Annotated in this window: 55 protein-coding genes and 1 riboswitch (2 of these 56 running past the window's edge); of the genes, 20 read left to right on the top strand and 35 right to left on the bottom strand. The window is 68.8% G+C overall.

Features of this window, described 5'->3' with window-relative positions:
- The 4 genes from AC4D2E_RS10925 to AC4D2E_RS10910 all read right to left on the bottom strand — a co-directional run.
- Positions 1-118 carry the 5' end (the start) of an SHOCT domain-containing protein gene (locus tag AC4D2E_RS10925; protein WP_490952638.1) on the bottom strand. The gene continues 200 nt to the left of window position 1, outside the view, so 118 of the gene's 318 nt are visible here — the first part of the coding sequence; its start codon is at positions 116-118; the stop codon falls past the left edge of the window.
- 12 nt (positions 119-130) lie between these two features.
- Positions 131-592, bottom strand: coding sequence for a DUF6325 family protein (locus tag AC4D2E_RS10920; RefSeq protein WP_104168668.1), 462 nt, complete (start codon positions 590-592; stop codon positions 131-133).
- A gap of 57 nt (positions 593-649) precedes the next feature.
- Positions 650-1036: an SHOCT domain-containing protein gene (locus tag AC4D2E_RS10915; protein WP_104168667.1), complete on the bottom strand. Its 387-nt coding sequence runs from the start codon at positions 1034-1036 to the stop codon at positions 650-652.
- Positions 1037-1327: 291 nt separating this feature from the next.
- Positions 1328-3745, bottom strand: a complete 2418-nt coding sequence (locus AC4D2E_RS10910) for an FdhF/YdeP family oxidoreductase (RefSeq protein WP_490952637.1) — start codon at positions 3743-3745, stop codon at positions 1328-1330.
- 250 nt (positions 3746-3995) lie between these two features.
- Here AC4D2E_RS10910 and AC4D2E_RS10905 point away from each other — a divergent pair, with 250 nt between their 5' ends.
- The gene (locus tag AC4D2E_RS10905; RefSeq protein WP_490952636.1) at positions 3996-4544 is read left to right on the top strand and encodes a MarR family winged helix-turn-helix transcriptional regulator; all 549 of its coding nucleotides are present in this window, start codon (positions 3996-3998) and stop codon (positions 4542-4544) included.
- 89 nt (positions 4545-4633) lie between these two features.
- Entirely contained in the window at positions 4634-6649 is a 2016-nt protein-coding gene (locus tag AC4D2E_RS10900) for an MFS transporter (RefSeq protein ID WP_490952716.1), read from the top strand.
- Positions 6650-6862: 213 nt separating this feature from the next.
- Here AC4D2E_RS10900 and AC4D2E_RS10895 read toward each other — a convergent pair whose 3' ends face one another.
- The gene (locus AC4D2E_RS10895) at positions 6863-7582 is read right to left on the bottom strand and encodes a VIT1/CCC1 transporter family protein (protein WP_490952635.1); all 720 of its coding nucleotides are present in this window, start codon (positions 7580-7582) and stop codon (positions 6863-6865) included.
- Between the two features lie 77 nt (positions 7583-7659).
- Here AC4D2E_RS10895 and AC4D2E_RS10890 point away from each other — a divergent pair, with 77 nt between their 5' ends.
- The gene (locus AC4D2E_RS10890) at positions 7660-8394 is read left to right on the top strand and encodes a glutamine amidotransferase (RefSeq protein WP_490952634.1); all 735 of its coding nucleotides are present in this window, start codon (positions 7660-7662) and stop codon (positions 8392-8394) included.
- A 205-nt stretch (positions 8395-8599) separates the two neighbouring features.
- On the top strand, positions 8600-9781 hold the full coding sequence (locus AC4D2E_RS10885; protein WP_490911104.1) for an NAD(P)/FAD-dependent oxidoreductase: 1182 nt from the start codon (positions 8600-8602) through the stop codon (positions 9779-9781).
- Between the two features lie 78 nt (positions 9782-9859).
- Here AC4D2E_RS10885 and AC4D2E_RS10880 read toward each other — a convergent pair whose 3' ends face one another.
- Positions 9860-10693 (bottom strand): alpha/beta fold hydrolase, encoded by an 834-nt coding sequence (locus AC4D2E_RS10880; RefSeq protein WP_490952633.1) that lies wholly within the window; start codon positions 10691-10693, stop codon positions 9860-9862.
- 94 nt (positions 10694-10787) lie between these two features.
- On the opposite strand from AC4D2E_RS10880, the gene AC4D2E_RS10875 reads away from it, so the two are divergent.
- Positions 10788-11366 (top strand): TetR/AcrR family transcriptional regulator, encoded by a 579-nt coding sequence (locus tag AC4D2E_RS10875; RefSeq protein WP_490952632.1) that lies wholly within the window; start codon positions 10788-10790, stop codon positions 11364-11366.
- On the opposite strand, the gene AC4D2E_RS10870 is transcribed toward AC4D2E_RS10875, so the two are convergent.
- Positions 11363-11656 carry a GNAT family N-acetyltransferase gene (locus AC4D2E_RS10870; protein ID WP_490952631.1) on the bottom strand — a complete coding sequence of 98 codons (294 nt, stop codon included), beginning with the start codon at positions 11654-11656 and terminating at the stop codon, positions 11363-11365. The genes AC4D2E_RS10875 and AC4D2E_RS10870 overlap by 4 nt on opposite strands.
- 125 nt (positions 11657-11781) lie before the next feature.
- Here AC4D2E_RS10870 and AC4D2E_RS10865 point away from each other — a divergent pair, with 125 nt between their 5' ends.
- Positions 11782-12540, top strand: a complete 759-nt coding sequence (locus AC4D2E_RS10865; RefSeq protein WP_490952630.1) for an SDR family NAD(P)-dependent oxidoreductase — start codon at positions 11782-11784, stop codon at positions 12538-12540.
- Between the two features lie 441 nt (positions 12541-12981).
- Here AC4D2E_RS10865 and AC4D2E_RS10860 read toward each other — a convergent pair whose 3' ends face one another.
- Together AC4D2E_RS10860 and AC4D2E_RS10855 are read right to left on the bottom strand one after the other, a co-directional pair.
- Positions 12982-13200 carry a hypothetical protein gene (locus AC4D2E_RS10860; RefSeq protein WP_490952629.1) on the bottom strand — a complete coding sequence of 73 codons (219 nt, stop codon included), beginning with the start codon at positions 13198-13200 and terminating at the stop codon, positions 12982-12984.
- Positions 13197-13817, bottom strand: coding sequence for a helix-turn-helix domain-containing protein (locus AC4D2E_RS10855; protein WP_490952628.1), 621 nt, complete (start codon positions 13815-13817; stop codon positions 13197-13199). Before AC4D2E_RS10855 ends, AC4D2E_RS10860 begins: the two co-directional genes overlap by 4 nt.
- A 221-nt stretch (positions 13818-14038) precedes the next feature.
- Positions 14039-14151: riboswitch (SAM riboswitch) on the top strand.
- A 36-nt stretch (positions 14152-14187) separates the two neighbouring features.
- Here AC4D2E_RS10855 and AC4D2E_RS10850 point away from each other — a divergent pair.
- Both AC4D2E_RS10850 and AC4D2E_RS10845 read left to right on the top strand, forming a co-directional pair.
- A complete protein-coding gene (locus AC4D2E_RS10850; protein WP_490952627.1) occupies positions 14188-15576 on the top strand; it encodes an LLM class flavin-dependent oxidoreductase in 1389 nt (462 codons plus the stop codon).
- Positions 15577-15870: 294 nt separating this feature from the next.
- Positions 15871-16524 (top strand): SDR family oxidoreductase, encoded by a 654-nt coding sequence (locus AC4D2E_RS10845; RefSeq protein ID WP_490910987.1) that lies wholly within the window; start codon positions 15871-15873, stop codon positions 16522-16524.
- A 340-nt stretch (positions 16525-16864) separates the two neighbouring features.
- Here AC4D2E_RS10845 and AC4D2E_RS10840 read toward each other — a convergent pair whose 3' ends face one another.
- The 9 genes from AC4D2E_RS10840 to AC4D2E_RS10800 form a co-directional block, all read right to left on the bottom strand.
- Positions 16865-18376: an HNH endonuclease signature motif containing protein gene (locus AC4D2E_RS10840; RefSeq protein ID WP_490952626.1), complete on the bottom strand. Its 1512-nt coding sequence runs from the start codon at positions 18374-18376 to the stop codon at positions 16865-16867.
- A gap of 459 nt (positions 18377-18835) precedes the next feature.
- Complete coding sequence (locus AC4D2E_RS10835; RefSeq protein ID WP_104168652.1) at positions 18836-19381, bottom strand: heme-degrading domain-containing protein; 546 nt, start codon at positions 19379-19381, stop codon at positions 18836-18838.
- A 144-nt stretch (positions 19382-19525) separates the two neighbouring features.
- Positions 19526-20527, bottom strand: coding sequence for a M10 family metallopeptidase domain-containing protein (locus AC4D2E_RS10830; protein ID WP_490952625.1), 1002 nt, complete (start codon positions 20525-20527; stop codon positions 19526-19528).
- A gap of 146 nt (positions 20528-20673) precedes the next feature.
- Entirely contained in the window at positions 20674-21039 is a 366-nt protein-coding gene (locus AC4D2E_RS10825) for a hypothetical protein (RefSeq protein ID WP_490952624.1), read from the bottom strand.
- Between the two features lie 22 nt (positions 21040-21061).
- A complete protein-coding gene (locus tag AC4D2E_RS10820; RefSeq protein ID WP_490952623.1) occupies positions 21062-21784 on the bottom strand; it encodes an SDR family NAD(P)-dependent oxidoreductase in 723 nt (240 codons plus the stop codon).
- A complete protein-coding gene (locus AC4D2E_RS10815) occupies positions 21781-22545 on the bottom strand; it encodes an SDR family NAD(P)-dependent oxidoreductase (RefSeq protein WP_104168648.1) in 765 nt (254 codons plus the stop codon). Before AC4D2E_RS10815 ends, AC4D2E_RS10820 begins: the two co-directional genes overlap by 4 nt.
- Complete coding sequence (locus AC4D2E_RS10810) at positions 22532-23920, bottom strand: MFS transporter (RefSeq protein WP_490952622.1); 1389 nt, start codon at positions 23918-23920, stop codon at positions 22532-22534. Before AC4D2E_RS10810 ends, AC4D2E_RS10815 begins: the two co-directional genes overlap by 14 nt.
- Positions 23920-24807: a polysaccharide deacetylase family protein gene (locus tag AC4D2E_RS10805; protein ID WP_490910981.1), complete on the bottom strand. Its 888-nt coding sequence runs from the start codon at positions 24805-24807 to the stop codon at positions 23920-23922. The genes AC4D2E_RS10810 and AC4D2E_RS10805 overlap by 1 nt, the downstream gene beginning before the upstream one ends.
- A gap of 44 nt (positions 24808-24851) precedes the next feature.
- Entirely contained in the window at positions 24852-25874 is a 1023-nt protein-coding gene (locus tag AC4D2E_RS10800) for an asparaginase (RefSeq protein WP_490952621.1), read from the bottom strand.
- A 221-nt stretch (positions 25875-26095) separates the two neighbouring features.
- On the opposite strand from AC4D2E_RS10800, the gene AC4D2E_RS10795 reads away from it, so the two are divergent.
- Positions 26096-27160: a LacI family DNA-binding transcriptional regulator gene (locus tag AC4D2E_RS10795; RefSeq protein WP_490952620.1), complete on the top strand. Its 1065-nt coding sequence runs from the start codon at positions 26096-26098 to the stop codon at positions 27158-27160.
- A gap of 15 nt (positions 27161-27175) precedes the next feature.
- On the opposite strand, the gene AC4D2E_RS10790 is transcribed toward AC4D2E_RS10795, so the two are convergent.
- Genes AC4D2E_RS10790 through pxpA form a run of 5 tightly spaced genes read right to left on the bottom strand, consistent with a single transcriptional unit; the run spans position 27176 to position 31400 of the window.
- On the bottom strand, positions 27176-28138 hold the full coding sequence (locus AC4D2E_RS10790) for a 5-oxoprolinase subunit C family protein (protein WP_490952619.1): 963 nt from the start codon (positions 28136-28138) through the stop codon (positions 27176-27178).
- Positions 28128-29030 (bottom strand): 5-oxoprolinase subunit B family protein, encoded by a 903-nt coding sequence (locus AC4D2E_RS10785; RefSeq protein WP_490952618.1) that lies wholly within the window; start codon positions 29028-29030, stop codon positions 28128-28130. The genes AC4D2E_RS10790 and AC4D2E_RS10785 overlap by 11 nt, the downstream gene beginning before the upstream one ends.
- Positions 29027-30382, bottom strand: a complete 1356-nt coding sequence (locus AC4D2E_RS10780; RefSeq protein ID WP_104168641.1) for an acetyl-CoA carboxylase biotin carboxylase subunit — start codon at positions 30380-30382, stop codon at positions 29027-29029. The genes AC4D2E_RS10785 and AC4D2E_RS10780 overlap by 4 nt, the downstream gene beginning before the upstream one ends.
- Before the next feature lie 3 nt (positions 30383-30385).
- Positions 30386-30625: an acetyl-CoA carboxylase gene (locus AC4D2E_RS10775; protein WP_104168640.1), complete on the bottom strand. Its 240-nt coding sequence runs from the start codon at positions 30623-30625 to the stop codon at positions 30386-30388.
- A gap of 31 nt (positions 30626-30656) precedes the next feature.
- A complete protein-coding gene (gene pxpA, locus AC4D2E_RS10770) occupies positions 30657-31400 on the bottom strand; it encodes a 5-oxoprolinase subunit PxpA (RefSeq protein WP_490952617.1) in 744 nt (247 codons plus the stop codon).
- 93 nt (positions 31401-31493) lie between these two features.
- Between pxpA and AC4D2E_RS10765 the strand changes: the two genes are divergently transcribed.
- Positions 31494-33020: a PucR family transcriptional regulator gene (locus tag AC4D2E_RS10765; RefSeq protein ID WP_490952616.1), complete on the top strand. Its 1527-nt coding sequence runs from the start codon at positions 31494-31496 to the stop codon at positions 33018-33020.
- Between the two features lie 115 nt (positions 33021-33135).
- Here the strand turns inward: AC4D2E_RS10765 and AC4D2E_RS10760 are convergent, their stop codons facing one another.
- Positions 33136-33909 (bottom strand): pullulanase X25 domain-containing protein, encoded by a 774-nt coding sequence (locus AC4D2E_RS10760; protein WP_490952615.1) that lies wholly within the window; start codon positions 33907-33909, stop codon positions 33136-33138.
- A gap of 454 nt (positions 33910-34363) precedes the next feature.
- Here AC4D2E_RS10760 and AC4D2E_RS10755 point away from each other — a divergent pair, with 454 nt between their 5' ends.
- Entirely contained in the window at positions 34364-34816 is a 453-nt protein-coding gene (locus AC4D2E_RS10755) for a DoxX family protein (protein WP_490952614.1), read from the top strand.
- A 109-nt stretch (positions 34817-34925) separates the two neighbouring features.
- Positions 34926-35792, top strand: coding sequence for a Rieske (2Fe-2S) protein (locus tag AC4D2E_RS10750; RefSeq protein WP_490952613.1), 867 nt, complete (start codon positions 34926-34928; stop codon positions 35790-35792).
- Positions 35793-35857: 65 nt separating this feature from the next.
- On the opposite strand, the gene AC4D2E_RS10745 is transcribed toward AC4D2E_RS10750, so the two are convergent.
- The 3 genes from AC4D2E_RS10745 to AC4D2E_RS10735 all read right to left on the bottom strand — a co-directional run bounded on the left by AC4D2E_RS10745 (position 35858) and on the right by AC4D2E_RS10735 (position 39027).
- Entirely contained in the window at positions 35858-36721 is an 864-nt protein-coding gene (locus AC4D2E_RS10745) for a class I SAM-dependent methyltransferase (protein ID WP_490952612.1), read from the bottom strand.
- A gap of 101 nt (positions 36722-36822) precedes the next feature.
- Positions 36823-38604 (bottom strand): AfsR/SARP family transcriptional regulator, encoded by a 1782-nt coding sequence (locus tag AC4D2E_RS10740; RefSeq protein WP_490952611.1) that lies wholly within the window; start codon positions 38602-38604, stop codon positions 36823-36825.
- Between the two features lie 99 nt (positions 38605-38703).
- A complete protein-coding gene (locus AC4D2E_RS10735) occupies positions 38704-39027 on the bottom strand; it encodes an NIPSNAP family protein (protein WP_490952610.1) in 324 nt (107 codons plus the stop codon).
- A gap of 219 nt (positions 39028-39246) precedes the next feature.
- On the opposite strand from AC4D2E_RS10735, the gene AC4D2E_RS10730 reads away from it, so the two are divergent.
- Together AC4D2E_RS10730 and AC4D2E_RS10725 are read left to right on the top strand one after the other, a co-directional pair.
- Positions 39247-39528 (top strand): hypothetical protein, encoded by a 282-nt coding sequence (locus AC4D2E_RS10730; protein ID WP_490952609.1) that lies wholly within the window; start codon positions 39247-39249, stop codon positions 39526-39528.
- Between the two features lie 3 nt (positions 39529-39531).
- On the top strand, positions 39532-39765 hold the full coding sequence (locus AC4D2E_RS10725) for a hypothetical protein (protein WP_490952608.1): 234 nt from the start codon (positions 39532-39534) through the stop codon (positions 39763-39765).
- Positions 39766-39831: 66 nt separating this feature from the next.
- Here AC4D2E_RS10725 and AC4D2E_RS10720 read toward each other — a convergent pair whose 3' ends face one another.
- Entirely contained in the window at positions 39832-40629 is a 798-nt protein-coding gene (locus tag AC4D2E_RS10720) for a nitrilase-related carbon-nitrogen hydrolase (RefSeq protein WP_490952607.1), read from the bottom strand.
- A 135-nt stretch (positions 40630-40764) separates the two neighbouring features.
- Between AC4D2E_RS10720 and AC4D2E_RS10715 the strand changes: the two genes are divergently transcribed.
- The 4 genes from AC4D2E_RS10715 (at position 40765) to AC4D2E_RS10700 (ending at position 44276) form a co-directional block, all read left to right on the top strand.
- The gene (locus tag AC4D2E_RS10715; RefSeq protein WP_490952606.1) at positions 40765-40938 is read left to right on the top strand and encodes a hypothetical protein; all 174 of its coding nucleotides are present in this window, start codon (positions 40765-40767) and stop codon (positions 40936-40938) included.
- Positions 40935-42401 (top strand): purine-cytosine permease family protein, encoded by a 1467-nt coding sequence (locus AC4D2E_RS10710; RefSeq protein WP_490952605.1) that lies wholly within the window; start codon positions 40935-40937, stop codon positions 42399-42401. Before AC4D2E_RS10715 ends, AC4D2E_RS10710 begins: the two co-directional genes overlap by 4 nt.
- The gene (locus AC4D2E_RS10705) at positions 42398-43495 is read left to right on the top strand and encodes an alcohol dehydrogenase catalytic domain-containing protein (protein WP_490952604.1); all 1098 of its coding nucleotides are present in this window, start codon (positions 42398-42400) and stop codon (positions 43493-43495) included. The genes AC4D2E_RS10710 and AC4D2E_RS10705 overlap by 4 nt, the downstream gene beginning before the upstream one ends.
- Positions 43496-43568: 73 nt before the next feature.
- A complete protein-coding gene (locus AC4D2E_RS10700) occupies positions 43569-44276 on the top strand; it encodes a TetR/AcrR family transcriptional regulator C-terminal domain-containing protein (RefSeq protein WP_490952603.1) in 708 nt (235 codons plus the stop codon).
- Here AC4D2E_RS10700 and AC4D2E_RS10695 read toward each other — a convergent pair.
- The 7 genes from AC4D2E_RS10695 to AC4D2E_RS10665 form a co-directional block, all read right to left on the bottom strand.
- On the bottom strand, positions 44257-45348 hold the full coding sequence (locus AC4D2E_RS10695) for a class I SAM-dependent methyltransferase (protein WP_490952602.1): 1092 nt from the start codon (positions 45346-45348) through the stop codon (positions 44257-44259). The two genes, AC4D2E_RS10700 and AC4D2E_RS10695, sit on opposite strands and share 20 nt — an antisense overlap.
- A 146-nt stretch (positions 45349-45494) precedes the next feature.
- The gene (locus AC4D2E_RS10690) at positions 45495-47129 is read right to left on the bottom strand and encodes a LuxR C-terminal-related transcriptional regulator (protein WP_490952601.1); all 1635 of its coding nucleotides are present in this window, start codon (positions 47127-47129) and stop codon (positions 45495-45497) included.
- A 111-nt stretch (positions 47130-47240) separates the two neighbouring features.
- Entirely contained in the window at positions 47241-47582 is a 342-nt protein-coding gene (locus AC4D2E_RS10685) for a hypothetical protein (RefSeq protein WP_490952600.1), read from the bottom strand.
- Positions 47583-47592: 10 nt separating this feature from the next.
- The gene (locus AC4D2E_RS10680) at positions 47593-49266 is read right to left on the bottom strand and encodes an alpha/beta fold hydrolase (protein WP_490952599.1); all 1674 of its coding nucleotides are present in this window, start codon (positions 49264-49266) and stop codon (positions 47593-47595) included.
- Positions 49267-49744: 478 nt separating this feature from the next.
- Positions 49745-50776: an N-acetylglucosamine kinase gene (locus tag AC4D2E_RS10675; protein WP_490952598.1), complete on the bottom strand. Its 1032-nt coding sequence runs from the start codon at positions 50774-50776 to the stop codon at positions 49745-49747.
- Complete coding sequence (locus AC4D2E_RS10670; RefSeq protein WP_490952597.1) at positions 50769-51668, bottom strand: MurR/RpiR family transcriptional regulator; 900 nt, start codon at positions 51666-51668, stop codon at positions 50769-50771. Before AC4D2E_RS10670 ends, AC4D2E_RS10675 begins: the two co-directional genes overlap by 8 nt.
- A 30-nt stretch (positions 51669-51698) precedes the next feature.
- The gene (locus tag AC4D2E_RS10665; RefSeq protein WP_490952596.1) at positions 51699-53015 is read right to left on the bottom strand and encodes a M20/M25/M40 family metallo-hydrolase; all 1317 of its coding nucleotides are present in this window, start codon (positions 53013-53015) and stop codon (positions 51699-51701) included.
- A 234-nt stretch (positions 53016-53249) separates the two neighbouring features.
- Here AC4D2E_RS10665 and AC4D2E_RS10660 point away from each other — a divergent pair, with 234 nt between their 5' ends.
- The gene (locus AC4D2E_RS10660) at positions 53250-55115 is read left to right on the top strand and encodes an ABC transporter substrate-binding protein (protein WP_490952595.1); all 1866 of its coding nucleotides are present in this window, start codon (positions 53250-53252) and stop codon (positions 55113-55115) included.
- Between the two features lie 2 nt (positions 55116-55117).
- Positions 55118-55358, top strand: the 5' end (the start) of a protein-coding gene (locus tag AC4D2E_RS10655) for an ABC transporter permease (RefSeq protein WP_490952594.1). 797 nt of this gene lie beyond the right edge of the window; 241 of the gene's 1038 nt are visible here — the first part of the coding sequence; the start codon lies at positions 55118-55120; its stop codon lies off the right edge, out of view.

The raw sequence follows: 55358 nt of genomic DNA, 5'->3' as shown, positions 1-55358 counted from the left end.
TGTGCGCGTCGCGGTCGGCGAACTTGGCGGCCTGTCGGCGCTGCACCCGTCCGCTCACGGCGGTGGCGGTGCCGGCGACGACGGCGGTGCGGGCTACCCCGCGCAGTAGACCTGGCATGTCGTGATCTCCTCAGTTGGTCTCGTCGAGCGCGTCGAGCGCCTCGATGATGTCGGTGGCGGGAATGCGTGCGCTGGCGATCAGTTCGCCACCACTCGCGCGGACCGCGGCCACGAACCGCGCGGCCCACGTATTCTCGTAGACGATGAGCGCCGCCACAGTGCCGGGACTCATGGCAGCGGTCGCCTGGACGATGTCCTCGACTCCGAGGATCCCGGAGGATGCCCCGGTGAAGGAGGAGAACCCGCCGCTCTCGGAGATAGGGTCGGTGAGCTCGATGACGTCGACGCTCCCGTCCTCCGCCTTGCGGACGATCTGGAGGTCGAAGAGGCGGATCACCCCTCGCTCCACGAGGTCCATGAGCGCGGGGGCGGCCTCGCCGGTCAGGCGCTCGGGTGAGAACTCGAGCAGGACGAAATCGATCGGGGCGACGAGAGTCTCGTCGTCGACTGCTGACGTGGGTGTCGTGGTCACTGCAGTTCCTCCTGGAGATCGGTATGTAACAGGGGGTGCCGGTCGTGCGGGATGCCGCTAGTGGAGGGCCTTCTCCTTCAGCGACTCGTATTCCTCCGCCGTGATCGCTCCGCTCTGGTACAGGGACGCGGCCTTGCTGATCTCGTCGGCGGAGCTGACACCGGCGATCGAGCGGATGCGCTCAGTCTCGTACTCCTGCTGCTGCTGGATCACCTTCATCTGCCGCTCACTCATGCCCTGCCCGCGTGCGATCACGTAGACGAGTGCCGTGACGAACGGGAGGAACAGGAGGAAGATCAGCCAGACCGCTTTCGCGAATCCGCCCAGCTCGTGGTCACGGAACAGATCGCCGATGATCGAGAACAGGACCATCAGATACGCGATGAAGGCGAAGGTCCAGAAGAAGAACCAGACGAAATCCCAGATGCCTTCCAGAACGTCCATGACAGATCTCCTCGTATAGCCCGATGGGTGCCGAGTGCGGGAGTGCACACCACACCTTGGCATCAGGCTAGGGGGCCCGGGAGGGATCAAACAGGGTCGATGGTCCCGCCGCGCGAGCGATCACGACGCCTCGCTGGGAGGCGTCGTATGGACAGCGCGTGTGGTCTTGCTGAGCGCTGACCAGGCAGTCGGGATCCGGACATGGCAGTCGGGATCCGGACAGACAGGAGGGCGCGGCGGGACATCCGCCGCGCCCTCCTGTCGGCGCCTGACTGCTCCTGGAAGGTGCTGTCAGGCGTTCGCTGCCTCTGCCTTCTTCGCCGGCGTCGTCGTGCCGTTGGTCGGGAAGCCGTCCGGTTCGACATCGTGTGCCTGCACGGTCGCGACGTGGTCGTGCGACGACGGCGCCGTGTGGGTGCTCTTCTCGAAGCGGACGATGATCTGCTTCGACCTCGGGGTGTTGCTGCCCTCGGCGACCTCGTCGAGCGGGACCAGCACGTTCGCCTCCGGGTAGTACGCGGCGGCACAGCCGCGCGCCGTCGGGTACGAGACCACGCGGAAGGCGCGGAGCACGCGCTGCACGCCGTCGTCGTACACGCCGTGGACGTCTACGTTCTGGCCGTCCTCCAGGCCCAGCTCGGCGACGTCCTCGGGGTTGATGAACACCACGTGGCGGCCCTTCTTGATGCCGCGGTAGCGATCGTTGTGACCGTAGATGGTGGTGTTCCACTGGTCGTGGGACCGCAGCGACTGCAGGATCAGCGTGCCCTCGGGGCGCTCGAGGTACTCGAGGTCGTTGACGGTGAGGACGGCCTTGCCCGTGGGGGTGTTGAACGTCCGCGAGTCGCGCGGCCCGTTCGCCATGATGAAGCCGCCCTCCCGGCGGATCTTCTGGTTGTAGTCCTCACAGCCCTCGACCACGTTGGCGATGTGCTCGCGGATGAGGTCGTAGTCCTTCTCGAAGCCTTCCCAGTCCGCGTCGATCTTGCCGTCGATCGTTGCGCGGGCGAGTCGGCTGATGATCGCCGGTTCGGAGAGCAGGTTGTCGGAGACGGGTTCGACGCTGCCCCAGGAGGGGTGGACGGCGCACACGGTGTCCTCGACGGAGACGAATTGCTCGCCGGTGGCCTGACGGTCGATCTCCGTGCGTCCCTTGCAGGGGAGGATGAGCGCCTCCTCGCCGGTGATGAGGTGGGAGCGGTTGAGCTTGATGGAGATCTGCACCGTCATGTCGGTGTTCTCGAAGGCCTTCTCCGCCACCTGCGTGTCGGAGATCGCCGAGACGAGGTTCCCGCCGAGCGCCACGAGGACCTTGACCTGTCCGTCCCGCATGCGGCGGATGGACTCCACGGCATCGACGCCGTGTTCCCGGGGCGGGTCGAAGTTGAACTCCTTGCCGAGGGCGTCCATGAAGGTCTGGGGCATCTGCTCCCAGATCCCCATGGTGCGGTCGCCCTGGACGTTGCTGTGGCCGCGGATGGGGGAGGCGCCGGCGCCGGGCTTGCCGATGTTGCCGCGGAGCAGCAGGAGGTTGATCATCTCCTTGATGGTGGCGACGCCCTTCTTCTGCTGCGTGATGCCCATCGCCCAGGTGATGATCACCTTGTCGGCAGCGAGGTAGCGGGCAGCGAGTTCGTCGATCTCCTCGATCCGCAGGCCGGTGGCCTCGATGACCGTGGCGTCGTCGAGCTTCAGCAGGTAGTCGCGCAGCTCGTCGAGGCCCTCGCAGTGCTCCTCGAGGAAGGCGTGGTCCAGCACCGTCCCCGGGTTCTTCGCCTCGGCCTCGAACACGCGCTTGGAGACGGCCTGCAGGAGGGCCATGTCGCCGCCGAGCCGGATCTGGAGGAACTGGTCGGCGATCTCGGTGCCCTTGCCCGCGACACCCTTGGCCTTCTGGGGGTTCTTGTAGCGCTTGAGGCCGGCTTCGGGCAACGGGTTCACGGCGACGATCTGGCCGCCGGTCTCCTTGCAGGCCTCCAGCTCGGTGAGCATGCGAGGGTGGTTCGTTCCCGGGTTCTGACCCATCACGATGATGAGGTCCGCGTCGGCGTAGTCGTCGAACGTGACGGTCGCCTTGCCGATGCCGATGGTCTGGCCCATGGCCCAGCCGGAGGACTCGTGGCACATGTTGGAGCAGTCCGGCAGGTTGTTGGTGCCGAAGCCGCGGACGAAGAGCTGGTACAGGAACGCGGCCTCGTTGGAGGTGCGGCCGCTCGTGTAGAACGCGGCATCGTCCGGGGCGTCGAGGCTCTTGAGCTTGTTGCCGACGATCTCGAAGGCCTCGTCCCAGCTCACGGGCCGGTAGTGGTCCTCGCCGGCGGGCTTGTACACGGGCTCCACGAGGCGTCCCTGCATGCCCAGCCAGTACTCGGAACGCTCACGGAGATCGGTGATCGAGTTCTCGGCCCAGAAGTCCGAGGAGATCACCACGGGCGCTGCCTCCCAGGTGACCGCCTTGGCGCCGTTCTCGCAGAACTCGAAGGTCTTGCGCTTGGCGGGGTCGGGCCAGGCGCAGCTCGGGCAGTCGAAGCCGTCCTTGTGGTTCATCTTGAGGACGGTCTGGAGGGTGCGCTTCACGCCCATGTGCTCGATCGCAGGCTTCATGGAGTAGTAGACGCCGGGGAGGCCCGCTGCCCAGTCCTTGGGCCCCTTCGAGACCTCGATGTCCTTCTCGTCGACTTCGTTCACACGGGGTTCACTGCGCGTCATCGCGGACGTCCTCCTTCGTGGCCCAGGGATGGGCACTCCTCGACAGGTGGTCCACCCGCCCTGATACCTCAGGCCTAACAGGCTACCGGGTGGGGCCGCAAGCCTTCCACGCCTGGCCGGCGCGGTTTGACTCGGGAGACCGCATTCGTGCGATGAACGACGCCGGCGCGCCCGGTTTAGTTAGTTGACCTAACGAAATGACGGGAGTAACGTTACTTAGAGCAACGAAGTATATGAGTCGGGAGTCTCGATGTCCGTAGGACAGTCCACCGCCGGAGAACTGGTGCACAACATCTTCGACCTGCAGCGTGCGCTGCGAGCGGTCACAGCGGCGGGCATGAAGTACTCGGAGCTGGGTCCGGCTCACACGGGGGTCCTCTTCTTCATCGATGAGGGTGGGCCGCTGCGAGCATCTGCGTTGGCTGCCCGGCTCGGCATCGGCCCGTCCGCCCTCAGCCGGCAGCTCGCCGACCTCGAGCAGTACGGCTTCGTGGTCCGCGCCCCGGATCCGCTGGACGGGCGGGCGTGCCTGCTCTCGCTCTCACCGCGGGGTCGCGCGTGTCTTGCTGAGACGTACGAGCGCAGGGCAAAGACCCTGCGGGAGGTCCTGTCCGGGTGGACGGAGAGCGAGGCCGAAGCGGCGTCGCTCTCCGTCCGGCACCTCACACTCGCGTTGCGGTCGGCCGGACCGCCCGACGCACCACCTCCTGAAGCACCACACACAGCACTCGACAGCACGGGCAACGACGGCCGTTCCCACCTGGACCCCGCGTCCGAGATCATGAAGGAAGAACGCTGATGGCCACCCATCCCACCCGAACGAAGGCAGTCGGGGTCTCCGACCGGCAACCGGTCCCGACGTCGCACCACCACGGGGCCGGCGAGCCCATGAGCCACAAGCAGATCCTGCAGGCCCTCACAGGCCTGCTCGCAGGTCTGTTCACGGCGATCCTCAGCAGCACGATCGTCGCGAACGCCCTGCCGACCATCATGAGCGACCTCAACGGGTCGCAGACCGACTTCGCCTGGGTCATCACGGCCGCACTGCTCGCCAATGCGGCAACCACCCCCATCTGGGGGAAGTTCGCCGACCTGTTCGACAAGAAGGTCCTGGTGCAGCTCAGCATCGTGATCTTCGTGGCGGGGTCGGTCCTGGCGGGGTTCGCCCAGACCATCCCGCTGCTCCTCACGGCCCGTGTCATCCAGGGTGTCGCCATGGGTGGCCTGACCGCCCTGGCGCAGGCGATCATCGGCACCATCATCGCCCCGCGTGAGCGCGGGCGGTACTCCGGCTATATGGGCGGCGTCATGGCCGTGGCGACGGCCGGAGGCCCGCTCCTCGGCGGCTTCATCGTGGACTCGCCCCTCGGCTGGCGCTGGACGTTCTTCGTCTGTGTGCCGCTCGCGATCATCGCCCTGGTGCTGCTGCAGGTCACCCTGAAGCTCCCGGATACGCGCCGCAAGGCCAGCATCGACTGGCTCGGATCCATCCTGCTCACGGCGGGCGTCAGCCTGCTCCTCATCTGGGTCTCCTTCGCCGGCAAGGAGGGCTACTACGAGTGGTTCTCCCGTGATAGCGCCCTCATGGTCGGCGGCAGCGTCATCCTCCTCGCCCTCCTCCTCGTGGTGGAGTCGAAGGTGACCGAGCCGATCATCCCGCTGAAGATCATCTCCCAGCGCACCACGGCCCTCGCCATCATCGCCTCGATCACTGTCGGCGTCGCCATGTTCGCGAGCTCGAGCTACCTCGGCCAGTACTACCAGGTGGCACGCGGCGCGACACCCACCGAGGCCGGGCTGCTCACCATGCCGATGATCGCCGGCAACCTCATCGGTTCCATCGGCGCCGGGCTGCTCGTGACCCGGTTCGGCAAGTGGAAGCGGTTCCTGGTCGCCGGCTCCCTCTTCCTCATCGCAGGGCTCGGTCTCGCCGGGACCATCGACCACCTGACCGAACTGTGGGTCGTGGGCATCTATACCTTCGTCTTCGGCCTGGGCCTCGGACTCCTGCTGCAGAACCTCGTCCTCGCGGTCCAGAACACCGTGGCGGTCAAGGACATCGGCACCGCCAGTGCGTCCGTCGCCTTCTTCCGTTCCATGGGCGGGGCGGCCGGCGTCGCCGTCCTGGGTGCCATCCTCGGTACGCAGGTGGAGACCAGGACCACCGAGGGGCTTGCTGCTGCCGGCATCCCCGTCAGTGGAGGTGCGGCGGGCGGGTCGCTCGACCTCGTGGACCTGCCGGCGCCCATCGCCGACATCGTGCGGGCCGCCTACGGCGACAGCACGGCGCTGATCTTCCTGATCACCGCGGTCATCGCTGTCGTCGGACTCGGCTGTGTCCTGTTCATCAGGGAGACCCCGCTACGCCGGACGGTCGATTTCGCCCAGGCCGCGCCGGCCGGTCCGGCGGCGTCCATGTCACCCGCGGCGACGGGTGCGACGCCGTCGGTCGCCGGTGCGCCGTCGGACGCCCGGCCCGGTGCTTCGGGCCTTGGCGCGTCGTCGGACGCCCGGTTCGGCGCTTCGGTTCCTGGCGCGTCGTCGGACGCCCGGGTCGATGTGCTGTCGATCAATGCCGATGTGCGGCCGGCCGCCGGCGTCGACCACCAGGGTGCGGCCGCTTCGGACCGGAACGACGCCGATGGGCGTCGGACGGTGGGCGAGTCCGACGTCGTGGCCGTCCAGCCGTCCCACGGCCGGCACAGTGCCGGTCCGGTGGAGATCCACCGGGCCGATGTGGACCGTGCAGCCAGGGAACTGTCCGAACTGTCGGCCAGGGAGCTGACCGAATTGTCAGAGCTGGACGAACTGACTGAACTGTCCGTGCTGGACGAGCTGTCCGCATCATCCGGGCTCTCCGCAGCGGACGTGCATGTCGAGGACCGCGCCGGGGCAGACCGCTAGTCCTGATCCGCAGGAGCAGCAGTACCAGCAGTAGGACGAGCAGTACGCCAGGCCGCCGGGTGATCCCGGTGGCCTGGCGTCATGAGGGCTGGTCCTCGTCCATCGGGCCGGGCGCCTGCGGTGTCGGGTAATTCGAGTGCCGGACCGGCCAGTTCTGCCGGACCTGCCCGGCGACCGGCAGAAACCTGCCCGGAGGTCTGCGCAGCCGTGCGCCTACGCGATACCGGTGGTGCCGAGCAGCGATCCGACGAGATAGGTGAAGGCCATGGCCAGGGCTCCGCCGATCACGAGGCGGATCGTCGCGCGGCGTCGTGAACTCCCGCCCACGTGGGCGCTGATCGCCCCGGTGATCGCCAGGGCGACGAGGACCGCCACGAAGGTGACCGGGATCCGGAACTCGGCGGGCGGGAGGAGGATGGCCAGCAGGGGGAGGACCGCACCGGCCGCGAACGCCGCCGCAGACGCGAACGCCGCGTGCCAGGGATTGACGACCTCGAGCTCGTCGATGTTCAGCTCGGCGGACAGGTGGGCTGCGAGGGCATCATGCTCCGTCAGCTCGGCAGCGACCTGCCGGGCCGTCCCGGGAGTCAGCCCCTTCTGCTCGTACAGACCCGCGAGCTCGGCGAGTTCGCCGTCGGGATCCTCCGCGAGCTCCTGGCGCTCCTTCGCGATCAGGGCTTCCTGGCTGTCCTTCTGGCTGCTGACGGAGACGTACTCTCCCAGCGCCATGGACACGGATCCGCCGACCACCGCGGCTGTCCCCGCGACCAGGATGGGTGCGACCGCGTTCGTCACGCCGGCGACGCCGACGACGGTCGCGGCAGTGGACACGATGCCGTCGTTCGCTCCGAGGACCGCAGCACGCAACCAGTTCAGGCGGCCCGCCACGCCACTGTCATGAGGCTCGCTGCGCTGGACCGGCATATCCGTCATGGAAGCAGTAAAGCATCGCACCCCTCGCCCGGCTACGGAGGATCGGCTTGCCTTGCCACCCCCAGTAGCATCGAGGAGTGAAACCGTTCCTGCTCCTGGCCACCCGCGTCGACGACTACGCTGCCGACGCCGAATTCCAGAGCTTCCTGAGCTTCGGTGGCCTTACCGAGGGCCAATTGCGGCGCGTCCGGCTCGAGTCCGGGCCCTTGCCCGAGCTCGATCTCGCGGACTACTCCGGGATCTTCCTCGGCGGCAGCCCTTTCAACTCCTCGGACCCGGAGGAGTCGAAGGGCGACGTGCAGCTGCGCGTGGAGAGCGAACTCGGCCGGCTGCTCGACACGGTGGTCGCCGAGGACTTCCCGTTCTTCGGCGCCTGTTACGGGGTCGGCACCCTCGGTCGGCACCAGGGCGCCGTCATCGACTCGACGTATGGGGAGCCGATCGGCGCCATCGAGATCACCCTCACCGACGACGGCCGGACGGACCCGCTGCTCGCCGGGCTGCCGTCGTCGTTCTCCGCCTATGTGGGACACAAGGAGGCGTGCGCCACGCTGCCGTCGTCGGCGGTCCTGCTGGCGTCCTCGGCGACCTGCCCGGTGCAGATGTTCCGGGTGCGCGAGAACGTGTACGCCACCCAGTTCCACCCCGAGCTCGACGTCGAGGCGCTCATCGGCCGGATCAGGACCTACAGGTACGCAGGGTACTTCCCGCCCGAGGAGGCCGACGACTACATCCAGCGGGCACGTGCCTCCGCCGTGGACCACCCGGCAGCCATCCTCGGCGCGTTCGTGCGGCGGTACGCGCGGGACTGAGGAGCGCTTCAGCAGGTCGCGCCACCATGGAAACGCGTCCTGACGAGGGGCGGTGCCGGGAGGTACTGTCGGAAGACACGCCGCGCAGGGCGACACAGAAGAGGTAGCCGTCATCCGTTTCCGCACGAGATCGAGCACGAAGACCGCACGGGCCGGCCGCACCGTCCCCGTCACGCCGGAACCCGGCGAGAAGCGCCACCACCAGGTGCTGATCGTCGGCGGTGGCAACGCCGGCGTCTCCCTGGCCGGGCGGCTGCGCAGGTACCGGTTCAAGGATGTCGCCGTGATCGAACCGCGGAGCCGGCATTTCTACCAGCCGCTCTTCTCTCACATCGCCGGCGGCACGGCGGACGCCTTCGAGGCCGTGCGCCTGCAGTCAGAGGTCATGCCGCGGGGGATCACCTGGATCCAGGACAAGGCGACGGACGTCAGTAGCGGCTCCAACACGGTGCTGCTCGCCTCCGGCAGCGCCGTCACCTACGACCACCTGGTCGTCTGTCCCGGGATCCAGAACGACTGGACCGCCATCCCCGGGCTCAAGGAGGCGATGGAAGGGCCGCACGGCGCGTCGAACTACGAATACGAGCTCGCGCCCAAGGCCTGGAAGCTGTTCCGGGACCTCACCCGCGGCACCGTCGTCTTCACCCAGCCGCCCGGACCGGCGTCGTGCGACGGCGCGGCGCAGAAGCCCATGTACCTCGCCTGCAACTACTGGCAGCGCCAGGGTGTGCTCAAGGACATCCACGTGGTCCTCGCCGTGTCCACGCCCACCATCTTCGGCATGGACATCATCGACGAGGAACTCAACAGGAAGATCGAGGAATACGGCGTCGACGTCCGGTACAACACCGAACTCGCCTCCGTGGACCCGGAGGGCCGTACCGTCGAGCTGACGAACACCGCCAGCGGCATCTCGGAGACCCTCGGCTACGACATCCTCCACGCGGTGCCGCCCCAGTCCGCTCCCGAGTGGCTGAAGTCCACGGAGCTGCCGGCGCACGGGAACCGGACGGGCTTCGTCGAGGTGGACCCCGTGATCCTCCGTCATCCGCGCTTCCCCAACGTCTGGTCCCTGGGCGATGCCGCGTCGACGCTCAATTCGAAGTCCGGGGCTGCGCTGCGTATGCAGACGACGGTCCTCGCGAAGAACCTCCGGGCCGTGCGCAAGGGGAAGAAGCCCACCGCGCAGTACAACCACTACTCGGCCTGCCCGTTCGTGGTCAGCCACAACACCGTGGTCTTCTCGGAGTTCGATGACAAGTACGCTCCGATGCCGACGGTGCCGGGGTGGGACGATCTCGCCCGCGAACGACGCCTCACGTATGTGCTGGAGCGGTTCGTGCTGCCGAAGGTCTACTGGAACCTCATCCTGAAGGGCCGCGCCTGACCGTCACTCCGGCGCGGACGGCTCCGCGGACGACGGCGGGGCGCCGGGTGTGCCGGCGCCCCGTCGTCGGTCCGTGGCCTACTTCGACAGGAAGCGGAGCAGGATCTCGTTGATCTCGGTGCCGTGTGTCCAAAGCATGCCGTGCGGGGCGTCCTCGATCTCCACGTATTCGGCGGAGGGGAGGCGCTTGGTGAACTCGCGGCCGGTGGAATCGATCGGGAGGATCCGGTCGTCGGTGCCGTGCACGATGAGGGCGGGGACGGTGACCTTCCCGACGTCGCTGCGGAAGTCGGTCAGCCAGGAATCGACGACGGCGAACGACGCGTACCAGGACGCCCCCGAGGCGACGTTCCAGGCGTTGCGAAGTGCTTCCTCGCTGAGGCGGTTGCCGAGGAAGTTGTCCGTGTTGAAGAAGTCGTTGTAGAAGTTCGTGAACCAGGCGTAGCGGTCCTCGACTGCCGCACTCCGGATGCCGTCGAACACCGAGCTGGGCACGCCGGAGGGGTTGTCGTCGGTCTGGAGCAGGAACGGCTCGAGCGACGCGAGGAAGACGGCCTTCGCCACGCGGGACTCGCCGTAGGTGCCGATGTAGCGGCCCACTTCGCCCGTACCCATCGAGAAGCCGACGAGGACGGCGTCGTTGAGGTCGAGCGTCTCCAGGACCATGTTCAGGTCCGCGGCGAAGGTGTCGTAGTCGTAGCCCGTCGTCGGCTTGCTGGACCGGCCGAAGCCGCGGCGATCGTAGGTGATGACGCGGTACCCGGCGGTCAGGAGCGCAGCGGTCTGCTTCTCCCACGAGCCGCCGTCGAGGGGATATCCGTGGATGAGGACGACGGGCTGGCCCGCGCCGTGGTCCTCGTAGTAGAGCTCGATGTCCGTGCTGTTCTCGGTGCCGACCTTGATGAAGCCCATGTGTGTGGTCCTTATCTCGAGCGGGGAGAACGTCCGTTCTCCCTCGGTGGCCAATATAGAGAACGTTCGTTCTCAATTCAAGTAGAATGGATAGATGACGAGCCCCGAGATCCGCAGCCGCATCGTGGAGACCGCCGACGGGCTCTACAACGCGAAGGGCATCCAGGCTGTCGGCATGGACGAGCTGCGCGCCGCCGCGCACGTCTCGCTCAAGAGGCTCTACCAGGAGTTCCCGTCCAAGAGCAGCATCGTGATGGCCGTCCTCGAACGCCGGCACCGGTCCTGGGCCGCGGGGCTCCATGCGCAGGTCCGCGCGGCGGGAAGTCCGAGGGCCCGGCTCCTCGCGATCTTCGACTACCTCGCGCAGTGGTTCGGCGAGGACTCCTTCCGCGGCTGCGGCTTCATCAACAGTTTCGCTGAACTCGGTGCCATGAGCCCCGAGGTCGCCGAGTACGCGAGAAAGCACAAGGAGTCGTTCCAGGAGTACGTCGGAGACCTGGCGGAGGCGGCGGGCGCTCCGCCGTACCTGGCGCCGCAACTGTCGATCCTGGCTGAAGGCGCGCAGACGACGGCGGCGATCGCCGGTTCCTCGGAGGCTGCGGGTCAGGCGCGCCGGGCGGCGGAGGTACTCATCGACGCGGCCCTGCGTGAAGGGATCAGGGGAGCGGCCTAGGCCGTCAGGTCCTGGTAGTCGGGGTTGTCCTCGATGAAGGCCGCCACGAATTCGCACTGCGGGACGACCGTGAGGTGTTGCCCGCGGGCGTCGTCGAGCGCGTACCGGATGAGGGTGCTTCCGATTCCCTGACCCTCGACGCCCTGATCCACGACCGTGTGCGTGAAGGTGATCGCATCGTCGGACAGTTCGTAGGCGGCAGTGCCTACGGGGTTGCCGTGGAGGGTGGCTTCATAGCGGCTCTCGGCCTCGTTGTGGTTGACCTGGACGTCCGTGGAATCGGTGCTCATCCCGTCACCCTTGCATCCGTGATGGCAGGGGTCAACCAACAGGTGCAGCCGGTGCGGCGTTCGCTTTTCCTGCGGAGGAGCAGGCCTCCCCGCTGTGCCGCCGCCCACGATGTACGGTCTGAACCATGACCTCGAACATTCTGGTGACCGGTGCAAGCAGGGGCATCGGCGCGGCCATCGCCCATGATCTCGCAGGGCGTGGACACCGCGTCGCAGTCCACGCCGGTCGTGATGAGCACGCCGCTACCGCTGTGTGCGAAGGGCTTCCAGGGGACGGTCACGTCGTGGTCGTCGGGGATGTCGGCGACCCCGAGGCCTGCCGGCGCATCGTCGACGGGGCCGTGGGCGGACTGGGTGGTCTCGACGTCCTGGTGAACAACGCCGGCATGTTCGTGGCGCACCCCATCGATGCCGTGTCCTTCGAGGACTGGCAGGGAGCATGGCGCCGCACGCTGGATGTGAACCTCCTGGGGCCCGCGAACCTGGCCTGGCTCGTCGCGCGGCATCTCCTGGACCGACCGGCGGGGCCGGAGGGTGGACGGCTTGTGAGTGTGGGGTCACGCGGGGCCTACCGGGGTGAACCCGTCACGTCGGCCTACGGCGCGAGCAAGGCGGCACTCCACTCCATGACCCAGTCTCTCGCCGTAGCGCTCGCTCCCCGCGGAATCCTCGCGGCCGCCGTCGCACCGGGGTTCGTCGAGACCGACATGGGCAGAACCGTGCTCGACGGTCCGGGTGGTGACGCGGTGCGCGCACAGAGTCCGTTCAACCGTGTCGCGACGCCGGAAGAGGTGGCGCAGACGGTCGCCTGGCTCGCAATCGATGCTCCGCTCTGGGTCAGCGGCACCGTGGTGGACGTCAACGGGGCGTCCTACCTGCGGTAGTCGGCGCGGTGTGTCCGGCCGGCGGGAGGCGCCGGGGTGCGTCCTACTGCGGGAGTTGTCGGGGTGCGTCCTACCTGCGGTGGTTGTCGCTATGCGTCTGACCCGCGGGAGGCGCCGGGGCGGGTCCTACCTGCGGTGATCGGCGCGGTGTGTCCGGCCTGCGGGAGGCACCGGGGCGGGTCCTACCTGCGGTGGTCGTCGCGATGCGTCTGACCCGCGGGAGGCGCCGGACGGGTCCTACCTGCGGTGGTTGTCGCGGTGCGTCCGGCCTGTGGTGGTTGGAGCGGTGTGTCCGGCCTGCGGGCGCCGGGGTGCGTCCTGTCTTCGGTGGTCGCCGAAGTGCGTTTGGAGGAGGCAGTTACCGCCTGCCCGGAAGGCCGTTATCACCGTGGTGCGGTCCGACGAGGGTGGTCGTCCCGGAGGACGATACCCGCAGCGCGGCTAGAGGAGATGGATGCCGCTGTGGGCGAGGGCTTGCAGGTCGGACCTGCGCTCGAGGTGGCGGTGGAAGAGCTCCCCGTTGGTACCGTCCGCGGAGGCCAGAGACGATCCTGCTGCGATGAAGGCGGTGCCCAGGCGGATGAGCGTCCGGGACGCGAGACCTCCCCGGGGTGGGCCGGCGAGCGCCGGGTAGCCGGCGTGAAGGGCTGTGCTGGTCATGACGACTCCTGCAGGTCGATGAGGGGGAAGGCGTTGAAGTGGATCTGGACGGGGCGGGTTGCCGGGGTGCCCGGCTCGGAGCGGTAGGCGTCGAGCTTCTCGCGAAGGATCTCGCTCATGTCGAGGGCGAGGGCGGCGAGTTGGTCCGCCGTCAGGTGGGCGTTCATCGTTGCGATCACGGCTGCGTCCGCCCATTCGGGTGGGACGGACTCGGAGCCACTGGCCATGAAGGTGGCGAGTGCCTCGGACCGGCCGCGTTCGAACTGGCGGTTCACCTGCCGCGCGGCTTCCCGTGTGGTGGGGTCCTGCTCGAGTTCGGGAGTGCTGAGGGTCAGGGACCCCCGGGGCCGTTCCCACCACCGCTCACGGGCGGACCCGCGATCCGCCACCTCCCGGACGAGCCCGTAACGCGCCAGCTGCCTCAGGTGGTAGCTCGTAGCCCCACTCGACTCGCCGATGCGTTTGCCGATGCTGCTCGCGGTCTGCGGCCCGTAGCTGGACAGGACCTCGAGCAGCTGGATCCTGAGGGGGTGAGCGAGGGCCTTGAGTGCTGCCCCGTCGACGACGCGGTCGCCGTCGTTGGCGGGCTGTCTTCCACTGCCGTTGGCTTCATCCATGACATCAGTGTGCCATTGCAAAGAACTATTTGCAATGGTTTCTTTGCGCTTCCTGTTGTTCTCTTCGCTCAGTGCGCACTACCGCCGTCGGGCATTCGCCGGACAGGGGATATTCGCGGTGCGGCAGGTGCTGGCCGGGCATCGGGGAGGCTGGACGCGTGACGCGCGGTGACGACGGCGGGTGGACGGCGGCGTCTCGGCCCACTTACGCTCGTGAGCAGAATCAAGAGCTCCAACGCAAAACCCTGGTTCGTTGGACGGCAACCCTCTCGCTGTAGTGGGGTGCCCCAGGTGAGGATTCGGCCGGCACAGGCAGTGCGGGCAAGTATGGCGCTTCCGCCACGGCAGTGCCCCGACATGAGGAATCTTCATGCCCACATCACCGCGCCGTATCCGCTTCAACGCTTTCGACATGAACTGCGTAGGTCATCAGTCGCCGGGGCTGTGGCGCCACCCCGACGACCAGTCGTGGCGCTACAAGGACCTGAGCTACTGGGCCGATCTGGCGAAGACCCTCGAGAAGGGCTTGTTCGACGGCGTCTTCATCGCCGATGTCCTCGGCACGTACGACGTCTACGGCGGGTCCAACGAGGCCACCCTGCGGCAGGGGACGCAGACGCCGGTCAACGACCCGTTCCTGCTCGTCTCCGCGATGGCGCTCGTCACCGAGCACCTCGGGTTCGGCGTCACGGCAGGCACCGCCTACGAGCACCCCTATCCCTTCGCGCGCCGGCTCTCCACGCTGGACCATCTCACCAAGGGGCGGGTCGGCTGGAACGTGGTGACCGGGTATCTTCCTTCTGCCGCACGCAACATGGGCCAGGAGGACCAGCTCGAGCACGATGCGCGTTACGACCACGCGGATGAGTACCTCGAGGTCCTCTACAAGCTGCTCGAGGGGTCCTGGGAGGACGACGCCGTGGTCCGCGACCGCGAGACGGGCGTCTTCACGGATCCGGCCAAGGTCCACGACATCGACCATGACGGCAAGTACTTCAAGGTGCCGGGGATCCATCTCAGCGAGCCGTCACCGCAGCGGACGCCGGTCATCTTCCAGGCCGGCGCGTCCTCCCGTGGCATCGCCTTCGCGGCCGGCAACGCGGAAGCGGTGTTCGTCGCTGCACCCACGAAGGAGCGGCTGAAGGACGTGGCGAGGAAGATCCGGGATGCCGTCGAAGCCGAGGGTCGTGACCGCTACTCGGTGCGGATCTATACGCTGCTCACCGTCATCACGGACGAGACGGAGGAGAAGGCCCAGGCCAAGCACGCCGACTACCAGCAGTACGTCAGCTACGAGGGAGCCCTCGTGCTCGTCTCGGGGTGGTTGGGCGTGGATCTCTCCGTCTACGACCCGGACGAGCCGCTCGGCAACGTCAAGTCCAACGCCATCCAGTCCGCCGTGGCCAACTTCCAGAAGGTGAACGACGACGGCTCGCCGTGGACCGTGCGGGACATCGCCGAGTCGGCGGGGATCGGTGGGCTCGGTCCGCGCATCGTCGGCTCGGGTGTGCAGGTCGCCAATGAACTCCAGGCGTGGGTCGAGGAGACCGACGTCGACGGCTTCAACCTCGCCTATGCAATCACCCCGGGGACTTTCGAGGACATCATCGAGTTCGTCGTGCCGGAGCTGCAGAAGCGTGGTGCGTATCCGACGGAGTACACGGAAGGGACATTGCGGCAGAAGCTGTTCGGGAAGGGCGATCGTCTGCCCGAGGAGCATCGCGGTGCGCGGTACCGACTCCAGACGATCCGCCCCTGACGCATCGGTTGATCGGTCGCTGACGCCTCCGCGGGTGTGGTGCCAAGGTGTCGGTCGGGTTCGCCGCTTTCGCGTCGGCTATTGACGCCTCGCTGGGTCCCGCACCGGCAGTCCGGCCCGTCCGGTCGGACGTGTCAGCAGGGTCCCGAGGTGTCCTGAGCATTGGCGGCGGTCCTGGGGAATAGGCCTGCGCTGGCGGCGGAACACCCGCAGGAAGGTGGCCAGCCCGAGGTGCGGGGACTAGCGTCGAAGACAAGGTATCCGACGATCAGTCATTCGACAGAAGGAGTTCCCATGTCACGCGTAGCCATCATCGGTGGGCACGGAAAAGTAGCCCTGCACCTCACGAAGATCCTCACGAGCCAGGGTCACCAGGTCAGTTCGATCTTCCGCAACCAGGACCATGCCGGCGATGTCGAGCAGGCGGGCGCGACCCCCGTGGTCGCTGACGTCTCCGAGTTGTCGGTGGCGCAGATGACTGAAGTCTTCCGTGGCCACGACGCCGTCGTCTGGTCTGCCGGTGCAGGTGGCGCGAGCCCTGAGGCAACGTATGCCGTGGATCGTGACGCGGCGATTCGTTCGATGGACGCTGCCCAGGAAGCGTCGGTGGGCCGTTATGTCATGGTGTCCTACCTCGGGGCACGCAAGGACCACGGAGTCCCCGAGGACAACGGCTTTTTCCACTATGCCGAATCGAAGGCTGCGGCTGATGAGCACCTGCGCAACTCGGAACTGGCCTGGACCATCCTCCAGCCCGGAGTTCTCACGACCGATCCGGGAACCGGCATGATCGAGGTGTCTGCCGAGCCGCAGCAGGACTCGGTGGCCCGCGAGGACGTCGCGCTCGTGGCCGCAGTCGTGCTTGGCAACCTCGGCACAGTGGACAAGACCATCCAGTTCAACAGCGGTGAGACGCCGGTGGCGGAGGCCATCGAAGCAGCACTGTAGTCCAGGTCCGCGATGTGAAGGCGACGTCCCATTGTGGGCGTCGCCTTCTGCGTGCCAGGCGACCGTCGCCCTCGGTGTGCCGTGGGGGACGGTCCTGATTCACGAAGGCCGGCACCTGGCACGTGGTAGAGAGGGCACCGCACGCGCGACATGCATCCGGCGGACCGGGCGCATCGGGTGCACCGCTCCGAATGAACTTGATGGACCTGACGAACCTGACGGACCTGACGGACCTGACGGATCGGACGGATCGGACGCACCGGACGCACCGGACGCACCGGACGCACCGGACGCACCGGAAGGGCTGAGCGCATGAGGTGCATTGCTCCGGGCTCACCCATCATCCGGTGCTGTGCTCCAAGAAGTCCGTGGTGTGCTCCGAGGCGTCCGCGTTCAGCTCGGAGGCATCCTCGACCAGTGCCTCGTCGACGGATTGCCCGGCCTGCCAGTACCTGTTCCGTCGGGCGCTTCGCGGAGGGCCGAGCGTCCGCGGGGCGGTGAACCACGGAATGCCTTGGCGGGACTGAACAGTCCATGCACCCTGATGGATGACGTGGTGATGGCGTGAACACAACAGGACGCCGTTGTCGATGCTCGTCGTGCCGCCCCTGGACCAAGGCTTCAGGTGGTGTGCTTCGCACCAGCTGGCCGGGATGGAGCAGTCAGGGAAGGCGCAGCCCTTGTCCCTCGCAACGAGCGCTCGCCGAAGATGCGGGGGAAACAGCCGTTGCGCCCGTCCGATGTCGAGTACCTGGTCCTTGCCGCCCAGCACCAGCGGGATGATGTCGGCATCGCACGCCAGTTTCCTGATGCTGCCTGCACTCATCTGCCCGGAGAAAACCGCATACCCCGCCCGGTGTGAGGCGCCGATGAGGTCCCTGTGATCGATGGTCACCATGATCTGCGGTCGGTGGCCGCCGGTCGAAGGAAGCGCTGCAGTGCTCAGTGCGACCCTACAGGCGGCGACGAGTCCATCCAGGAGGGACTGAGCCCTCGTTGCCATCGGGGGATCAGCGAAACCGGCTCTGCTCTCGTTTACGTCCCGGTCATCCGGTGAATGCCGGTCATGAGAGGCGTGTGCCCCCGTGTGTCGAGTGCACGGTACTCCTCGGACGTCCGAAGCCCTCGAGGGCCCCGAAGACCCCGGTCCGCCGCCCGGCGCAGCCGCATCCGTCCGTCCCGATGGGCCACGTGGATTCGCTGCTGAATTCATGACAGTCGCGAGTAGCTCGAACTGCTCATCCGTCGCCCCGATCTCGACGAAATGCAGTCCATGGCGCCGCCCTCGGAAGAAGACGCCTTGCCGCGCACGCAGCACCTTCTCCGTCGGCTCCTGCCCGTCCTGATCGAGGACGCCTTCCCATCGACGTGCCAGTACCCGCAGGATGTCTTCGTCGGCCTCCATCGCCTGCCGTGTCAGGTGGTGCTCCATCGACTCGAGTTGCTGAGGTGTGGCGAAGAACTCCACCCGCTGTAATGCTTGAGCGACGACCGTCGCTGCCCGCCCGCTGATGCGGCCCGAGGTCACCGCGGCGCCCAGCGTTGCGAGCCGGGCAGGAACAGGTGCCCCGGTCGGCGAGGTACGGGGGAGTAGTACGTCTGCGAGGCACAGTCGGCGCTTCGCTTCTGCTCGGCTGATGCCCAGCGTGGCACGGAGGAAGTCCGTGCAGTTCCTGAATCCGTTGCCGGGCGATGCGGGCGAGGTTTCGGTGGCAGGACCAGTGAGGACGTTTCCGCTGATCGATTGCTCGGCCCGCGCAAGGAGCGAACCGCCGCCCTGTCGCTCGTCGTCACTGTCAGCAAGGTGGTGATCCTCGGCGAGACGGGCGGCGAGGATCTGCAGGTGGTCCACGATCCTCGAGGCGTGCTCGATCCTCAGAAGGAAGTCCACGGCGTCCTGCCGCGACCGGGTGCCACCTACCTGGCCGATACCGCGGGCGCATTCGGCAAGCGCTGTGCATGCCACGTCCAGGGAATCCGGAGGTGCGGTGAGGCCCTCGACAGGTGCGGTGGTCATGCCTCAATTTTATAGAACGTGCGTACTAATAGCGCGGTGAGGGCGCGAATGTGGAGGAAGAGTCACCCTCACTTATCCACATAGGTAGCAGGTGTGGAATCCCAGCGGCCCTCTGTTCCACAGGACCGCAACTCCGCACACCGGCACCCTCGAGGCGCCGTCAAGCCTGCGGGCGCACTCGGAGGCGTCCCGCCGTCGTCCGCTTCTCCGAAATCCTGACCGCGCCCTTGAAGGAGCCCCAGCGGATCATTCCGCCCGCGTGATGCGAGACCCGCAGCGGCGTCGGTCCGGTGCCTACAGGCCCGCGGCGGCGTGGAAGGTCCGGAGCGCCTCGACGACGAGCCGGTGGTCCTCCAGCTGCGGCAGGCCGGAGACCGTCACCGTGGCGACCGGGCCGACACCCTGGATGTACAGCGGGAAGGAGCCGCCGTGCGCGGCGAACGTCGTCGTGTCGAACAGGGGATCGTCCTCCACCCGCCCACCATTGCGGCGCCCCCGGAGGCCGACCAGCAGGGAGGGAACGCGGTATCGTTCGGCGGTGCGGCTCTTCGCGTCGAGCCAGTAGTCGTTGTCGGGCGTGGTCCCGTCGAGTGCGGCCCGGAACAGGATGTGGTCCGGCCGTCGGATGCAGACCGCGATCGGCAGGTTGCGACCCGCACCCAACTGGACGATCAGCTGCCCCAGAGCAACGGCGTCGTCGTTTGTGAAGCGGGTGAATTGGAGTTCGTCGACTTCCCTCTCGACCGTGGCAATCAGCGCCTCGAGCGCCTCGGCAGACTGTTCGCTGCCGCCGTCGGGATCGAACGGTAGGACGGCTGTCGGGAGGGCGTCATTGCTCATCTCCTTAATTTACGTCGTCGGCGGGATATGGCGGACTTTTCCTCTGTTGTTTAGGAATTTTCTTCGGAGTGCGGTCCGAGGCCCGAATGTGCCTCCTGCCGCCGTCGAACACGCCGCGGCGACGGCGTAGGCGCCCGGGCCGCGTCAGAGTCCCGGCGCGCAGGGCCCTGCGCCGAGGAGAGCGAGCCCTGCGAGGTCGCCCTCGCCGAACGAGGCCTGCCCGACATTCTCCGTGTACATCAGCTCGTCGGGGTCGTCCACGTGGTCGAGTCCGACGACGTGCGCGAGCTCGTGCATGATCGTCGCCCTCAGATACGCGCGTCCGTCCGGGTATCCGAGGGATATGGCGGCGTCGGGCGCATCGAGCTGCACCTGCCCGCCCACGTAGACCAGCGGCTGCCCCGGCGCCTGGGCGTAGTCGCTGCCGCCGAGCCCCGCGATGTCCCCGGCGAGTCCCGGGATCTCCTCAGGGCTGGTCCACGTGATCAGGACCGGCACCCAGGTCTTCCCGTACAGCTCCGGCTGGTAGAGGTCGCGCTCTTCGCTGGGTGCCTCGGTGGTGGTGCCGTCGTCGACGAATTGCAGGCCCGTGGCGGCGGACACCGCGGCGACGGCCTCCTGGATGAGTCCCTCCGACCCGGCCGGGGCGTTGTCGGGCCGGACGACGTAGTGCACGGGACGGCAGGGGTCGTAGGCCACCCACTCCTGCTCCTCGACGGGCGAGTCCATCAGCGTGAACGACGTCGACGACGGCGCCGGCGGCGGCGTCCCGAGCGGCACGCCGTGGGCTTCGACTCCACGGGGCGGCACGTCGGCACCGGGCAGGTAGGGCAGCGCGACCGGCAGGACGAAGCGGTCGAACAACGACGGCGTCGCATACAGGGCGGCGATCAGGATCAGGCCCGCTACCGTGCCGAATCGTCGTTTCCGCTTGCGGCCCGATGCGTTGCGCCTCCCGGCCGGCGCCCCCTCGAAGGCCGGCGCCCGCTCGTAGGTCGGTGCGCCCCGCCAGGACGGGGGAGTGGACGGCGTGCCGAGGGCGTCGTCGAGCGCCCACCGCGGGATCCTGCCCGACGGCGACCGCTGGACGGCCTTCATCCGAGCGTCGCGGCCCTCGTGGTACCACTCGCGATCCATTGCCCCCATGCGCCCCGCACCTCCCCAGCCGACTGATCCCCGCACCATCCTGCTGTACGGCCGACGCCGGATCAGGGCGAGTGGCGAGTCCTTGGGGAAACCTGAGCGAAGGCTGCCGCTCCGCGAACGGGTAGCGGGCGGTACCGTGGACCGGCCTACCCCGCAGCGCCGCCGAGGAAGTCGTTCGCTGCCGCCATTCCCTCTCGCAGCACCCGGTCCGCGAGCGGCGACGCGCCGGGCAGACTCCGCGCCACCCGTTCCGCGATGCAGGAGGTCGCGTCCGGTCCTCGCCCGTGGTCCAGCATCGCGAGCCAGAGTTCCCGCACGGTGTCACAGGTGCTCGTCCGTCCCGTGCGCCCTGCGACGATCCACCCTTCTCCGATCACCCGGACGACCGGCCTGCCCGGCAGGCCGTCGACGAGTACATTGACCATCTGGGCCACGAGCAGCAGGTCCCGCATCCGCCGGACCGGGCCGAGGACCGGATCCGCGATGCCGGCGCGCCCGCACGCGCCGCACATCAGGGGTTCAGGACGCGAGCCGTCACGGCATCACGTCACCCGAGTTGGGGCCGAGTGTCTGGCCGACGAAGAGGTTCCCGCCCGGATCGCTCGCGAGGAGCAGGGCTGTCGGTGCGACCTCGGCCGGCAGGCCGAACCTCCGCAGCGGCAGCTCCTTGCGCTTCGCGGCCTTCCAGTCCTCGGAGATCGCGTCGACGAGCGGCGTCTCGATCGGCCCCGGGGCGATGCAGTTGGCGAGCACGTTGTCCGCCGAGACCTCGAGGGCGAGCGCCTTGGTCATGCCGATCACGCCTGCCTTCGCTGCGCTGTAGTGGCCCAGCCCCATGCCGCCCTTGATGCCGAGCTGCGAGGAGATGTTGATGATCCTTCCCCATCGCTGGTGCCGCATGGGACCGATGACCTCCCGGCAGCACAGGAACACGCCGGTGAGATCCACCGATATGGTCTCCGTCCACAGTGCGACCGTCATGTCCTCGAGGGGGGACTCGGTGAGCAGTCCGGCGCTGTTGACCAGGACGTCGATGGTCCCGATCCCGTCGCGTGCCTCCGCGAAAGCCTCCCTCACGCTCTCTTCCCGTGCGACGTCGACTTCGATGATCCCCGGACCGGGGACACGGTCCATCACCACCACCCTGTCCTCCTGGGCTGCGAACGCCTCGGCGATCGCCGCCCCGATGCCGCTGCCACCGCCGGTCACGACGACGGCCCGGGGTCCCGTGCGGCGACCGCCAGGGCCCGCCGTCATGCGCGCATCTTGATGGTGAGGCCGCCGTCGACGACCAGCGACTGTCCGGTCACGTATCGGGAGGCGTCGGAGGTCAGGAAGCCGATCACGTCCGCGACTTCCTCCGGCCTGCCGACACGACCCCAGGGGATGTCCTTGCCCGCCCGTTCGAGGCCCTCGGGGCCGAGGGAGTTGACGGGGTCGAGGGACTGCGGTGTCTCGATCAGGCCCGGGATCACCGCATTGGCCCGGATCTCCCGCGGACCCAGCTCCGAGGCGACGCTCCGGATAAGTCCGAGCACGCCCGACTTCGCCGCGGCGTAGTGGGCATGTTCCTCCCATCCGTAGATGCCCCCGGCGATCGAGGACACGGCGACGAGCGCACCGGGCCCCGTCATCCGCTGGGACGCCGACCGGAGCGTCCGGAGCACGCCGGTCAGGTCGACGTCGAGCATCGCGTTCCAGAGGTCGTCCGTCAGGTCGTCGAGCGGGGCGTTCCGCAGGATGCCCGCATTCGCGACGGCGTAGTCGAGGCGCCCGTACTCGTCCAGGGCGCGCTGGGCGAAGGCGTCCACCGATTCGGTGGAGCGCACGTCGACCTCGTGGATGACGGCGTCACCGCCCGCGGCCCGCACGCCGGAGAGGGTCTCCTCCGGATCGTGCGGGTCGCCGGGGAAGGTGCCGATGACGGTCCGGACGTTCCGGCCCGCGTAGTGGACGGCCAGTGCGCGGCCGATCCCGCTGGCGGCGCCTGTGACGATGGCTACCTCAGACTGCTGCATGCGGTTCCTCGAGGGCGACGGCGGCGACGGGTCGCGCGGCGACCATCAGGACGCCGGAGAGGAGGGTGCCGACGGCTCCCACCCAGAGGGCGGCTGCGCCGGTGCCCGCCTGCGCGGCGACGATTGTGAAGAGCGCGCCGCCGATGATCGTCCCGGGCTGGCTCATGGCGCCGATGAACGCGAGGCCGGTGGCACGGCAGCTCACGGGGTAGCACTCGGCCATGAAGTACTGGATCGCGGCGTAGGGCCCCACCAGGAAGAACAGGCCGGTGCCGTACGTGAGGATGATCAGGAACGGGCTGGACACGAGCGGGCTCAGCATCACGGCGAAGGACAGGCCGGAGATGATCCAGCCCACGATGATGGTCCTCTTCCGGCCCACCTTGTCACCGATCCAGCCGTGGAACACGTAGCCGAAGTAGGCGAGCAGGTTGATGACGATGAGCATCCAGAAGGCGTCCGACAGTTCCACGCCCTTGGCGTTGGCGAGCACCGAGGTGCCGAGGACGCTGAAGATCGCGATGCCGAAGAAGTTGAGGATCCAGGCGAGGGAGAAGACGATCGTGTTGCGGCGGAACTCCGGCTCCCAGATGCGCTTCAGGGGCGACGTCGAGGAGTGCTCGACGCCGTAGGCGCCGGCCAGCGCGTGGGCTTCGTCGCTCTTGCCCCCCTTCTCCAGTTCGGTGAGGCGCTGGTGCAGCTCGAACTGCGGCGTCTCCTTCAGCTTCTTGCTGATGAGCAGGACGATGATGATCGCAGGGATGGTCGCCATGAGGTACAGCGCACGCCAGCCGAAGATGGGCAGGAACACCAGGGCGAGGGCGCTCGCGAGCAGGAAGCCCAGCGGCCAGCCGCCCTGGATGAAGGAGTAGTGGAAGCCGGGACGCTTGCGCTTCCGCTCGTCCTCCGTGACCTGGTAGACCTCGTTCATGTAGGTCGCGTTGACGGCCTGCTCGGAGAAGCCCAGTCCGCCGAAGGACCGCACGAAGACGAGGAGCGAGTTGCTGATGACGCCGAGGCCGGCGGGGATGAAGGCCGTGACGCCCGAGACGACGGCGGTACCGCCGACGGTGAGCATCATGCCCTTCTTGCGGCCGAGCCGGTCGATCACGGGGCCGACACCGAAGCACACGATCGCCGTTCCGACGGCGATCCAGGTGTTGACCGCATAGGCCTCCGGTGCCGTCCAGCCGAACTCCTCCTGCATGGCCGGCAGCAGGGTGCCGAACAGCCCGTAGTCGAAGACGGCGACGGTCCAGGCGCACAGGGCGAGGACGGTCGCCGTGCTGGTCTTCTTCTTGGAGAAGACGGGGAACTGCCGTTGCTCGTTCCCGGTCGGCGTCGAGAGATCGACGCCCGCCTCTTTGGTGGACATCAGTTGCCTTCCTTTCGGGGGTTGCGTGCCAGGAACGAGTCGGCGATCTGGTCGAAGGTGTGCCAGGTCACGCCCTCGTGCGAGTTGAAGTGCTGGATGAGGCGCTCGAGCATGAGGAGGACCTGCGGGCGGCCCGAGACGTCCGGGTGGATCGTCATGGTGAAGACGGCGGTGTCCATCTCGGCGTAGACCCAGTCGAACTGGTCCCGCCACATCTGCTCGATGTCCCGCGGGTTGACGAACCCGTGAGAGTTGGGCGCCGCCTTGATGAACATCATCGGAGGGAGGTCGTCGAGGTACCAGTTCGCGGGGATCTCGACGAGGTCGGTCTCCTGCCCCCGGACGAGCGGCTTCATCCAGGCCTCGGCGGGCTGGCTGTAGTCGATCTTCGTCCAGCTGTCCCCGACCCTCACGTAGTAGGGCTCGAAGTCGTTGTGCATGAGGGAGTGGTCGTACTTGATGCCGCGCTCGAGCAGGATCTCGTTGGTGATGGGGGAGAACTCCCACCACGGTGCGACGTAGCCCGTGGGGCGACGTCCCGAGACCTTCTCGATGAGCTCGATGGACCTGTCGAGGATCGCCGTCTCCTGTTCGCGGGTCATGGCGATCGGGTTCTCGTGGGAGTAGCCGTGGACGCCGATCTCGTGCCCTGCGTCGACGATCATGCGGGTGAGATCGGGGAAGGTCTCGAGCGAGTGGCCCGGGACGAACCAGGTGGAGGGGAGGGAGTACTTCTCGAAGAGGCGGAGGATCCGCGGGCCTCCGACGTCTCCGCTGAAGAGTCCGCGGGAGATGTCGCAGGGGGAGTCCTCGCCGCCGTAGGAGCCGAGCATTCCGGCAACTGCATCGACGTCGACGCCGAAGGCGATCTGGATGTCTTTCGTCATGGGTGGGCCTTTCCTGGTGCGGGTGGGTCGAATCGGGGAAACGGTCAGTGGGGCGGAACGGGAGCCAGGAGTGCCGGGTCGCCGCGCCGGCGGATCTGGTGGACCACCTGCTCGGCGGGCAGGCCGAGCGCGAGCAGCGCCTGCAGGAGGGTGCGGGCCTGGGACGGTCGGAGCAAACCGGACGGGACGGCTCCTGCGTCCTCGAGCGTCCTGCCGCCACCTGCTCCGTACACGCCCAGCACCGGTCCGGCGTGGACGCGGGTGCTGGTGACGACGACGACGCCGTCCTGCACGGCATGGCGTACGGCGTCGCTGAGCTCCGCATTGGTGTTACCCAGCCCGGTGGCTTCGAGGACGATCCCGCGGGCGCCGGCGGCGAGTGCCGCGGTGAACAGGGTCGCGTCGGCTCCCGGGTAGCAGGCGACGATGTCCACGCGGCTGCCCGCGCCGGTCGGGGGGATGTCGAGCGCGGCCGGCCGCCGGGGAGCAGCCCCCAGCAGGACCTCTCCGGTGGTCGCGACCGACCCCGCCGACCCCAGGTCGGGATTGCCGAACGCACGGAGCTTCGTCGTCTCGGTCTTCCGCGTCCCGGGAAGGGCGAAGACCTCGCCGTCGAACACGATCAGTGCGCCCCTTCCCCGGGCCTCGGAGGACGCTGCGAGGGTGATCGCGGTGCGCAGGTTCTCCGGGCCGTCCGGCGCCGGGCTGTCGGCCGCGCGCTGCGATCCCGTGAAGACCACCGGTCGCGGGTCGTCGTGGAGGAGGTCGGCGAGGTACGCGGTCTCCTCCATCGTGTCGGTGCCATGGGTGACGACGACCCCGAGCGTCTCCGGTGCTTCGAGTGCGGCGTGGACCGCCTCGCACACCGCGAGCATGTCGTCGAAGGTGAGGAGGTACGAGCCCTTCTGCATGAGGTCCACGACCTGGACGGCGGCGCTCGTGCCCGCCGCGGCGAGGACCGTGCCGCCTGCATCGGCGGCCACGGTCGCGCCGTCCGTGGCGTCGACCCGGGAGGCGATCGTGCCACCCGTTGCCAGGAGCACGACGTGCCCGGTGACTGATTCCATCGGTGCTGCCTCCTTACCCAATCGTTTGGGTGAGAGTTGCGGAAAGCAGAGCGCCCCAGCGGTGACGAGGGTTCTGCAGGTGTGCGACCTCAGTGGAACTGGACGAAACCCAAACGTTTGGGTTGAATGAGGAAAACCATAGGATGTGACCTTGGTCTCGTCAATGGATCGGCCGAGATTTCATATAGCCGAAACAAATCCGCAGGGCGAAGGGGGAGAACGTGGATTCATCAGGCAGGGGGCGCTCAGCAGTCACCCTGAAGGACCTCGCGGCGGAACTAGGCATCCACGTCTCGACGGTCTCCCGCGTGCTGCACTCCGATTCGGCGGTGGCACGCGGGGCGGCGTCGAAGGAGACCGCACGGAAGGTGCGTGACCTGGCACAGCTGAGAGGCTACTCACCCGACCCGCAGGCAACCGGCCTGCGCACCCGGCGCACGCGGGCCATCGGCGTCATTGTGCCCCGCCTCTCGGACATCGTCCTGGCGACCATGTACGAGGGCGTCGAGGAGGCCGCGGCCGAGAGCAACCACTCGACCTTCGTGATGAACTCCCACGACAACCTCGACGAGCAGCGCCGCAAGGCCGAGATCATGCTGGCGCGGCGGGTGGACGGCCTGATCCTCGGCGACGTCCATGCAGGCAGCAGCCTCGTGGACGACCTCGTGAAGCGACACGTGCCCTTCGTCCTCATGAACCGCCGTTACCCGGGGTTCCCCTCCTCTACGTGTGACGACACGGGCGGAGGCAGGCTCGTCGCGGACCACCTGTGGACCACGGGACACCGCTCCGTCGCGATCATCGCGGGCGAGCCCTACGCAAGCACGGGCGTGGACCGCACCGACGGCTTCGTGGAACGCTGGAACGAACTGGGAGGGGACGTGCCCGGGGACCGGATCCTGCCCTCGCGCTTCGACACCGAGGGCGGCCGCCAGGCGGGCGAGGAACTGCTGAGCCGGCCCGGCGAGGCCCCGACCGCGGTCTTCGCCGTCAACGACTTCGCCGCCATCGGCGCCATGGGCGCATTCCGCGCCGCGGGGCTCGTCGTCGGCCAGGACATCGCCGTCGTCGGGTTCAACGACACGTCCCTGGCCGCGCAGCTGCCCATCCCGCTCTCGTCGGTGCGCTCACCGATGCTCGAGATCGGCCGGGAAGCCGTCGGGATGCTCCGGCGAGTCATGGCCGGGGAGGACGTCGCGTCGGTACGACACCGGCCGGAACTCTTCGTGCGGGAGAGCAGCGCATCGGGCGCCGTCGGAGCCCGGCGGGGCATGCGGGTCGGCTGACCCGGGCCCTCGACCTCACGCCCAGACGGCGCGCCGCACTGTCGCTGCGTCCGCTCGCGCCGCGAGGGCCTGCTCCATCGTCACGGGCTCGAAATGGGTCAGCGTCCCCGGCGCGCTCCGGGCGACGACGTCCATGTCGGCGCTGATGACCGTCGCGACCATCGCGTACCCGCCGCCCGAGACGGCGTCGCGGTGCAGCACGATCGGCTCCTTGCCGCCCGGCACCTGGATCGATCCGATGGCGTAGCCCGCGTCCACGATGTTCGAGGGGTCGGACCCCGCGCCGAACGGTTGGATGCGCGGCTTCCATTCCAGGTCCGGCCCCGAGTACCGCAGGCCCATGCGGTCCGCCACGGGAGTCAGTTTCCACGCCGCGCTGACGAGGGTCTCCATGCCCTCCGCAGTCAGGCGGTGGTCGTAGAGGCCGGGCAGGATGCGGACCGTCACTTCCTTCGCATAGACGGGGCGCCGGTTCTCGGGAATCACGTCCATGGCGGGCCCGGAGCCGGAGGGGGCGCCGACCGGGACGGTGTCGCCGGCCTTGAGGGCGCGGCCCTGGAAGCCGCCGAGGGCGCCCAGCGTGTAGGTGCTGCGACTCCCGAGGACCACGGGCACGTCGATCCCGCCCTGCAAGGCGATGTAGTAGCGCGTCCCGCCGGAGAGCATCCCGAAGGACACCTCGTCGCCCGCGGCCAGCGACAGGCGGCCCCACTCGTCCACCGGCGTCCCGTTCACCCGCACCTCGACGGGCGCACCCGTGACGGCGATGACGGCGTCGGTGTCCGTGGTGAAGCGCGGCCCGAGGTAGGCGCATTCGAGGACGGCATCGTCGGCGGTGTTGCCCACCAGCGCATTCGCCATGGATGCGGACAACTGGTCCATGGCCCCGCCCTGCGGGATGCCCACGTTGTAGTAGCCGAACCGGCCCCGGTCCTGGACCGAGGTCGCGAGGCCGGGTTCGAGGATGTCAAATGCCATTGAGCTTCTCCAGAATGTCCCGGTTGTGCGCGGAGGGGTCGGTCAGGGCCTTCTGCAGGTCGAAGGTCACGGGCGTCTGGCGATAGGTGAAGGTTCCCGCTTCCACCTCCGCCTGGATCGCCGTGTATTCGTCCTCGTCGATCGGCTTGAACTTCACGATGTCACCCGGTCGGAAGAAGATCATGAAGTCCGAGAAGTCGGCGAGCTTCTGGGCAGGATCGAAGATCGGTGCCCCGGCGATACCGAACATCTGATAACCGCCGGCGCCCCTCACCGAGTAGATGCAGGCGAAGCACCCTCCGTGCCCCACCGTCAGTGGCGGGGTGTCGGTGCGCGGACTGAGGTACTTGGGGACCTCGAGCTGATCCTCCTGCGGGACGATCTGGAACATGAACGGCAGGCCGGCGACGAACCCCACCATCGACACCAGCCACGGCGACTCATGGTGCTTCCGGATGAACTCCTGCGGTGAGGACAGGCCGTTCTCCTCCGCCGCGAAATCGAGGTCCGTGCCCTCGGGCCGCTGGTGGCCCTTGCGGAAGCGCGCGCCGGTCTCCCGGGTGTAGGGGTCGTCGTACCAGACCGGGATCTCGATGATCCGGGTCTCGAGTGTCTGTTCGCTCAGGTGGGCGACCTCCTCCTCGACCTCCCTCACGAGTGCCTCCAGGTCGTCCGGTGGCACCGTGTCGGGATCGAAGCGCACCAGCAGGGAGGCGTTGGCGGGGCAGATGTCCACGACGCCGTCGATGGCACGCGCGGCGAGCCGGGCCGCCATCGCGTTCGCCTTGAAGTTGGCGGCGAGGCTCATGCTCTCGGAGATCTCGACGAAGAGGAACTCGTCGCCGCCCCACGTGTAGCGGGCAGCGTCGAGGTGCTGGGGTGCGTGGCTCATGCGTCAGCTCCGAGGAGGTCGGGGGTCGATTCGATGAACTTCGAGTGGTGGGTCACGTCCCGGACCTCGGGCCGGTGGAGGACCGTCGACAGGAGCGGGATCGTGGTCTTGACGCCGTCGATCCTCACCTCCGCCAGTGCCCGCGCCGACCGCTGGATGGCCTCGGTGCGGGTCTCGTCCCACACCACGAGCTTGGCGAGCAGGGAGTCGTAGAACGGTGCGACGGCGGATCCTGCAACGACGCCGGAGTCGATCCTCACCCCGGGGCCGCCCGGCCAGTCGAGACGGGACAGGGTGCCGGGGCTGGGCATGAAGCCCTGCGACGGGTCCTCGGCGTTGATGCGGAACTCGAAGGCGTGGCCCCGGAAGGTGATGTCCTCCTGGTCGAGGCGGAGACGGCCCGTGGCTGCGACCAGCAGCTGCTCCCGGATGAGGTCGATGCCGGTCACCATCTCCGTGACCGGATGCTCCACCTGGAGCCGGGTGTTCATCTCGATGAACGCCGCCTGCTCCCGGTCCGGGTCGTAGAGGAACTCGACGGTTCCCAAGCCGGCATAGCCGCACTGGCGGCCGAGCTCGATGGAGGAGGCGCGGATGGTGTCGCGGACGGCGTCGGGCAGCAGGGGGGCGGGGGCCTCCTCGATGATCTTCTGCTGGCGGCGCTGCAGCGAGCAGTCGCGGTCGCCGAGGTGGATCACGCGTTCGCCGTCGCCGAGGATCTGCACCTCGACGTGGCGTGCGCGGGAGACGAACTGCTCGAGGTACACCGTCGGATCGCCGAACGCCGCCTGGGCCTCGGCGCGGGCGACGTCGAGGGTCTGGACGAGGTCCTCCTCCTGGGTCACCAGCCGGATGCCGCGCCCTCCGCCGCCGGACGACGCCTTGACCACCAGTGGGTAGCCGATCTCCCGTGCGATGGGGAGGGGGTCGACGTCGGGGTCCAGCGCGCCGTCACTCCCGGGCAGGGTCGGGACGCCGGCATCCTGGGCGGCCTGCCGTGCACGGGACTTGTTGCCCATGAGTTCGATGGCGTCGGGGGAGGGACCCACCCAGGTGATGCCGGCGTCGAGGACGGAGCGGGCGAAGCGCGCGTTCTCCGACAGGAAGCCGTACCCGGGATGGAGCGCGTCGCACCCCGAGGCTTCGGCGGCCGCGAGCACCGCGGCGCCGTCGAGGTAGCTCTTCGCGGCCGGCGCCGGGCCGATCACTTGGACGGAGTCGGCGAGCGACGCCGCATAGGAATCGGCGTCCGGCTCGCTCGCGGCGAGGACGGTCTCCAGTCCCAGTTCCCGGGCGGCGCGGATGATGCGGACGGCGATCTCCCCGCGGTTCGCGATCAGGACGCGTTCCATCCGCTAGCCCTCGGACACGGTGGCGATGACGTCGCCGGGGTTGACGGTCCCGCCGTCGTCGACGGCGAAGCTCTCCAGCGTGCCGGACGCATCACTGCGGATCTCGGAGAACTGCTTCATGATCTCCACCACCCCGATGGTCTGGCCCGCTTCGATGGCATCGCCCTCGTTCGCGTAGGGGTCCTTGTCCGGACCGGGCTTGCGGTAGAAGATGCCTGGCAGTGGGGAGACGATGTCGGCCACGGGGGTCCTTTCGGGTGGGGTGTCGGGGAGGTCAGAGGGCGTCGAGGGCGGTGCGGACTGCTGTTGCCACCGCGGGGGAGTTGGGGGCGTCCGAGTGGACGCAGATGCTGTCGAACGGGATGGTGAGCAGCGTGCCGTCGGAGGCTTCGACGACGCCGTCCGTCAGGGCGCGCGTGACGCGGCGTGCGGCGGCGTCGGGGTCGGTCGGCTCGGGGCGGCGCTGGATGAGGAGCTCGCCGGCCGGACCGTAGTTGAGGTCCACGTAGAGCTCGGCCACGAAGGGCACCCCGAGTTCCTCGCAGACGGTCTGGTGGGCAGTGCCCGCGATGCCGTAGACGGGGACGTCGAAGAGCCGGGCCACCCGCGCGGCCCCCCTCATGAGGTCGGCGTCCCGGGCCAGCATGCCGTAGAGGGACCCGTGGGGCTTGATGTGGTTGAGGCTCGCGCCTTCCCGCCGCAGGAAGGCGCTGAGCGCACCCACCTGGTAGAGCATCATGTGCTCCACCTCCTGCGGGGAGAGCTTCATCTCCCGCCGCCCGAAGCCCACGAGATCCGGCAGCCCGGGGTGCGCGCCGATCAGCACGCCCTTCTCGAGGGCCGCAGCGACGGTCTCCGCCATCGTGTCCGGATCTCCCGCATGGAATCCGCAGGCCACGTTGATGGCGTCGACGGTCTCCAGGAGGGCGGGATCGTTACCGAAGGAGTGGAGGCCGAGGGACTCGCCCATGTCCGAATTGATCATCAGCGTCCCACGCCGGTCTGCAACGTCCGTCATGCGACAACCATAGAGACGGATCGGGTGCCGATATAGTGGGCGTTTGCCCTCCGTTCTCCCCTGTCGGAGGGCCGATGCACACAGGAGGTCCCCATGATCGTCGCCGATCTGCTGGCGGCGGATGCGCTTCAACTGCGCCTCCACACGCCGTCGTCCGTCGAGCGGCTGGGCTGGGACATCAGCTGGTGTGCCCCGGCGGAGACCATCGATCCGACGCCGTTCCTCAGCGACAACGTCGTCCTGCTGACCAACGGGATCGGGTTGAACATCGAGGACCAGCGCACCTGGACCGCCTACGTGGAGCGGCTCGTCCGAGTGCGGGTGGCGGCCATCGCCTTCGGGACAGGGACGGCGCACCGGCTCATCCCGCCGGGGCTCGTGCGGGCGGCCACGGCGCTCGACGTGCCGCTGCTGGAGATCCCGCAGTCCGTTCCTTTCCTGCAGGTCCACCGCCACGTGACGAACGTCCTCGAGGTGGAGCGCTTCACAGCCGTCAACCGGTCCTGGGAGCTGGCGCAGGAATGCGCGCAGCTCGCCGCGTCCGGCTCCCACCTGCAGGCCGTGCTCGACGCCGCGGCGCTGGCGGCCGTGGGTCAGCTCGCCATCGTCGACGCAGCAGGCGTGGTCATCGCGCGCTCGCCGTCGGCCTCGGTCTGGACCCCGGCGGATCTCACGGACCGGCCGGGCACCGGGCAGGGCAGCATCCCGCTGCCCATGGGCAGCGGCGACTCGTTCCAGCTGGTCGTGCGGGAGGCGACGTCGGAGCACCCCGTGGCGACGCTGCTCGCACCGGCGGCGTCGATCATCGCCGTGCAGCTGCAGACCGCGCTCCACACCACCACGCACAAGGAACGCGAACTCGAGACCCTGCTCGACCAGGTACCCGACTGGGCCGGTGTCGCCCTGGAGGAGTTCACCGGGACGTTCCGGTCCACCGGCCTGGACGCCCACGAGCCCACGCTCGTGCTGGCTGCGACCGCGGGGCGCCGCAACCTCTCCAATGCCTGGCGTATCCGCCTCCTGCTGCAGTCCCGGTTCGACGACGTGCGGGTGCAGGTCAGGTCGGGCATCCTCCACGCCTTCGCCCAGAGGCCGCTGGACGGTGCGGACGCGGAGGACGCCGCCACCGGACTGCTCGCGGCATGTGTGCGGGAGCTGCCCGGCCAGCCCCTCGTGCTCAAGGGGGCCTGCCATACGATCGACGAATTGCGCCTGGGGATCCATCAGGCAGGGACGATGGTCGGGGAGGTCCGCGCGCCCGTCCGCGCTCCGGATCTCGGCATCCGCTCGCTGATCGCCTCCGCGGCATCGTCCGGTGCCCGCGCCGGTGCCCACAAACTCCTGGCACCGGTCATCGAGTACGACGCCGCGCACTCGGTGGATCTGCTCGGCACGCTGGAGGCGTTCCTCGAGCACGACGCACAACCGGGACGCACCGCGGGCAAGCTGTTCATCCACCGCAACACGCTGGCCCAGCGCCTCGGGAAGCTCGAGGGTCTGCTCCACCTGTCGCTGACATCGCTCGAGGGCCAGGCCACCTGCCTCCTGGCGCTGCAGATCCTTCGCTCGGGGACCCTGCCGGCGTCCAGTGCAGCGGCGTCCGTGATCGACCGCCGCTAGCAGCGGCCGAACGCCGCCGACACCCCGGAACGACGGCAGCCGTCACGACCCCGGGACGACGACGGCCCCGCCCGCCACCCGGAGGCAGCGGACGGGGCCGCGGGTCGATCCGGACCTAGGAGGTCCTGATGTCCTTCGTGTCGTAGTCGAACCGGAACGTCACCGTGGTGTCGGAGATCAGGTGCAGCTCGTGGTTGGCGCCGTCGCGCGTGCCGAACCGGCCGTAGTTCTCCTCCCATGATCCGTTGACGAGGATCTTGAACTGGTAGGTCCCGGCGGGCAGCTGCAGCGTGTGCAGCCAGAGGTTCTCCGTCGGCTCCCAGGCGAACTGCAGCTCGCGGAGGTCCGTGCTCCAGTGGCCGGCGTCGCCGAACAGCGGGGCGAAGTCACCGGACAGGGCCACGGACTGCGGCTGGTCCTGCCATGCGAGGTCGGCGGTCGAACCGGCGGTCTCGTCGGTGGGCGACGCTGCGAGCGCCTCGGCGGCGCCAGCCGCGAGCTCGGGCGGGGTCTCCTCGGTTACGGCGTCGGGCGAGACCTCGAGGGTCGGGGGGACGTCGGGCGGCGTCGGATCCTCGATCGGGGACGCCTGCGCCTGCTCGCCCAGCTGCTCGGGCGCCTGGGGAGCGTGGACGACGGCCTCGACCTGCTCCGGCACGGGCGCGCCACTGATCATCGCGTTGACGAACTGCTCCGGATCGGTGAAGGCCGCGACGGCGCGGATGCCCTCGTCGGTGGCGGTCCAGCCGTTGCGTCCCTTGACGAGCCAGCCGGCCTTCACGAGCTTCGACGTCGCCGTCGTCAGCGCCTTGAACCCGCGGGGCACACCGCCGGCGAGGAGCTCGGCTTCCTTGTCATCGAACGGTACTTCCGCGACGGCCTTGGCCATCAGCTCGCTGGGCGCGACGACGGAGCCGGACGCCTGGTGGTCGGCTAGCAGGGCGAGGGTGGTGCGCAGACGGGCATTGGTGCGGTTGCGGGGGGCGATGACGATCTCCTTCGTGGTGTTCCTGCGGCTGACTGCCGGTCATCGTGACCGGTCGCCCGCGCTCATGGCGGGTGGGATCCGGGCGGGATTCTTACAAGAGGCAGGGTACGTGGTTCGGGGTCCGATGACGACAGCACCCTGATTTTATCGTCAGGACGGCGCTTCTCCGTGCAGGCAGGCGCCGTCATCTTCCCCCATCCGACCGACCGGTGCGCTCGAGACATGCTTGCCGGTCCGGTCCCCAGAGTAGGAGAAGCAGTCGGCGAAGACGGACCGTGCAGCTACCCGTTTCTCTTCCCTGACTACCTATTGGAGGCCGGCGGGGAGCGGAAGCGCGGGTGCTATCGTGCGCAGCATGGCGTCCCTCGCAGCTTCGAAGCGCACGTCCACTGCGAGGACGACGGCGCGCCTCGTGCTCGGCGCGGTCCTCCTGGTCGCCGGCACGGCCCACCTGACGGTCGCCCGGACCGAGTTCGCCGCGCAGGTCCCGGCCTGGCTGCCGCTCGACACGGACGTCGTGGTTGTCGCGTCGGGCGTCGTCGAACTGGTGCTCGGCGCCGCCCTGGTGGCCGCCGGCCGGTACCGCGTGATCGTGGGCTGGGTGGTCGCCGCCTTCTTCGTCGTGGTCTTCCCCGGCAACATCGCCCAGTACGTCGACGGCGTCAGCGCCTTCGGGCTCGATACCGACGGCGCCCGCCTCACCCGCCTGTTCTTCCAGCCCATGCTCGTGGTGTGGGCGCTGTGGTCCACCGGCGCGTGGCGCGACAGGCGGACCCTGTCCGGTGCTGGGCGCCGTGGGCAGAACTGAAGCCCGGGCGTTTCTTCGGATTCACACGACACACCTCGGCGATCCTCAGTATGCTTCGAAAATCAGGCGATAGCTCCGCTGCTGCCCACCCGCACCTCGAGGAGACACCATGAAGACCCTCCGCCCCCTGCAATCCGTCGAGAAGCTCGAGAACGTCACCGGACTCGACCCTCTCGTCACCACGATGCGCGACGTCGTGCAGTCCGTGATCAAGCCCGGCGCGCTCCGTGACATCCTCCACGGTGTGCCGATCGGCCATCCACTGCACCCGCTGATGATCCTCGTGCCGACGGGCACCTGGTTCTCCGCGGCCATCCTCGATGCGATCCCCGGCTCGACCAAGGCATCGGCGATCCTGATCGGCACCGGAGTGGTCACCGCCGGCCCCACGGCCCTGGCCGGCTGGACCGACTGGTCCGAGGGCCACGAACAGCAGCAGCGCGTGGGCATCGTGCACGCCGCGGCGAACCTCGCCGCCGTCGGACTGTACACGCTGTCCCTCGTCCAGCGCCTGCGCGGGAAGTCCGGCAAGGTGCTCTCCTACACCGGCCTCGCCGTCGTCTCCGCCGGTGGATTCCTCGGTGGGCATATGTCCTACCGACAGTCGCTCGGCGCCAACCACACCGAGGACGTCCCGCACCGCGTGGAGCCCGGCTGGCATGCGATCGGCGCGCTCACCGACCTCCCCGAGGGCAAGCTCGAGCGGAAGATGCTCGGTCAGGTCCCGCTCGTCGTCTTCCGCCAGGGCAACGACGTCTCCGTCCTCTCCGCCACGTGCAGCCACCTCGCCGGGCCGCTCAACGAAGGCGCAGTGACGTACGACGACGGCGCCTGCGTCGTCTGCCCCTGGCACAACAGCACGTTCTCGCTGAAGAACGGCGAGGTCAGGCAGGGCCCTGCGACATCACCTCAGCCGTCGTTCAGGACCCGCGTGGTGGCAGGCCTGGTCGAGGTCTCGCTCCCGCACGCCGGCTGACGCAGGTCGAGGACGATACAGTCCGACCACGGGGATGCCCGGCACCGAGGTGCCGGGCATCCTCGTCAGCGCGAGCGCTCCAGCCCGGGCGTTCCGCTCCGCCTGGCCGTGACCAGCAGGTACTCCCAGTCCATCGACAAACCGCCCGCCCCGGAACCGAACCGGTCCGCGAGCGCAATCAGCTCGGCGTCGAGGGCGGCAGCGCGGTCGGGCGACCCGGCCAGCGACTTGTACACGCCGATCGTTGGCCCGTAGTTCGTCTTGAAGTAGTCCAGAAGATCACGCGACGACTCGAAGTGATCCACCCGCAGCCGCCGTCGTTCGGCCTGCAGATCCGTCACCCGGTCACCGAACAGCGACGTCACATGCTGTTCCCGCCCCCACAGGGGAGGAGGCTGGGCGCCGGGAGGCGGCGGCGGGGCGTACGGCTTCATGGTCGCGAACATCTGGCCGATGAAGCCCTCGGGCGTCCAGTTGATCAGGCCGATGGTCCCGCCCGGCGCGCACACCCGGAGCAGCTCGTCGGCGGTCTCCCGGTGGTGGGGTGCGAACATCACCCCGACGCAGGACACGACGACATCGAACGCGCCGGTGTCGTAGGGGAGGTGCTCGGCGTCGGCGACGTCCCAGTCGAGGGTGACGCCGCGGTCCCGGGCGAGCTGCTGACCGATGTCGAGGAGCTCGGGCGTGAGGTCCGACGCCGTGACGGTGGCACCCCGCTCCGCTGCCGGGATAGCGGCATTGCCGGTGCCGGCGGCGATGTCGAGGACCCGGTGCCCGGCGGTGATGCCCGTGGCGTCAACCAGCACGGGCCCGAGGGCCGGGATGATCTGGGCCGCAACGGCGGCGTAGTTGCCCTGTGCCCACAGGGCGCGGTGGCGCGCCTTCAGCTCCTTGTCGGCGTCGGGGTTGGTTCGTACTTCTGTCATGATGATGCCCTTCCCTGTGTGATGGCGGCGTTTCCGCCGCGTGCCGTTCCTGACCGCATCAGTGTCACGGCGCGGCGTGTGATGGACCGTGTGACGGGGTCTCAGAGCTGGTGACGGCGGACCAGATGCTCGGTCAGCGCCGGGTTGTCGATGCCCTGCGCCAGGACGCGGATGGTGGCGGCAGCGCCGTCGTCGCCGAGGAGCGCCCGGCTGGAATAGGAGCGGACCGTCAGTTCCCGGTGCCCGTAGCGGCTGGAGCGCTCACCGAGTTCCTGCGCGAACCGCAGTGCCCGGGGCGGGTCGTCGGACATCGCAGCCGTCGTCGCGAGGTCGAGGTTCCGGCCCCGGAACCACCGGTACCAGGGGTGGGGCTGCACCCCGCGGTCGATCCACGTGCTCGCCCCCGCGACGTCGCCGCGGGCCAGCAGCACGGAGGCCTTGGCATGCGCGGCAGCATCCATGAAGCAGCGGTCACCGAAGGACCCGGCGAGCGCCGTTGCGTGGTCGGCCAAATCCTCCGCCAGCCGGTCCTCGCCCCGCGCGAGGTACGCCTCGCTGCGCAGTGCCTCGACGAAGGGGGAGAAGGCGGTCCAGTGGTCCCGTGTGACGAGGGCCAGGGCAGCATCCAGTTCGACGGCGGCCCGGCGGGCCCGGCCGGTCAGGAGATGCACCCGCCCGAGCATCGTCGTCGCGAAGGCCTCCTGCCGGACGGCGGCCAGGCCGACGCTGAGGCGGACCGATTCGGTGAGGACGACGACGGCGCCACGGTAGTCGGCCGTGTCGGTCGCGAGCATCCCCATCACGCCGAGCGCCTTGGCCCGTTGATCGGGAAGGGCTCGCGCGGCCGCGACGGCCTTCGCCAGCCACCGCGCTCCGCTGGCAGGGAACCCGCGCTGCACGGCGAGGAAGCCCAGCTCCCGATACGCGGCGGACCGGACCGCGGGGTCGCCGTTCCGGGAGAGGGACAGCACGCGGTGCAGCAGGTCCGCGACCTCCGTACCGCGCCCGCCCGCACCGTGCGTGAGCGCTTCCGCGAGGGCGAGGAGCGTTTCCGCCTGGAGGGCGCGATCACCCATGCGTTGTGCCAGACCGGTGGCGACCCGCAGATGCGAGAGCGCCGTCCCGGGGGCTCCTGCGGACAGGCACGCCTTCGCTGCCTCCAGGTAGGAGGTGACGGTGAGGGCGGTCGCGGGCAGTGTGCTCGAGGGGACGACCGGGGCGGCGAGGGCACGCTGCACCTCTGCGGGCATGCCCTCGCCCAGTTCCTCGGCGAAGACGTCCCGGCAACGGTCGGCGCACCGGCGGGCCTCGGGTTCGTCGCCCGCTTCCATGAGCGAGCGGACGAGCAGGGCGTGGAAGTCGGCGTTGAGGGGATCGAGCTGGACGGCGCGCGTGGCCAGGGTGATGGCGCCCTCGGTGTCGCCGTTCGCCAGCGCGGACAGACCGCCGTCGTAGACCGCGGTCTCGACCGCGTGCCGGAAACGGTGCCGCTCCATGGTCAACCAGCCGTCGAAGGCGGGACAGTCCCTGAAGTCGTATCCCTCGAGCAGTTCTGCGCTGAGGACGGATCCGGGGGTGGGCGCCAGCCTCCCCAGGACGTCGACCCGTGACGACGGGATCCGCAGCACGATCGGGTCGCCACCGAGTGTTGCCCTGGCGCCCAGGACTCTTCGCAGATCGGACAGCTGCCAGCGGAGGGCTCCGAGGGGATCGTCCGCCTCAGGGAACAGCAGCGCGGCCAGCTGGCTCCGCGGGGTGGGCATGTCGTGCAGCAGGAGGTAGGCGAGCAGTCCCCACGCCTTCCGGCCACGGGGCTGTGGACCCTCGCCGTCGGATCGGGTCATGGAGGGCGGCCCGAGGAGCTGGATGTCGATCCCGGACATGGGCCCACTGTAGATCCGGAGGTCGACCGACGGAACGGCCAAAGGTGCCGAACCGGCAGGAACAGCGGGAGCGGCCGGAGCCGCAGGACGAGCCGCGGCCTACCGCGCCTGCGCCACCGGGTACAAGTCCGTCGCCTCGAGCATGACCGAGTCGATCCTGGCCGCCAGTGCACCGTCCGTCTCCGACGCCGCCTTCGCCTCGGTCCACCTCGGGTCGGAACCGAACGCAGCCCAGTTGGCCTTCGGATCGCCGTCGTGTTCGAGGAGATAGACGAGGACGTCGTCGGTCCCCACCGGCGTCCAGTAGCCGAGGCTCTTCATGTTGTGCTCGATGAAGAGGTCGATGGTCGAGGAGCGGAAGCGCTCCACGAGGGCGTCCATCTTGCCGGGGTTCGCGGTGTACGTGCGCAGTTCGTAGGTCATGGTTCTCCCGCTGGTTGCTGTGCTGGTGGTCAGACCCACACTAAGCCCACGAAGGAGCGCTTCTCACGGCGCACTTCCTCCGTCGGGCCGTGCCATTCATGCAGCCGTGCTGGCCATTCCGGTCGTCGAACAAACGACTCGGTCTTCGCCGCGACAGATGCGGAATGTCGGTGGCGCGGGAAATCATCAATCAACGCCCATCGTCTGGAAGGAGCCCGGATGCCCGGAAGTCTCGTTGCGGGGAACGCAATCACCGACATCGGCCTCGCACCGTCCGTTGCTGCACCCATCGAAAAAACCCTTTTGGACCTGCTCCTGCATCCGGCCGCTGAGGAAGCGTTCCAGTGGATGGTCAGCGTCGATGATCACTGCAGTGACTGGCGGGACCTCGAGTCGCGGGCCCAGGTGATCCGCCTGGTCCGACTGATCGCCACCAGTGGTGACTGGCTGATCATTCAGTCCAAACACCTCGACCACGGCCCCTCGGGGCGCTACGCCTAGGTGATGAGCACGGGGAGCGGCTACCTCGTGGAGGTCGCGTATTCAGATGAGGCAGGAACCCACAACTGGCGGGTCGGGCTGGGCGCGGAGGCGGACGACGCCGGGAACAAGCCTCACGCCGCCGTCGCATCGATCCAACAGTTGAAATTCGCCGGGGTCACCGAGGTGCTGGATTCCTGGCTGCGCGGGCATGGCATACCCCTCGGCTACGGCGGGGCGCTGCACGTGTACAGGTGACCCGTCCGGACGGCCGACGACGCGGTGTCCCACGTGCCGGCACGAAGCATGGCCGATCGGGAGACGTCAGCCGAAGAGCTCCGGACGCCGGCACGTCAGGTAGGTGTTGAGCTCCCGTGCCCGGCGCACCTCCGCCTGGTCCACACCCGCGAAGAGCAGTTCCTCGCCGTCCCCGGCGAGCCCGAGGAACGTCCCGTAGGGGCTCGCGATGCAACTCAACCCCGTGAAGCCGGGCGCCGTGTGGTTCGCGTACGCGATGTACACGCCGTTCTCGAGGGCCCGCGCGGGTACCAGCAGCGTCGAGATGCGCTCGGCGTTGTAGGTGTGCACCGGCGGTCGGTTCCCGACATCTCCTGTTGTCGGCACTGCGGTGGGGACGAGCAGCAGGTCGGCGCCGCGCTGGGTGGCACTCCGGACGAATTCCGGGAACTCGACGTCGTAGCAGATGCCGAGTGCCACGCCCATGCCGAGCAGCGGGACCACCTCGGGAAGCTCGTCGCCGGGGGCGAAGACGGCCTGCTCCTCGGCCCCGAACAGGTGCGCCTTCCGGTAACGGGTCAGTTCCGCGCCCTGGCGGTCGAAGAGGGAGGCAGTGATGTGCCGCGCGTCGGACGTGGCCTCGACCGAAGATCCGACCAGCGCGATCCTGTACCGCCGCGCCATGCAGGCGAGCGCGTCACGGACGGCCTGCCCGTCGGACTCCGCGACGAGCGCGGGAGCGTACCCGGTGGCGAAGAGTTCCGGGGTCACGAGGACCTCCGCGCCCTGGGCTGCCGCGCGGGCGGCATACCCGTCGAGGCGGCGCAGGTTCTCCTCCACGGCGTCGACCGTCCCGGCGGCCTGGAGCACAGCGAGAGCGGGCACCGCTACTCCTTCCGCGAGGCCGGCCGTGCGGGCGATTCCCGCGCAGATCATGACGGCCGATCCATTGACAGCCCTCATGATAGGCACAACGATGTATCCGAACCGAATGAGATTCGATTATTGGAGAGACGCACCATGGATTCAGCTGACCCCACGACGGCGAGCGATCTGCAGGCAAGGCTCGGCGAGATCGCCGCCCACGAGCACGGCGCCGCCTCACGCGCCGCCCTCTCGGGCCGGGACCTCGTCCTGTACACCCTCGTGACCCTCGGGATCACCCTCGCCGGATTCCTGGTGCTGGCGCTGTGAGCACGGGAAGCACCAAGCGCACGAGCACCAAGAGCGACGCCGGAAACGGCGGCTCCCTCGGCTCCCTGCCCCTGCTCCGCAGTGAGCGGATCTGGAACGGCGCCGACTTCACCGGGGTCAACATCAGCCTCGCCATCGCCACCTGGGCGTTCCTCGTCGGCGGCTCGACGGCGCTGCTCGTCGGCTTCCAGCAGGGCGTCGCCGCCATGATCATCGGCAACGCGATCGGCCTCGGCTTCATGATCCTGGCCAGCGTCGTCGCCAGCCAGCGCTACGGCGTGGAGCAGTACACCATCCTCCGGCCGGTCTTCGGCCTCGTGGGCGTGGGGATCCTCGTCTTCACCGTCATCCTGATCACGGAGATGGGCTGGTCCTCGCTGCTGGCCATCATGGTGGGCCGGGCCGTCACCCAGGTCTCCAACTCCACGTTCAGCACCGACTTCGGGCCCGAGAGCCTCATGGTCACGGTCTTCGCCCTCGTCGCGATCGCCGTGTCCTGGTGGATCCTCTCCCGCGGCCCCGTGACCATCGGCCGGTTCAACAAGTTCATCGCGCCGGGCCTGATCGTCGTGACCGTCTTCCTCATGGTCTTCCTCGTCCTCAACACCTCGTGGGACACGCTGTTCAGCGCCGCACCGCTCGCCCCGTTCGAGGACGAGCGGCTCAACTTCGCCCTCGCCGTCGAGTTCAACGTGGGCGTCGGCGTGTCCTGGTACCCGGTCATGGGATCCCTCGCCCGGCTGACCAAGACCCCGAAGGCCGCCCTCTGGCCGTCCTACCTCGGGCTGTTCGGTGCCACCCTGATCGCGCAGGTCGTCGGCATGGCCGCCGCCCTGACCCTCGGGGATTCCGATCCGACCGTCTGGATGCTGCCGTTCGGCGGTCCGGTCCTCGGCGCGTTCATCCTGCTGTTCATCGCCTTCGCGAACATCACCAGCACGTCCTCGATCGTCTACTCCACGGTGCTCGCGATCCGGCAGGCCAGCGGCAATCTGCTCTCCGGGGTCCGGTGGGCGTGGCTGTGCGCGGCGTTCTTCGTCCTGCCGGCCGTCCTCGCGTTCTTCCCGGGCTTTATGTACGAGCGGTTCATCGTGTTCGTGACCCTCAGCGGTGCCTTCCTGGCGCCGATGTGCGGGGCGATCATCGCCGACTACTTCCTGCTGCGCCGCCAGCGCGTCGTCCTCGAGGACCTCTACCGCCACCGCCAGGAGAGCGCCTACCACTTCCACGGAGGCGTCAACTGGGCCGGCATGGCCGCCGTCGTCGTCGGAGCCGCCTTCTACCTGGTGATCTACAACCCGGTCACGCTCACCGCCCTGCCCGTCTTCGGCTACATCACGGCGTCCTTCCCCGCGGCGGTCGTCGGCGGCGTCGTCTACTACGTCCTCGCCCGCGTCCTCTACGTCCGCCGCGGCGTCGGCGGCTACGCGACCGCTCCCGGGAACGTCGAGGGTCGCGCGTGAGCCGCACCTCCCGCGCCGCCGTCCACCGCCGCGGTTCACAGGACCTCGATCTGACCACCGTCACTGTCGCCGATCCCGCGCCGGGCACCGTCCTCGTCCGCATGGGCGCGTCCGGCGTCTGCGGATCGGATCGCCACGTGCTCGACGGCGACTGGACGCTGCCCTCGCCCACGGTGATGGGCCACGAGGGCGCCGGGACCGTCGAGGCGATCGGCGACGGCGTCACCGACGTCGCGGTGGGCGACCACGTGATCCTCTCCTGGTTTTACCCCTGCCGCCGCTGCACCGCCTGCCTGTCGGGCAGGTCCTACGTGTGCACGGGCAGCCGCTCCGAGGAGTGCCTCCTGCCCGACGGCAGCAGCCCGCTCATCCTCGATGGCGATCGCGTGTTCCCGTACCTGACCGTCGGGTCCATGAGCGAATACGCCGTCGTCCCCGAAGCCGGCGCCATCCGCATTCCCGACGAGGTCCCGTTCGACGTCGCCAGCCTCATCGGCTGCTCCGTCGCCACGGGCTTCGGGGCCGTGGTGAACGACGCCGGCGTGGAGGCGGGCACGTCCGCCGTCGTCATTGGGACCGGCGGTGTGGGGCTCTCGATCATCATGGCGCTGCGGCTCGTCGGCGCGAACCCGATCATCGCCGTCGACCTCAGCGAGGACAAGCTCGCGGCCGCGCGGGAGTTCGGCGCCACCCACACGCTCGTGCCGTCGGACGGGCTCGCCGAGGAGATCGCGGCGATCACCGGGGGAGGCGCCGCGTACGCGTTCGAGGCGATCGGGCGGGTCCAGACCATCGAGTCCCTTCCCTCGCTCATCGCCCCCGGGGGCAAGGCCGTCATCGTGGGCCTGCCGCCGGAGGACAGCCCGGTATCTATCGACGCGCTGATGCTCGCGGAGAGCGGGAAGTCGCTCATCGGCTCCAACTACGGTTCGACCGTGCCGGGGCGGGACTTCCCGCGGCTCGCCGCGCTGTACATCGCGGGGCGGTTGCCCGTGGACCGGCTCATCTCGCACCGGATTAGTCTGGACGAGGTCAACGAGGCCTTCGACGCGATGCGCCGGGGCGAGCGGGCGCGCAGCGTGATCGTGTTCTGAGGACGACGACGGCGGGAACCTCGCCGGGACCGGAACAGCGGAGGGCGGCTCAGCCGCCGGTACAAGGGGGAGCATGGGGCGGCCACGCCAGGCGATTCTGTCGCCGGAGAAGATCTATCGGGCAGCACTGGAGCTGGTGGACGAGTTCGGTGACTTCACGCTGCCGGGGCTGGCGAAGAAGCTGTCCGTCAGCCCATCCTCCATCTACCACCACGTCCAGGGACGCCCGGAGATCATCAACGGGATCCGCTCCGCCATCGGCTCCGATGCCCTGGCGGCCGGGGACTTCTTCACGGCCGGCCCGGACTGGCGGGACCGTGCGGCCGCGTGGGCGAGGAGTTACCGCAGCGCCCTGGGCCAGCATGCGAAGGCCATCCCGCTGCTCGTGGGCGAGGCCGTGACGGACACCGCCACGCTCGGCATCTACGAGCATCTCGCCGCGGTGTTCGTGGAGCAGGGCTTCGCGGCGAACGACGTCGTGGTGGCCGTGACCGTCCTCGACAGCTTCATGCTCGGGTCCGCGTTGGACATGGCGTCGCCTGAGCTGTCGTGGCTCGCCGACGCCGAGGGCCAGCCCGCGCTGCACGGTGCCTTCGCCGGGGCGTCCCTGGACGGGAAGCGCTCGGAGCTCGGCTTCGAGGCGGGCGTGGCCGCGATCATCGCGTACCTCGAGACGCTGTTGCCAAACCCGGAAGCGCGATCGGCGGGCGACCCCGACAGGCCGCCCGCCGATCGCGGAGCAGAGTCCCCGGAGGGACGGCTCACCCCTTCGACGCCGTGAAGTAGGCGTTGAACGGGTCGGAGGCGATCGCCTTCTCCTCGATGTCCGAGAACCCGGCCTCGCCGAGCATCGTCTGCGCTAGCTGTGTCCCCCACACGGTGCCGAGGCCGGCGCCGTCGAGCCCGAGCGAGACGCTCATGCAGTGGACGGTCGAGAGGGCGTACAGGAACGACGCCCACGGCAGTTCGATGTTGTCCTCCACATTGCTCGAGGCCTTGATGTCCGCCATGAGCAGGCTGCCACCGCTGCGCAGTGCGGTGAAAATGGCGCGCAGCACACCCGCGGGGTCGGCCTGGTCGTGGATCGCATCGAAGACCGTGATCGCGTCGAAGGCGTCGGTCTCGTCCAGCCGAGCGACGTCCTGGAGGACGAAGCGGGCGTTGTCCAGGCCCAGGCTCGTGGCTTCCGCCCTGGCCGCGGCGATCGCCTCCTCGGAGAAGTCGTAGCCCGTGAACGCGCTCGCCGGGAACGCCTTAGCCATCAGGTTGACGGCGTGGCCGCTGCCGCAGCCGATGTCCGCCACCCGGATACCCGCCCGCAGTCGCCCGGGAAGGTCGGGGATCAGCGGCAGGATCGTGTCGATGAGCGCGGCGTCGTTCACCCCGGCGCTCTCCTCCGCCATGATCGCGTGGAAGCGCGGGTAGTCGGTGTAGGAGAGGCCGCCGCCGTTCCGGAAGCAGTCGACGATCCGCTGCTCCATCTCGCCCATCATGCTGACGTACTGCATGATGCGCGCGAGGTTGTCCGGTCCCGCCGCGGTGGTGAGCAGGGCCGAGTGCGTCGCGGGCAGGGCGAAGGTCCTGTCTGCCGGCTCGTAGGTCAGGACTCCGGCCGATGCCATGCCGCCCAGCCACTCCCGGACATACCGTTCATTGAGGCCGGCGGTCCGGGCGATCTCCGCGCTCGTGGCAGCGGGCAGCGTGGCGAGGGCGTCGAACAGGCCCGTCTGGTGTCCGATGCTCATGAGGACGGCGATGCTGCCGCCGTTGAGCAGGCCGATGCACCGCTCACCGAACGCCTCGACGGCCGCGAGGTCGGCGTCGGCCGTTCCGAGTTCCGTACTGACTGTCATGGTGTGCTCCCTGGGTTCGTGCGGGCTTGTCCCGCTGCATCGAGCCTAGGAACCAGGGCCCCGGCGCTGCTTCGGGGAAATCCTGCATTTGGGCCGGCCGGGCTGGTGCGAATCATGCACGACGGCGACGCACGGGTCGCAGGTGATCAGCCGCTCTGACCAGGGGCGACGCCGTTCTCGCGCGCCCAGGCCGCCGCGGCGGTGCGGGAGGTGACGTCGATCTTCCCGAAGATGTTCGCGAGGTGCCGTCCCACCGTCTTCTCGCTGATGAACAGCTGGCGCGCCGCCTCCCGGTTCGACGCGCCGGAGGTGATCGCGGCGAGCACCTCGAGTTCCCGGGCGGTCAGTCCGCCCGGTGCGCTGCGCGTCGCCACGGGCCGCAACTCGACGGCAGCGCCGAGCTCCTCGAAGATGGTCCGCGCGGCCGCGGTGTTCCAGGCCGCGGCCTGCGGCTGGCCCAGCGCCTCGTACGCCAGGGCTTCCCAGCAGTGGATGACGGCGCTCGGGTAGTGGGCCCGTGCGTCCTCGAAGAAGCGGCGGGCGCCCTGCAGGGACGCGAGGGCCTCGGCGGGGTGGGAGTCTGCGAGCAGCAGGACGCCCCGCGCCTTCAGCGCCCACGCGCGGAAACCGGCGCTCCCGTAGTGCTCGGCCGTGTGCTCGAGCTCGCTGCACAGCTCCTCGGCCTCCTGTCCGAGCCCGAGCCGCAGCGCCGCCTCGACGGCCGCGCCCAGCAGCCGTGCGCGTGCGAGCCGGTCCCGTCCCTGCAGCGCGGCGAGGAGCCCGGCGTAGGCGGCCTCGTCGTCGCCGGCCGCCCCGTCCAGCAGCCCGAGCCCTGGCTGCGGTTCGATGCCGCAACTCCTCGCCAGCGCGAACGCGGCCCGCGCGCCCTCCGGGTCCCCGCGCATCCGCCGGATCTCCCCGAGCTGGTAGTAGCCCTCGCCGGCGGCCCAGGTGTTCTTGACCACGAGGTCGGCGCTGGCGCGCTCGATCTGCGGTTCGACGTCGTGCCAGCCGCCCTCGATGCTCAGCAGTTCGAGGCGGTGCACCCGGCAGACCCCGGTGTACATGACCTCGCTGCCGAAGCGGGCGCACCATTGTTCGGTGGCCGCGGTCCAGGACCGCATGCGGCGGTAGTCGGCGAGCTCGTGGCACACATGGATCACCGTGCAGTAGATGTCGCCCACCCACTCCAGGGCTATCCGGTTGGCGAGCACCGGCAGCATCGCCTCGTCCAGTTCGGCGAAGCCGCGCGCGGTCTCGCCGCTGCGCACGTCGGCGAGTCCGGACAGCACGAGCCCGAGGGACATCAAGGCGGGGTCGGCGAAGTGCTCGCTCATTTTGCGGAGCCGCGAGGCGTACGACGACGGCGGGGAGGTGCCGGAGAAGTCCAGCTCCAGGACGGCCTCCAGATAGAGGAGATACCCGTGGGCGGGGCTTTCGGGGAGGTCCCGGAGGATGCGCCGGGCACGGCTGATCCACCCGGAGCCGACGGCGAGGTCTCCCCGGTTCACCCAGAGGAGTCCGAGCTCGAGCGCCTTCATCGCGGCCCGCTCCATGGACTCGCTCTCGCAGTGCTGCTGGAAGACCCGCTCCGAGACCTCGCAGTTCTCCCTCACGTTGCCGCTCCACCACGCAGCGCTGCCGAGCAGTTCGAGGTCGTCGACGTCCAGGGGAATGGAGGCGTCGGCCGCGCTCAAGGCCTCGAACGCGGCACGCCATTCGCCCCGGGCGTGTTCCGCCCGCCCGGTGCTCAGGAGTTCGGTCAGCTCCTCGGTGTCCATCAGGGCCTTAAGGGTAGTCCTGCCGGCCCTGCCGCACCACGGCCGGACGGCCGGGGTTTCCGCCCCGGCCGTCCGGCTCGCGCGCCAGCCGTCCGCCGCGTGCCTCGCGCGTCAGGCGCCGCGCCGCCGGGCGGCCGCCACGGCGTCGTCGGTGGCGCGTGTGCTTACGACGACGTCGGTGCCGCTCTCCCGGGGAGTCTTCGAGAACCGCAGATACCAGACGAGCATGAGCGCCGACGCCACACCGTAGAACGCGTGGAGCATCCAGATGGGCCCCGGCGGCAGGCTGAACACGTACACCGAGTGGACCACGTTGGCCACGTTGCTGAGCGCCATGTGCCCCAGACTGTAGGACTCCATGTTGCGGGTGCGCACGGCCTTGAGCAGCATCGGCAGCGTCGACAGGGCGAACAGTACGGTCGAGATGGTTCCGGCGATCACGGGAAGGTTCATGCGGACGACGCTATGGAGCCGGGTGCCCTCCCCGCGTCGGGCGAATCCTGTATCTACGGCGGGGCTGGTCCTGCACACTGCTGCACGATCGGCGGCTGTCATGATGGATCCTCCCGCCCACGGGGCGTCCGCTCAGGACGGCGGCGTCCCGGGCGAGCACCGTATCGCGGAGATAGGCCACGAACTCGTCGGGCTGTTCAAACAGCGGACGGTGGCCGGAGGTCGAAAGCTCGGTGGTCTCCTTGACCGGGGCCTCGAGCAGCTCGAACCATTCGGCGAACGGCTCGGCGCGGCCGCGGGCCTCGTGGGCGCCCTGCACGAAGTAGACCGGGACGTCGAGGCTGGTGACGTCGGTGCGGAAGTCGGTGTCCTGGAGCTGGGGGTAGATGACCGAGAAGGTGTCCATGAACGCCCCGAGCAGGTGGACCTGGTCGGTGAGCGTGTACTCGGGGACGAGGAAGTTCTCCGAGAACCCGCCCTCGCCCTCCGAGTTGCCGGTGTGATCGTAGGGGTACACCTGGTGTTCGTAGGACAGCGCGGTCTCGTAGTCGAGCATGTCCTCGTAGGGCGGCGGACCGATCCGTTCCAGCTCTTCCGCGAGTTCGGTATCGCCGCTCTCCGCAGCCCAGGCGAGGGTGTCCTGGTAGAAGATGGTGTCCGTCTCGAGCGGGCTGACCATCTGCCCGGTGCCGATGAACGCGTGGTAGAGCTCCGGTTCCTGCTGGACGGCGAGGATGCCGTAGACCGTCCCGCCGGACTGGCCCATCAGGTAGATCCGGTCCTCGTCGAAGCGTTCCCGCAGGGCGTTCGTGACGGTGATCGCGGCCTCGATGGAGCTCTCGAGGGTGAGGGTGGACGCCGGGTCCAGCTCAGGGTACGAGGTGCCGGTTCCCCGCTGATCCAGGGTGGCGACCACGAAGTATTCCTCCAGCTCCTGCAGATGGTTGCGCATGGCGCCCAGTTCGGATCCGCCCGGGCCGCCTGCGAGGAACAGCAGGACGGGTTTCTCCACGTCGACGCCGCGCAGCATGATGCCGAGGTCCTTGTCGCCGGTCTCCACCGTCGTGAGTTCGGCGATGCTGCCGGTCGCGGGTTCGCCGTCGGAGGCCTGGATGGGGGTTGTGCCGGCCGGCCGGGCGATGAGCACCGCGAGCGCGATGAGCGCGACCGCCATGAGGGCTGCAACAACCCGGCGGACGACGACGCCGGCACCCGCCCGGTGGGTGTCGTCGGGGGAGCGCGTGAGTCGTCGCGCCGCTCCGGCGCCGATCGCCGCGCCCAGGATCATCGCGGGCAGGGCGAGCAGGGCATGGAAGCCGCGCCCGACGAGGAACGCGAGGATGCCGTAGGTGCTGGTGTGGATCTCGTCCACGGTGGGCCCGTCCGTGCCGACGCGCGTGACTTCGAAGACGACGACGACCACCACGGGCGCAGCCAGCATGGCCCACCGCGATCGGAGGATGAATCCTGTGGCCACGCCGACCAGCAGGCAGAGGAGCATCGTGTCGAGCGACTCTGTGCTGGTGAGGGGACCGCGGGGAGTCCGCCGGCCCTGTACGAGACCGCAGCCGGCAGTGACCGCCAACGCCACGGCAGCGCCTACCCGCCGGTCGGCCCAGATGGGTTCCATCAGCTTGCGCACGCGCATGGAGAGGGTGGGGTCCGCGTCGAGGTGGGTGGCCATCTGGTGTCATCTGCCTTCCGGACGTGGCGGGCCGGGATCATCGTCCAGCATCACGGGTCGGTTCCGGCCCTGATAGGGCCGAAGGTCCGCGGGGTGGCGCGAGCGAGCTATCTGGTGAGTCTCCGTCCGGGGACCAAGGGCCCTGTGTCTCGTGGTCGCGGACACAACAATGGAGAAGGAGACGATCCGCCGCCCGCGGCGCGGGCCGATTCGGAAGCCGAAGCGACCATGCTGAAGATCACGAAGGACAAGTCACCCGCTCCCGATCAGCGCGAGGGAGGAAAGCGAACGGGCCTCGCCCGGAAGATCGTATGCGGTTTCTTCCTGTGCACGGGAGGAGTGCACCTCGGGATCTTCATGGCAGCTCCCGCGCGCTGGGGCCCTCCGGTGAGTCGTCTCGTGGGCGGCAAGGGCCATGCAACCCGACGTCGCCGGGACTCGGGCCGGTTCAGTCGGCTCGCCTACGCGTCAGGCGACGTCACGCATCCAGACGTGAAGCCGGGATCCGATGGGCCACGGATGACTCGTGCCCGACGCTAGTGAGGAACGGCGGTCGGTCCTCGATGGTTGTGTAGCCAAGGGCCCCGTCAGCCGCGAGCCTCACCGCGCCGTCGAGCGACGTCCCGGAAGCGGGCGTCAGACATACCCCCGGCTGAAGAGCCGTCAGACGTTCGGCGAAGGCAGCGAGGACCAGGGGAGAGGCTTCGAACAGTCCGCCGGTCCACGCGACAGTGAGGGGCAGGCCGGGCGCGAAGGCCGCACTGCAGGTACCGGCCAGTTCGGCCCCGGCGTCCCGCAGGATGCTGGAGGCTACGGCATCGCCTTCGTGCGCTGCCCCTGCCGTGGCCGGTACGAAGGACGCGAGGATGGCTGACCGGTTGGGGCTGCTGTAGAGCTGCGTGACCAGCTGCTCCGGTGAGCCGAAATGTCCGGTCAGGGAAGCCAGGAGCGCCGACGAGCCTCCTGCCCGTCCATCGTGGGCCCGCAAGGCTGCTTCGAGTGCTCGCCGGCCCACCCAGGCGCCGCTGCCGGCGTCGCCCAGGAGATGCCCCCAGCCGTCAGCACAGTGCCATCTCGTGCGGTGATCGGTGCCGAGGGCGATCGCGCCGGTGCCGGCGGCGACGACGACGCCGGGCTCCCCACCGAGCGCCCCCAGATGCGATGTGATCATGTCTGATGCGATGAATGTCAGCGAAGCCCCGCTGATGGCGCGCAGCCCGTCATGCAGCGCCGCGACATCCTCGAGCAGGCCCGCGACACTCGCCGCGCCTACCGCGATCGCGGCGATGTCTCCCCCGCCGGCTGCAGCGCGAGCCTCGGCCACGAGGGGCGCCAGGGACGCCAGCAGGCCGGTGGCGTCCACGCCGTTCCGGCCGACGTCGAGGCCGGGGCCATGGAACCGGGGGTAGCTCGATGGCCGGCCGTGAGGTGCCGCGGCAGGTGCGACAGTGACGCGGCAGCCTGAGCCGCCGACGTCGACCCCGCAGACGAGCCGTTGGTGCTCAGCCACCGGGGCGGGAGTTCCGGTGTGAGGTGATGACCGAACGAGTGGTTGTCAGCGCAGCGTCACTCGACGCGAATTCCTGGTGGGTGAGGGCGACGAACAGGCAATCGACCACCAGAAGCTGGCCGATCCTGCTGGACAGGGCGCCGGGCCTCGGGCCGCGCTCGCTGCCCGCCGCGATGAGAGAGTAATCCGCGGCCCTGGCCAGGCTGGAGGTTTCAGCACCGGTAAGCGCGATCGTGACGGCCCCTGCGTCTGCCGCGACCCCGAGGACGGCGAGCGCCTCGCGGGTCTCGCCGGAGTCCGACACAATGACGGCGACGGCGGGCGCCCCCAGTAACGCTGCTTCCGTCATGCCGAGATGGTGATCGGTGGTGCTGTGGCAGATGAATCCCGCGCGGGTCAGTTTTTGCTGGAGGTCGGCAGCCACGAGGCCGGAAGCACCGACTCCGAAGGACAGGATCCGGTTGGCCCGGGCGAGCGCTCCGACCGCCGCCTCGACGACGGCCGGGTCCAGGTGTGCCGCGGTCTCCCGGATGGCCTGCTGCTCCGCGTGGGCGAGCTTGGCGATGATGTCCGACGTCGCGTCGTCCCGGCGAACTCCACCGGTGACGGCATCAGGGGGGGTGCCTCTGCCCGATGCTGCGGCAAGGGCAAGGCGGAGCTGCGGGTACCCCGCATAGCCGAGAGCTTTCGCCGCCCTGACGATGCTCGCACCACTGACACCGATTTCCTTTTCCAGGGAGGACATGGAGGAACCTGCCACGTGGTCGGGGTCGTCGAGGATGAGGCGCGCGACCTTCTGGGCCGCGGGTGGCAGGCCCGAGAGACTGGCGCGGATCCGGGCGGAGATCTCGTCAGGACCCTCGGGGGGCAGGGGGTGAGTCATGGCGCCCATGGACGTCCTTCCATACAGGAGGTTCCAGCCCTAGACATGCGTGAGGAAGTCCTGCAGGATGACCTGGCCCGTCCGCAGCCCGTGGACCGGGACGCGTTCGTCGACGCCATGGACGCCGTCGGAGGTGCGTCCCTCCGGGTCGGCTCCCTGCGGCGAGAACCCGTAACAGGCGATCCCCAGGGGTGCGAACGCCTTCGCGTCGGTTCCTCCGCCCAGGCACCGGGGCACGACGACGGCGGCGGGGTCGTGCCGCTCGAGGGCGTCCCGCATGGCCGTGAACCACGGCGAATCGATGGGCGCCTCGACGGGGGGCTGATGGGACAGGAACGAGCGCGTGATGCGCGGGCCGAGCAGGTCGTCGAGCACGGCGAGGGTCTGCGCCTCGGTCCCGGGCAGGCAGCGTACGTCGAGCTCGGCGGAGGCCGTGCCGGGGATGACGTTGACCTTGTAGCCGGCGTCCAGGACGGTGGGGGTGGCCGAGCACCGGATCGTGGTGCGGGCGACCGCCCCGGCGTCGCCGAGGCGGTCCACGGCCGCCTCGATCCCGGCGTCGCTCTGCAGATCGGCGGTGAAGCCGAGCGCCGCGCAGGTCTGCTCGAGGTAGGCGCGGACAGTGGGGGTGAGGATGATGGGCCAGGCGTGCCCGGTGACGCGGTGGAGGGCGCCAATCAGGTGGGTGACGGCGTTGTCCGCATTGGGCCGCGAGCCGTGACCGGATGTCCCCGTGGCCGTGATCCGCATGTGGAGGGTCCCACGTTCGGCGGCCGCCACCGGGTAGAGCCGCACTTCCGCGCCGGTTTCCGAGGTGAGCAGGCTGGGCACGCCGCCGGATTCCCCGATCGCCGCCTCGACCCCCCGGAACAGGTCCGGATGTTCGGCGGCGAGCCAGAGCGCCCCGTAGTCGCCCTTGTCCTCCTCGTCGGCCACGAAGGCGACGACGACGTCCCGCCGGGGCTTCGATCCCTCGGCAGCCCACTGCAGCAGCGTGGCCAGGGTGATAGCCACCATGTCCTTCATGTCGCTGGCCCCCCGGCCCCAGACGTAGCCGTCGCTGATCGTCCCCGCGAACGGGTCCATCGCCCACTGGTCGGGTTCGGCCGGCACCACGTCCAGGTGCGCGTGGACGAGGAGGCCCGGCAGGGTGCGGTCGGCGCCCGGGACACGCACGACGACGGACGAGCGATCCGGCGTCGGCCCGAGGATCTGCGCGTCGTACCCGGCCTCGACGAGGAGCCCGTGGATGTACTCGGCGGCGTCGCGCTCACCCGCGCTCTTGCCTTCGCCGTAGTTGCTGGTGTCGAAGCGGATGAGTCGGGCGCAGAGCTCCGCGGTGTCGATCACGGCCATTGGTCCTCGCTTGAAAGAAGGGAAAACATTCCACGTCGGGGGTTGCGACGCCGAAGGACAAAAGTCGCGACACGGCTTCGCAAGTGGTTTGCATCACATTACCCAATTGTGTAGCTTGCTTACATCGCAGCCACCCATGACACGGCTGTCGAGTCTTTTCCTCGCACTTCTGTTCGCTTCCACGGCCCCGGGCCCTGGATTCGTACGCCTGCAGGCCTTAGCGAAAGAGAACCGATGGCACATTCCCTCCCCGATCCGAGCAGCACTCCGGAACGTTCCACGCGGGGGAGGTTCTCGCTGCGCCGCCGGAGCGTCGCGACTCTCGCCGCGTTGTCGTTGGCGCTGGTCCCCGGGTCACTCGCATCCTCGGCCGCCACCGCCGCGGAGGAGTCCGACCCGGTGATGCTCAAGCTCGCGCTCACAGGTGACATCGATTCACTCAATCCCTTCCTCGCGGTCCTCGCGTCGAGCACGAACATCCTCACCATGCAGTACGAGGGCCTCGTCAGCTACAGCGCGGAGAACAACGAAGTGGTCCCCGGACTCGCCGAGTCCTGGGAGACGTCGGAGGACGGCACCGAATGGACGTTCACCTTCGCGGAGGACAGGAAGTGGTCCGACGGCGAGCCGATCACCGCGAACGACGCGGCCTACACCTTCCGGGCCATCGAGGAGAGCGACGAACTCAAGCAGGCCAACGGGTCCCTGCTCGAGAGCATCGAGTCGGTCGAGGCGACGGACGACCAGACCCTGGTCATCACCCTCAAGGAGCCGCAGGCACCGAACCCGGGATCCAGCCTGGCGATCGTTCCGGAGCACATCTGGTCCGAGGTGGACGATCCCGCGACCTTCGCCAATGACAAGGACGCCGTGGGCAGCGGCCCGTTCACGGTCGTGGACTACAGCCCCACCTCCGGTGTCACCATGAAGGCCAACCCCAACTACTGGAAGGGTGAGGCGAAGGTGGACGGCATCACCTTCGTGCCGTACCGCAACAGCGACGCCGCCGTCCAGGCCCTCCGTACCGGCGAGCTCGACGTCGTCGGCGGTCTGACCCCCGCGCAGTTCAAGGCGCTCGAGAACGAACCGGACATCACCACGAACTCGGGTGCGGGCCGCCGCTACCAGGCCATCAACCTGAACTCGGGCACGATGAACTCCGAGGGCAAGATCATGGGGGACGGCAACCCCGTCCTGCAGGACGTGGAGGTCCGCAAGGCCATCGTCCGCGCCATCGACAGCAACACGCTGCTCGAGCGTGTCCTCGAAGGACTGGGACAGCCCGCCACCGGTGAGATCCCGTCCGTCTACCCGCTGTACCACTGGAAGACCGACGACCTGCCGTACAGCTACGACCCCGAGGCTGCCAACAAGATCCTCGACGACGCCGGATACACCATAGGCGCCGACGGCATCCGGACCGACAAGGAGGGCAACCCGCTCCGCCTCCGCCTGGCCGGCAGCAACACACAGCCCACGCACCAGCAGATGGCCGACTACGTCACCCCCTGGCTGCGGGAGATCGGCATCGAGGTCACCAGCGAATCGAAGGCGCCGGCCCAGCTCGACGACGATTCGACGCTCGGCAACTACGACATGTACTTCACGGGCTGGGGCATCGGACCCGATCCGGACTTCCAGCTGTCGATCAACCAGTGCAGCTCGCGCCCCAACGCCGACGGCACCGGGGCATTCAGCGAATCGAACTGGTGCTCGCCGGAGTTCGACGCGCTCTACAAGGAACAGCACACCGAACTGGACCAGGAACGGCGCAGTGAACTCGTCGTCGAAGCCCAGAAACTGATCTACGACGCCGCGGTCAACAACGTGCTCTACTACGCCGATTCGCTTGAGGCCTACCGGTCGGACCGCTTCGAGCCGTTCACCACGCAGCCCAGCGAGGGCGGCGTGATCCTCGGACAGAACGGTCCCTGGGGCGTCTACAGCGCCACCCCGGTGTCCTCGGTCGAGGCGGCGTCGGCGACCACGCCCAGCCCTGCGGCGATCGTCGCCCCGATCGCGGGCATCCTGGTGGTCGGCGGCCTTGTCGCCTTCTTCCTGGTCAAGCGCCGCCGGGCCACCGCCGACGACCGGCAGTAACCGTGTCCACCACGCTCGGTGCCCAGGACCTCTCGGCTGGCCTTGCAGCGGACGAGCCGCAGCGGGGATCCTCCTGGCTCGGCTACGCCCTCCGCAAGGCGGGCGCGGCGGCCGTCTCCCTGGTCATGGTCGTCCTGCTCGGATTCTTCGCCTTCCGGATCCTGCCCGGCGATCCCGTCCGCTCCCTCGCGGACGGGCGCCAGGTCAGTGCGGAGCAGATGGACATCATGCGCGAGCAGCTGG

This window comes from Arthrobacter sp. TJ-265, from assembly GCF_058269135.1.
This window is presented reverse-complemented; position numbering and strand designations above follow the sequence as displayed.

Bases quoted from the DNA above. Each gene is read 5' to 3' on its own strand.
- AC4D2E_RS10805 (WP_490910981.1), bottom strand. From the start codon at position 24,807: ATGACGAAAGACATCCAGATCGCCTTCGGCGTCGACGTCGATGCAGTT.
- AC4D2E_RS10665 (WP_490952596.1), bottom strand. From the start codon at position 53,015: ATGGCCGTGATCGACACCGCGGAGCTCTGCGCCCGACTCATCCGCTTC.
- AC4D2E_RS10760 (WP_490952615.1), bottom strand. From the start codon at position 33,909: ATGGCCAAGGCCGTCGCGGAAGTACCGTTCGATGACAAGGAAGCCGAG.
- AC4D2E_RS10660 (WP_490952595.1), top strand. From the start codon at position 53,250: ATGGCACATTCCCTCCCCGATCCGAGCAGCACTCCGGAACGTTCCACG.
- AC4D2E_RS10755 (WP_490952614.1), top strand. From the start codon at position 34,364: ATGGCGTCCCTCGCAGCTTCGAAGCGCACGTCCACTGCGAGGACGACG.
- AC4D2E_RS10750 (WP_490952613.1), top strand. From the start codon at position 34,926: ATGAAGACCCTCCGCCCCCTGCAATCCGTCGAGAAGCTCGAGAACGTC.
- AC4D2E_RS10815 (WP_104168648.1), bottom strand. From the start codon at position 22,545: ATGCAGCAGTCTGAGGTAGCCATCGTCACAGGCGCCGCCAGCGGGATC.
- AC4D2E_RS10810 (WP_490952622.1), bottom strand. From the start codon at position 23,920: ATGTCCACCAAAGAGGCGGGCGTCGATCTCTCGACGCCGACCGGGAAC.
- AC4D2E_RS10845 (WP_490910987.1), top strand. From the start codon at position 15,871: ATGTCACGCGTAGCCATCATCGGTGGGCACGGAAAAGTAGCCCTGCAC.
- AC4D2E_RS10670 (WP_490952597.1), bottom strand. From the start codon at position 51,668: ATGGGCGCCATGACTCACCCCCTGCCCCCCGAGGGTCCTGACGAGATC.
- AC4D2E_RS10900 (WP_490952716.1), top strand. From the start codon at position 4,634: ATGAGCCACAAGCAGATCCTGCAGGCCCTCACAGGCCTGCTCGCAGGT.
- AC4D2E_RS10765 (WP_490952616.1), top strand. From the start codon at position 31,494: ATGATCGTCGCCGATCTGCTGGCGGCGGATGCGCTTCAACTGCGCCTC.
- AC4D2E_RS10825 (WP_490952624.1), bottom strand. From the start codon at position 21,039: ATGTGCGGCGCGTGCGGGCGCGCCGGCATCGCGGATCCGGTCCTCGGC.
- AC4D2E_RS10860 (WP_490952629.1), bottom strand. From the start codon at position 13,200: ATGACCAGCACAGCCCTTCACGCCGGCTACCCGGCGCTCGCCGGCCCA.
- AC4D2E_RS10725 (WP_490952608.1), top strand. From the start codon at position 39,532: ATGAGCACGGGGAGCGGCTACCTCGTGGAGGTCGCGTATTCAGATGAG.
- AC4D2E_RS10800 (WP_490952621.1), bottom strand. From the start codon at position 25,874: ATGGAATCAGTCACCGGGCACGTCGTGCTCCTGGCAACGGGTGGCACG.
- AC4D2E_RS10700 (WP_490952603.1), top strand. From the start codon at position 43,569: ATGGGGCGGCCACGCCAGGCGATTCTGTCGCCGGAGAAGATCTATCGG.
- AC4D2E_RS10695 (WP_490952602.1), bottom strand. From the start codon at position 45,348: ATGACAGTCAGTACGGAACTCGGAACGGCCGACGCCGACCTCGCGGCC.
- AC4D2E_RS10730 (WP_490952609.1), top strand. From the start codon at position 39,247: ATGCCCGGAAGTCTCGTTGCGGGGAACGCAATCACCGACATCGGCCTC.
- AC4D2E_RS10855 (WP_490952628.1), bottom strand. From the start codon at position 13,817: ATGGATGAAGCCAACGGCAGTGGAAGACAGCCCGCCAACGACGGCGAC.
- AC4D2E_RS10830 (WP_490952625.1), bottom strand. From the start codon at position 20,527: ATGGGGGCAATGGATCGCGAGTGGTACCACGAGGGCCGCGACGCTCGG.
- AC4D2E_RS10780 (WP_104168641.1), bottom strand. From the start codon at position 30,382: ATGGAACGCGTCCTGATCGCGAACCGCGGGGAGATCGCCGTCCGCATC.
- AC4D2E_RS10850 (WP_490952627.1), top strand. From the start codon at position 14,188: ATGCCCACATCACCGCGCCGTATCCGCTTCAACGCTTTCGACATGAAC.
- AC4D2E_RS10745 (WP_490952612.1), bottom strand. From the start codon at position 36,721: ATGACAGAAGTACGAACCAACCCCGACGCCGACAAGGAGCTGAAGGCG.
- AC4D2E_RS10910 (WP_490952637.1), bottom strand. From the start codon at position 3,745: ATGACGCGCAGTGAACCCCGTGTGAACGAAGTCGACGAGAAGGACATC.
- AC4D2E_RS10685 (WP_490952600.1), bottom strand. From the start codon at position 47,582: ATGAACCTTCCCGTGATCGCCGGAACCATCTCGACCGTACTGTTCGCC.
- AC4D2E_RS10785 (WP_490952618.1), bottom strand. From the start codon at position 29,030: ATGAGCCACGCACCCCAGCACCTCGACGCTGCCCGCTACACGTGGGGC.
- AC4D2E_RS10875 (WP_490952632.1), top strand. From the start codon at position 10,788: ATGACGAGCCCCGAGATCCGCAGCCGCATCGTGGAGACCGCCGACGGG.
- AC4D2E_RS10835 (WP_104168652.1), bottom strand. From the start codon at position 19,381: ATGAGCAATGACGCCCTCCCGACAGCCGTCCTACCGTTCGATCCCGAC.
- AC4D2E_RS10740 (WP_490952611.1), bottom strand. From the start codon at position 38,604: ATGTCCGGGATCGACATCCAGCTCCTCGGGCCGCCCTCCATGACCCGA.
- AC4D2E_RS10690 (WP_490952601.1), bottom strand. From the start codon at position 47,129: ATGGACACCGAGGAGCTGACCGAACTCCTGAGCACCGGGCGGGCGGAA.
- AC4D2E_RS10715 (WP_490952606.1), top strand. From the start codon at position 40,765: ATGGATTCAGCTGACCCCACGACGGCGAGCGATCTGCAGGCAAGGCTC.
- AC4D2E_RS10880 (WP_490952633.1), bottom strand. From the start codon at position 10,693: ATGGGCTTCATCAAGGTCGGCACCGAGAACAGCACGGACATCGAGCTC.
- AC4D2E_RS10915 (WP_104168667.1), bottom strand. From the start codon at position 1,036: ATGGACGTTCTGGAAGGCATCTGGGATTTCGTCTGGTTCTTCTTCTGG.
- AC4D2E_RS10905 (WP_490952636.1), top strand. From the start codon at position 3,996: ATGTCCGTAGGACAGTCCACCGCCGGAGAACTGGTGCACAACATCTTC.
- AC4D2E_RS10680 (WP_490952599.1), bottom strand. From the start codon at position 49,266: ATGGCCACCCACCTCGACGCGGACCCCACCCTCTCCATGCGCGTGCGC.
- AC4D2E_RS10820 (WP_490952623.1), bottom strand. From the start codon at position 21,784: ATGACGGCGGGCCCTGGCGGTCGCCGCACGGGACCCCGGGCCGTCGTC.
- AC4D2E_RS10870 (WP_490952631.1), bottom strand. From the start codon at position 11,656: ATGAGCACCGATTCCACGGACGTCCAGGTCAACCACAACGAGGCCGAG.
- AC4D2E_RS10790 (WP_490952619.1), bottom strand. From the start codon at position 28,138: ATGGCATTTGACATCCTCGAACCCGGCCTCGCGACCTCGGTCCAGGAC.
- AC4D2E_RS10895 (WP_490952635.1), bottom strand. From the start codon at position 7,582: ATGACGGATATGCCGGTCCAGCGCAGCGAGCCTCATGACAGTGGCGTG.
- pxpA (WP_490952617.1), bottom strand. From the start codon at position 31,400: ATGACGGACGTTGCAGACCGGCGTGGGACGCTGATGATCAATTCGGAC.
- AC4D2E_RS10735 (WP_490952610.1), bottom strand. From the start codon at position 39,027: ATGACCTACGAACTGCGCACGTACACCGCGAACCCCGGCAAGATGGAC.
- AC4D2E_RS10865 (WP_490952630.1), top strand. From the start codon at position 11,782: ATGACCTCGAACATTCTGGTGACCGGTGCAAGCAGGGGCATCGGCGCG.